Here is a 55,167-nt window from a genome sequence, read left to right on the forward strand (position 1 = left end):
TTTCCGCCGCGCCGACTACCCGGGCCTCACCGGCAACGCCCGCCGGGAGGTGACTGTCACCGGCCCGGCGCAGCCGATCGCGAACCCGCCGAACGGCAACCCGGCGGCCATCTCCTCGATCCCGTTCGCCGGCGGGCTCGCCTCGCTGCTGGACGGCGTGGCCGGCGACGTGCCCGGCCAGCACGCCCAGTTCGAGTCCACCCCGCTGACCGAGGCGGTGGACGTGGCCGGTGCGCCCACCGTCACAGTGCGGGCCGCGTCGCCGACCGGCGAGGCGGTGCTCTTCGTCAAGCTCTACGACGTCGACCCGGACGGCGCGGCCACCCTGCCGAACGGCCTGGTCGCCCCGATCCGACTCACCGGCCTTCCGCAGCAGGTGCAGGACGCCCGCCCGGTCACCGTGACGCTGCCCGGGATCGTCCGCCGGGTGGAGGCCGGGCACCGGCTGCGGCTGGTGGTGGCCAGCTCCGACCAGGCGTACACCACGCCCGCCGCGCCGACGGTCTACACGGTGGCCGCTGACGGCGCGGTCAGCCTGCCCACTGTCAGCGGTGAGCCGATCCCCACCGCCGCGACGATCTGGCGCTGGGTGCTCGCCGGCCTGCTCGCCGCCATCGTGGTCGGGCTCGTCGTGGTCGTCGCCCTGGTCCGCCGCCGGCACCGCCGCCAGGACCGGTCGGTGCACCCGGAGTACGCGGACACCCCGCTGGCAGTGCGCGCGCTACGCAAGGAGTACGCGGACGGCTTCGTCGCCGTGTCGAACGTGGACTTCGAGGTGCACCCCGGTCAGGTGGTGGGTCTGCTCGGGCCGAACGGCGCCGGCAAGACCACCACCCTGCGGGTGCTGATGGGGCTGACCCAGCCGACCGCCGGGGAGATCTACGTCTTCGGTCGTCGACTGGTGCCCGGCTCGCCGGTGCTGTCCCGGATCGGGGCGCTGGTGGAGGGGCCGGGTTTCCTGCCGCACCTGTCGGGTCTGGACAATCTGAAGGCGTACTGGCGGGCCACCGGGCGGCCGTGGGAGGACGCACAGTTCGACGCGGCGCTGGAGATCGCCGGGCTGGGTGACTCGGTGCACCGGAGGATCAAGAACTACAGCCACGGGATGCGCCAGCGGCTCGCCATCGCGCAGGCCATGCTCGGTCTCCCCGAACTGCTGGTGTTGGACGAGCCGACCGACGGGCTGGACCCGCCACAGATCGCCGAGATGCGTCGGGTGCTCCAGCGGTACGCCACTGACGGCCGGGCGGTGCTGGTCTCCAGTCACCTGCTGGCCGAGGTGGAGCAGACGTGCACGCACGCGGTGGTGGTGAACAAGGGCCGGATCGTGGCGTCCGGGCCGGTGGAGGAGATCGTGGGCGAGTCGCCGAGCGTGCTCTTCGACGTCACCGACCCGGTGGCGGCGCGAGCGGTGCTGGACCGGCTGCACGGGGTCCGCGTGTTGCCGGAGAGCGACGGCCAACTGGTGGTCGACACCAACGGCACGGCCCGCAGCGAGGTGGTGGCGGAACTGGTGCGCGCCGGCATCGGGGTGGACCGGGTGGTGCCTCGGCGGCGCCTGGAGGACGCGTTCCTCGCCCTGGTGGGCGAGAACTCTCGGGGAAGCGGTGACCGGTGATGGCTGCTGTTACTGACGCGGGTGAGGCCCACGGTTATCGGCCGTCGGCCACCATGCCGTTCGCGGCGGAGTTCCGTCGACAGGCGTCCCGACGGCGGACCCAGTTGGCGCTCGGGTTCATGGTGTTGCTGCCGCTGATCATCCTGATCGCGTTCCAGTTCGACTCGGGCGGCGACGACGACAACGGTCGCAACGAGTTCGCCAGCCTGGTCGAGCTGGCCACGTCGGGCGGGCTCAACTTCACCCTGTTCTCGATCTTCGTGTCGGCGTCGTTCCTGCTGGTGGTGGTCGTAGCGCTGTTCTGCGGCGACACGGTGGCCAGCGAGGCGAGCTGGGGCAGCCTGCGGTATCTGCTGGCGATCCCGGTGCCCCGGGCGCGGTTGTTGACTGTGAAGCTGGTGGTCGCGCTCGCGTACTCGGGATTGGCCCTGATCCTGTTGGCCGGCACCGCGCTGCTGGCCGGCACCCTGCGCTACGGCTGGTCGCCGCTGCGCAGCACCGTCGCCGCCGAGCTGGAACCCACCGAGGGGCTGCTCCGGTTGCTGGCCGTGCTGGGCTACCTGGCTGTCGTACTGCTGGTGGTGGCCGGCCTGGCATTCCTGCTGTCGGTGATCACGGACGCCGCGCTGGGCGCGGTGGGTGGTGCGGTTCTGCTCTGGATCCTGTCCAGCATCCTGGACCAGATCACCGCCCTGGGCGCGCTGCGCGACTTCCTGCCCACCCACTTCAGCACCGCCTGGCTGGGTCTGCTGTCGACTCCGGTGCAGACCGACGATGTGGTGCGCGGCTGCATCTCGGCGATCAGTTACGCGACGCTGTTCTGGGGGTTGGCGTTCTGGCGCTTCACCCGCAAGGACATCACGTCGTAGGTGGGCTGCTCGGGTCGGCCTTCTTCCAGGCGCTGACGCCGATCCGGCCGGTGTTGCCGAGGTCGATCGGACCGTCCGCGTCGACCTCTTCGGCCGGCTGCCCGGCGGCGGGCGCCACAGTCAGGAACTCGCCGTTGGTGGCCACCACAGTCGAGTCGGTGACCAGGTTGCGCCAGAGCACCACGGCGGTGGCTCGCTCCCCGGCGGCGAGGGTGACCTGCCGGGGTGGCTGGTCGAAGCCCGAGGTGATCTCCTTGGCGCCGTTGACCACCCGCAGCATGACCGGCTCGCGCGCTTCGTCGAACACGTGCAGCACCGGGTACCCGTCGAGCTGGTAGGGGCGCTCGCCGCAGTTGACCAGCTCCAGGCCGAGGGCGCGCAGGCCCATCGCGGCGTCCCCGCCGGTCGACCGGATCCGAACACCGGTGGCCGGGCACTCGGCCGGCGGCTCGGTGCTGGCGGTCGGGCCCGCTTCCGCCCTCGGCGTGGGGGGCGGCCCGCTCGGGTCCCCACCCTGGCCCCGATGGTCGCCGGGAGTGCAGCCGCCGAGCGCGAGAGCTATCGCGACCGTCGCGCCTATGCGTCGCCGTGCTGCGGTGTCGCGGGAGATCATCTGTTGATCCTCGCCCACCTGCGCAGCACACCGCTGCCCGGCCCCGGCCTCGCCGGCTCTCCCTGCGCCGCCACGTGAACCGGTGGGGAACCCCTCCTGGTGCGCCTTTCGAGCTGAATCGCTTGTGACATCACCGGGGGAGGGTGCGGACGTCCTCGTTCACACCGTTTTCACGAGGGATTATCCCACCAGCAAGGAAATTATGACTTTCGATGTTCTGATGCCTCAGGATCGACGAGACCCATCCACTATCTTCGATGGAGGTGCCATGAACGTCTCTCGGCTCGGCGGGCCGACCCTGTCCCTGTTCCGCATCGTGATCGGCCTGCTGTTCACGTTGCACGGCCTGTCCTCGGTATTCGGGTTGTTCGGCGGCAACCCGATGACTGGCAAGGCGGTACCGCTCGGCGCCTGGCCGGGCTGGTGGGCTGCCGTGATCCAGCTGGTCTGCGGCGTACTGGTGCTGGTCGGGCTCTTCGCCCGACCCGCCGCGCTGCTCGCCTCCGGCTCGATGGCGTACGCCTACTTCGTTGTGCACCAGCCGGATGCCCTACTGCCGCTGCACAACGGAGGCGAGCGGGCAGCGCTCTTCTGCTGGGCGTTCCTGCTGGTCGCGGCTCTCGGCCCGGGTGCCTGGGCGCTCGACACGCTGCTCGCTCGGCGTCGCACTGACACCCCCACGGCATCGGCTTCGGCGGCCGAACCCGACGCGGTGTCCGTCTGACCGCATCCGAACCACGCGTCGCCGAAGCCTCGACGAGGCGGCTTCGGCGACGCGCCGGGGTGAGGTGCCCCGTCGGGCCGCACCTCGTCGCTGATGTCGCAGACGATTCAGCTCCAAAGCGAGCGCCTGGGACAGGTCCGACCCGCCCCCGCCGCCGTGTGTGGCGGCGGCCGGACGGGCCAATGCGGGCCAGGTGAGCGCGGGGCGGGGCGGGGTCAGGCCGGCGGGCGCTGGGTGAGGACCGCGTCCAGTAGGCCGGGGTAGAGCTCGTCCAGCTCGTCCCGGCGGAGCCGGACGAGTCGGCTGGTGCCGGCCGCCCGGGTCCGGGTCAGCCCCGCCTCGCGCAGCACCTTGAGGTGGTGGCTGCGGGTTGCCTTGGAGACGCCGAAGTCGAAACTGCCGCAGGCGGACTCGCCGCCCTCGGCGAGCGCCCGGACGATCTGTAGCCGCACGTCGTCGGCGAGTGCGGCCAACACGCTGGTGACCGGTACGGCGGTCAGGTCGGGCTCGTGCGGCTCCATGTGACCAGTGTAACCCTTGTTCGACAACTATCGAACGACGCCCTATGGTCGGTGTCGTTGGTTCGACGATACTCGAACATTGGAGTTGCCGATGCGATCCCGCGCCACCGCGTTCCCACTGGTCGCAGTGCTCGGCTGGGGCGTGATGTTCCCGATCCTGGCCAGCGCGCTCGACCGGGTCGACCCGCTCAACCTGACCACCGCGCGCTACCTGCTGGCCGCCGTCGTCCTGGTCGCCATCCTGCTGCTCCGCGAGGGTGCCGGCGCTCTCCGGCACGGTGGCCGGGCGCTGGAGGTGGTGGTGCTCGGAGTGGTCGGCTTCGCGGGCTTCAACCTGCTCACCAACCTGGCGCTCGAACACGCCGCTCCGCAGCAGATCTCCCTCTTCGTGGCCACCACCCCGGTGATCACCCAGCTCGTCCGCTGGGCCCGCGACGGCGTACGCCCGAAGCCACTCCTGCTGGCCCTCTCCCTTGTGGCGCTCCTCGGCGTCGGTCTGGTGATCACGCGCGGCAGCCTGGCCGGGCTCGGCCAGTTCGGCCTCGGCGGGCTCATGATGATCGGCGCGGTGCTGGGCTGGGGCATCTACACCCACGGCGCCAGCCGGTTCGGCGAGTGGTCACCGCTGCGCTTCACCACACTGACCGCGCTCGCCGGCACGGCCGCCATGCTCGTCCTGAGCGTCGGCGCCGACGCCGTCGGCTGGCAGCACGCGCCGGCCGCCGCCGACCTCGTGGCGGTCGCCCCGCAACTGGCGTACGCCGTGCTGGTGGGTGCCGTGATCGCGGTCCTGGCCTGGAACACCGGCGTGCAGCGACTCGGTGCCGCCAACGCCGCGCTGTTCATGAACCTGGTTCCGGTGACCACCTTCGCGGTGCAGATCGCCCGCGGCTACCGCCCGGAGCCCGTCGAACTGGTCGGGGCCGCCATCACGATCGCCGCCCTGGTCGCCGCGAACCTCGCCGCCCGGCCCCGGACTACGTCGCTGCCGCGGCCGAGCGCGGTGACGGATCCGATCGCGGTGACCGACCCGGTGGCGGTGAGCGCCCGCTGACCCACTACCTGGGATCAGCGGTAGCAGCGACCGACAGCGTTGTCCTAGACTCGACGGCACAACTGAATACCTCATCCAGAGGGGCTGAGGGATACGGCCCGACGACGCCCCGGCAACCACCCCGCGCGCTCACCGCTGAGCGACCCGCGGGGCAGGTGCCAATTCCGTCCCCGCCGCACCGTGCGATGCGGGGAAAGATGAGAGGACTCTCGACATGACGTCGACGCTCGTCGCCTCCGGCATCGACACCTCCGCAAGCCCCGCCCGCGCCCTGGTCTGCCGTGCCTGTTCGGCCCGCTACCCGCTCGCCGCCCAGCACGCCTGTTACGAGTGTTTCGGCCCGCTGGAAGTCGACTACGACACCGCAGCGCTGGCCGCCGTCACCCGCGAGCAGATCGAGGCCGGCCCGAACAACATCTGGCGGTACGCCGCGCTGCTCCCCGCCGGTCAGGACCCGGCCAGCCGGGTCACCCTCGACCCGGGCCTGACCCCACTGGTGGCGGCCCCGCATCTCGCCGCCGAACTGGGCATCACCGCGCCGCTCTGGGTCAAGGACGACAGCGCCAACCCCACCCACTCGTTCAAGGACCGGGTCGTCTCGGTGGCGCTCACCGCCGCCAAGGCGCTCGGCTTCAGCCGGTTCGCCTGCGCGTCGACAGGCAACCTGGCCAACTCGGTGGCCGCCCACGCGGCCCGCGCCGGTGCGCCCTCGGTGGTCTTCATCCCCAGCGACCTGGAGCAGGGCAAGGTCATCACCACCGCCGTCTACGGCGGCGAACTGGTCGCCATCGACGGCTCGTACGACGATGTCAACAGGCTCTGCGGTGAGCTGGTGGAGACCGACGAATTCGAGGACACCGCGTTCGTCAACGTGAACGTCCGGCCGTACTACGCGGAGGGCTCCAAGACCCTCGGCTACGAGGTGGCCGAGCAGCTCGGTTGGCGGATCCCGGCGCAGGTGGTCATCCCGATGGCCAGCGGCGAGCTGCTCACCAAGATTGACAAGGCGTTCTCCGAACTGGTGGAGATCGGCCTTGTCGAGGCGCCCGCTGACGGCTGGAAGGTCTTCGGCGCGCAGTCCGCCGGTTGCAACCCGATCGCCGTCGCCCTGCACACCGAGACCGACACGATCGTCCCGGTCAAGCCCACCGGCATCGCCAAGTCGCTCAACATCGGCGACCCGGCGGCCGGCCTCTACGCCCTGGAGGCGGTCCGCCGCACCGGCGGCTGGATGGAGTACGCCGACGACGACGAGATCCGCGCGGGCATTCGCGATCTGGCCCGTACCACGGGGGTCTTCGCCGAGACCGCGGGTGGGGTAACAGTGGCCGTGCTGCGCAAGCTGGTCGAGTCCGGTCGTCTCGACCCGACGGCCGAGACCGTCGTGTTCAACACCGGCGAGGGTCTGAAGACCATCGACGCGGTGGCCGGCCAGGTCGGGCCGACCCACCACATCAAGCCCTCGCTGCGCGCCGCCCGCGACGCCGGCCTCCTCGGCTGACGGGCTCACTCGGAGCAAGGGGCCGAGTCGATCAGTCGGTAACTGGGTTTTCGCTGTGAGTGTGGAAAACCCGCCGCTACGGACTTGACGGCAGGAACCGGACGGCGCAAGATGCTCCGTGCGGGAGGGCATTTCGCCGAAGACTTTTGAAGTTCTTGCGACCCAACGCCGGAGGCGTTGTGCGAGTGTCCCTCCCGACCAACGTTCGATCGGGCCAGCGAGTAATTCGCTGGCCCGGTCGCTTTTGTAAGGTGCACGCTCACTGGCATGAGCATCACCATCGCGTCGTTCGACGGCGCCGACCGGACTTCCGTCGACGAGGCGTACCGGATCGGGTCGGCGGCCAACGACGCTGATCTCCCGGACTTCCCGCCCTTCTGCCGGCGCCGGTTCGACGCGATGTTCCACACGCCGATGCCCGGCACCCTGTCGCTCTGGGCGCTGGCCCGCCTGGACGGCGTGCCGGCCGGCTACCTGCAACTGGACCTGCCGCAGCTCGACAACACCGACAACGCCACCGCCGAGCTGCTGGTGCATCCGCGGCTGCGGCGCCGGGGCGTCGGCCGGGCCCTGCACGAGTACGGGCTGCGCCTGCTCCGCGAGCACTGCCGCAAGCGGGTGGTGGCGATGGCCGTCTCCGCGCTGCCCGGCGGCGCCGCCCGAAGCGTGGCCGGTGACGCGTTCGCCGCCGCGACCGGCGCCCAGCCCGCCCTCGCCGAGGTGCGTCGTCGGCTCGACGTCGGCGAGATCGACCGGGTCGCTCTGCGGGCGGCGCTCGCCGAGGCCCGACCACGAGCGGAGGGCTATCACTCCGTCTGCTGGCAGGGTTCCACCCCGCAGGAGTACGTGGCTGACATCGCCTACCTCGACGGCCGGCTGCTGATGGACGCGCCGATGGGCGACGTGCAGTGGGAGCCTGAGCAGGTGGACGCCGAGCGGATCCGCGGCAACGAGCGGGCGCTGGACGCTCGGGGCCGCCGGCGCTACCACCTCGGGATGCGGCACGAGGCGTCCGGTCGGCTGGTCGCCTGGACGCTGCTGGACGTGGGCGCCTCCGCCGACTGGCACGCGTTCCAGCAGATCACCATCGTCGACCCGGCCCACCGTGGGCACCGGCTCGGCCTCATCGCCAAGGCGGAGAACCTGCACCACCTGCTCACCCACGAGCCGGCGGTACAGGTGATCGACACCTTCAACGCGGCCAGTAACAGCTACATGGTGTCGATCAACGAACAGCTCGGTTTCCGCCCGGTGGACTGCTGGACCGACTGGCAGCTCACCCTCTGAGCCGACAGTTCACTGGGCCGTCCGTTCCAGGTGCTCGACCAGCTCGCCGACCGCGGCGTGGCCAACCGGCTGCCGACCTCGCGCAACATCTCGTCGCTGACGTACGCCGGGAAGATCCGCCGGTACCGGTTGCCGAGCGGGGCGCCGTAGGTGAGCAGGGCCACCCGCCGGCGGCAGTGGTCGGGCAGTTGAAGGATCGTCACCGCCGCGAGCACGCTGCCGTGACTCTGCCCGGACAGCAGCACAGCGTTCCCATCGGCGGTGAGCTGCCCGATCCGGCGGGTCAGCTCGGGGACCGCCCGCTCGACGTAGCACGGCGGGGCGAGCGGATGTGCGGCACGCGGCCAGAAGGTGGCCGGCTCCCAGAGCACCCCGACCAGCCGGATCGCGCCGGATCGGTAGGCGACAAGCCCCATCACCGCGAGGACCGTGGCGAACAGCCCGATCAGCAGGGCGCCCAGGTCGGTCACGAAGATCACCGGACGGGCCAGCGGCTCGCCGCCGAGTCGCAGCGCGAGCGCACCCGGGCCGGGACCGATCACCGAGAGCCCGGCCGCCGCCAGGGTGAGCAGCGCCAACACCACGTACGCGGTGGCCAGCAGCCCTCCGAGTCGATCCGTCAGCCGGGCGCGCACGATCGCGTCGCGGACGGCCCGGACCCGTTCCGGGGCCGCCCGGGAGGCTTCCGGATAGTCCCGCCGGATCAGCTCCTCGGCCTCCCGACGGCGACGAGTACGGCGAAGCCGGGGCACGAGCACAGCCGTCACGACCACCAGGAGCACTGCGAGGGTGAAGCCGAGGGTGACCCAGCGGTAGGCGATCGGCGGCGACAGCGGTGGCGCGCCGGGCGGCAGCGGCCGTGCGGGCGTCGGGCTGGACCCACGGCCGCGGCCAGCAGCAGCCAGCCGGGCACTGTTGCGTCGTGCGGCGCCAGAACCAGCAGCAGAGCCACATCGAGCGTGCCCAGCGCCACCGCGATGTGAACCGAGCGCAGGCGGCGCAGCAGCGACCGTGTGTCCCAGAAGGCGGCCGAGTCGAGCCGGTCCGCACCCACACCGGGCGCGTGGTCGCTGTCCTCGGGGAGCTGCCAGGTCCGGGCACCGAGCCGCCAGATCAGGACGATAGCGATGATCGGCGGTACGGCCAGCAGCGCGAGTCGTTGCCCGGGCGGCACGTCGCCCAGCCAGGACAACTCGCGCCGCCCCTCCAGGCACCTCGGGTAGGCCGCGCACTGCCACGCGATCAGGTCGACTGACACCCCGACGGTGGAGAGCACGTACATCGCGGTCATCGTCGCGGCCAACAGCCGGCACAGCGCCCGCGCGGCGTGGCCGTCGCGTCCGGTGACCGGAAGCATCCAGACCGCGATGTTGCTGAGCATGAACGGCAAGAGCAGGACCAGGGAAAACGTCCGGGTGGCGGTCCCGCCGGTCAGCCTGCTCCAGCGGTACGCCTCAAGCGTCACCCCGTTGTGGTCCGTGGCGGCACCGTAGCCGGGCCGTGGGCGGTAGAAACCGGCGTTGTCGTCGCCTGCGACCCGCGCGACGATCGGTCGGTACTCAGGCATGAGCCGCTGTCGGGCATTCGCGCTACTGCTCGCGGACCGGACTCAGGCATGAGCCGCTGTCGGGCATTCGCGCTACTGCTCGCGGACCGGACTCAGGCATGATGGCGGGCATGACGGAGACCCCGCATCCCCTGTACGACAGGCACGCCGACACCCTCAACCGTGCGCTGACCGCGATCACGGAGCGGGGCTACTGGTCCGCCTATCCCGAATCCCCCAGCCCCCGGGTGTACGGCGAGACCGCCGCCGCCGACGGTAAGGCCGCCTTCGAGGCGTACCTCGGCGGTGACTTCCCGCTCGACCAGCCCGGCGCGGGCGTTCGGGTCGCCACCGAGACGAGCCCGTTCGGTGTGGAGTTGGCGGTGCGTTACCCGCACGCCGGCCCCGGTGAGCTGGTCGACGCCGCCTCCGCCGCGCTGCCGGCGTGGCGCGACGCCGGCCCGCAGGCCCGGGTGGGCGTCTGCCTGGAGATCCTCGACCGGCTGCACAAGCACATCTTCGAGCTGGCCAACGCTGTGCAGTTCACCAGCGGGCAGGCGTTCGTGATGGCCTTCCAGGCCGGTGGCGCGCACGCGCTGGACCGGGCGCTGGAAGCGCTGGCGTACGCGTACGCCGAGATGACCCGGCACCCGGGCAGGGCGGGCTGGGAGAAGGCCGCCGGCAAGGGTGACCCGCTGCGGATGACCAAGACGTTCCACGTGGTGCCGCGTGGGGTGGCGCTGGTGATCGGCTGCAACACCTTCCCGACCTGGAACTCGTACCCCGGGCTGTTCGCCTCGTTGGTCACCGGCAACCCGGTGATCGTCAAGCCGCACCCGCGCGCGGTGCTGCCGCTGGCCATCACAGTGAAGTACGCCCGGGAGGTGCTCGCCGAGGCCGGGTTCGACCCGAACCTGATCATGCTGGCGGCCGAGGCCCCCGGTGAGAAGCTCGCCAGCGACCTGGCCCTGCACCGGGCCATCCGGATCGTCGACTTCACCGGCTCCACCGAGTACGGCGACTGGCTGGAGACGCACGCGCGGCAGGCATCGGTCTACACCGAGAAGGCGGGCCTCAACACCGTCGTCATCGACTCCACCGACGACTTCGCCGGCATGTGCCGCAACCTCGGGTTCACGCTGACCCTCTACAGCGGGCAGATGTGCACCACCTCACAGAACATCCTCATCCCGGCCGGGGGCATCGAGACCGACCAGGGGCACAAGAGCTTCGACGAGGTGGCCGGCGGGATCGCCGCCGCCGTCGGCAAGCTCACCGCCGACCCGGCCCGAGGTGTGGAGCTGACCGGCGCCATCGTCAACGACGGGGTGCTGGAGCGGCTGGCCGAGGTGACCAAGGTCGGCGAGCCGGTGCTGGAGTCGCGGACCGTCGCCCACCCGTCGTACGCCGACGCGGTGGTGCGTACTCCGACGATCGTGAAGCTGACCGCTGACGACGCGGAGACGTACGGCCGGGAATGGTTCGGGCCGATCTCCTTCGCCATCGCTACCGACTCCACCACGCACAGCCTGGAGCTGCTGCGCCGGACGGTCGGCGAGAAGGGCGCGCTCACCGCCGGGGTCTACTCGACCGACGAGGCAGTGCTGGACGCAACCGAGGCGGTGGCGGTCGAGGTCGGGGTGCACCTGTCCTGCAACCTCACCGGCGGTGTCTTCGTCAACCAGTCGGCGGCGTTCTCCGACTTCCACGGCAGTGGAGCCAACGCGGCGGCCAACTCGGCGCTGACCGACGGGGCGTACGTGGCTAACCGGTTCCGGATCGTTCAGTCGCGGCGTCATGTTTGATCGTTAGTTGCGGTTGGGGGTTTCCGGGGCAGCCCGACCCGCTCCGGGCGGTCAGGCTTGATCCCTGCGCGGGTCGGGCTGCCCCGGAAACCCTTTGTGGGCACGGTGGGGGCGTCGCTGCCGGCTTTCTGAGGGCAGCTCAGTGGTCTTGCCTTGGGATGGTTCTTGGTTCTAGGCGGGTCTGCGCATCTGTAGCTCGTTGAGGGCTGGGATGTTCGGGTGCGGGACTCGTACCCCGGTGTCCTTGAAGCCCAGGCGCTGGTAGGCGCGGTAGGCGCGGTCGTTGCCCACCACCACCTCCAGCAGCAGCTCCGGTCGGCCACAGGCTCGCGACCAGGCCGCCACCCCGTCGATCAGCTCGGCGAGCAGGCCGCTGCCGCGCCAGGTCGGCGTGACGTACACGGCGTAGATCACGGTCAGCCCCGGTTCGTTCGGGTGGGTCGTACCGCCGGCGTGCCCGACCAGCCGGCCGCCCGGGTCGGCGACGAACTGCGCGTTACCGGCACCGGCCGAGGTGTACGCGACCCGCGCGGCGAACTCGTTGTGCGGTCGGGCCGCCGCGTCCGCCAGGGTCTCCAGGAAGGCCAACGGCGCGTCGGCAAGCATCTCCAGTCGCAGCGCCCGCATCCGGGCGGCGTCCTCCGGCCGGACCCGGCGGATCTCCGCGAGCCGTAGGGCCGGCGAGCCCATGTCGGTGGTCATGTCCGCATGCCTACCACAGGGCGGGGATGGCGTTTCGCGAGCTGGGCCCGATCGCCGTCATCTCGGGGCCGCCCTGCGACCCTGCCCTTATCCGCAATGACGCGGGCGAATCCGATGGCTGGGAAACCCGGCCGGTCAGCGTGGTCGGGACGCTCCGAAGTGTGTCTGATTTGTGGCCGTGCGCGGCCGTCACTCCTCGTGTAGCGTGCGATTTCGGTCACCTGCTCCAATGGCGGTCATCGATCGCTGAGTCGGTGGTCCGGGGCGCCCGGCCGTGCCGTGCGCCGAGTCAGGCAACGCCGGGCAGAGTGAGGGAAGTGCACAGTGGCACAGGGCTCCGTGAAGTGGTTCAACGCCGAGAAGGGCTACGGCTTCATCGCCGTCGACGGCGGTCAGGACGTGTTCGTTCATTTCTCCGCGATCGAGATGGACGGCTACAAGGCGCTGGACGACGGTCAGCGGGTCGAGTTCGAGATCACCCAGGGCCAGAAGGGCCCACAGGCAGAGCACGTACGCGTCATCGGCTGAGCTTCCTGGCCGATCGGCCCGTGCGTCGGGGCTGCGGCAGGGGCGTGCAGCCGGGAAGATCGTGAACCGTTCCAGCCGATGCCGAGGAGCGTTCATGACCGACCAGCCACCCCCGCACACTCCGTCCTCCGGGTCCGGGGAGCCGGGCCCGTCCGATCCGTCCTCGCCCGCCGACGGCCCCGGCCACGCCGGTCCGCCCCCCGGCTGGGGGCCGGACATGCCCCCGTCCGGCCCGTCCTCCGGCCCCGCCGGTCCGCCGCCCGGCTGGGATCCCGCGCAGGGCGCCTGGGGTGCGGCCCCGCCACCGCAGGGCTGGGCGTTCCCGCCCACCGGGGGCTACCCGCCCGGGTCGGGTCCCTACGGCGGGCAGCCGTGGTATCCGGGACCGCCGATCGGCTGGTACCCGCCGGGTCACGGGTTCGACCCGAACGACGCCCTGGTCACGCCGCCCGGTGCCGGTATCGGCGGCTGGTTCAACCGGTGCGGGGGAGCGCTGCGCCGGGGCTGGCGGCAGTTGGTGCCGATCATGCTGCTCACCCAGGTGCTGCCGGCGGCGGTGCTCTCGGTGGTCTCCCTCGGGCTGGACCCGTCGGCGAAGTGGGCCGCCCAGGCCGAATCGACGTCGGCCCCCGCGCTGCCGGACAATTTCGCCGCCGAGCTGCTGAGCCTCCTTGTCCTGCTGGTCGGCGGCAGCGTGGTGGTCGGGTTGGTGCAGGCCGTCGGGTGGGCCGCCGGCACCTGGGTGATCACCCAACAGGCGGCCGGCCAGCCTGCCAGCCTGGAGGCCGCGCTGCGCTACGGCCTGCGTCGGGCACTCGGGCTGTGGGGCTGGACCCTGTTGGTCAGTCTGCTCATCGGCGTCGGTGTCTGTTTCTGCGTGCTGCCGGGCATCTACCTGGCCTTCGCGCTGAGCATGGCCGGTCCGGTCTATCTCTTCGAACGGCACAACCCGATCGGTCGATCGTTCCGGATGTTCCACGATCGGCTCGGCCTGCTGCTCGGACGGGTGGCCCTGGTGGCCGCGGCGGTGATCGTCGGCACCCTGATCCCCGGTGCCATCGAAGGAATCGGCACCTCCCCGCTCGGAACGGATCCGTTCTCCTCGCCGGGTACCGCCGCCGGGGCGGTGGTGGTGATCGGGATCACCGCCGTGCTGGCCCTTCCGGCCCACCTCGCGCAGATGATCGGTCTGCTGGTGACGTACGCCGAGCAGCGTGCCCATGAGGCACCGGTGAACAGCGCTGGACTGGCCGCGGAACTCGGCTGAGCGGCGGCATCGTGCTTGCACTCGGCAGGTGAGAGTGCTAAACAAGTCATTGGCACTCGCATACCGTGAGTGCCAATGGTCGGGACGGTGGGGCCAGGTTGCACCGGCGTGGAGACGCCGGGGCGGCACATGGCCGGTCGTCGCGGGCTATCCGGCCCGGCCGAAGGACGTCGTCGTCGCCAGGTGGCGACGTCCCAAGGTGCGTACACCAGGCGGCCCATCCGGGGCACACATCTCGGGTGGCCCGTGAGTGTCCAGGAGGACAACGCCGTATGGCCAAGATGATCGCGTTCGACGAAGAGGCGCGCCGCGGCCTCGAGCGGGGCATGAACCAGCTCGCCGACGCCGTAAAGGTGACCCTCGGCCCCAAGGGCCGCAACGTCGTGCTCGAGAAGAAGTGGGGTGCCCCCACCATCACCAACGATGGTGTGAGCATCGCCAAGGAGATCGAGCTCGAGGACCCGTACGAGAAGATCGGCGCTGAGCTGGTCAAGGAGGTCGCCAAGAAGACCGACGACGTTGCCGGTGACGGCACGACGACGGCGACCGTCCTGGCCCAGGCCCTGGTTCGCGAGGGCCTGCGCAACGTGGCCGCTGGCGCCAACCCGATGGCCCTGAAGCGGGGCATCGAGGCCGCTGTCGCGAGCGTCTCGGAGGAGCTGTCCAAGCTCGCCAAGGACGTCGAGACCAAGGAGCAGATCGCCTCCACCGCCTCCATCTCCGCTGGCGACAGCACCGTCGGCGAGATCATCGCCGAGGCGATGGACAAGGTCGGCAAGGAAGGCGTCATCACCGTCGAGGAGAGCAACACCTTCGGGCTGGAGCTGGAGCTCACCGAGGGTATGCGCTTCGACAAGGGCTACATCTCGGCCTACTTCATGACCGACCCGGAGCGTATGGAGGCCGTCTTCGACGACCCGTACATCCTGATCGCCAACAGCAAGATCTCGTCGGTGAAGGACCTGCTCCCGATCCTGGAGAAGGTCATGCAGTCGGGCAAGCCGCTGCTGATCATCGCCGAGGACCTGGAGGGCGAGGCCCTCGCCACCCTGGTGGTCAACAAGGTCCGTGGCACCTTCAAGTCGGTCGCCGTCAAGGCGCCGGGCTTCGGTGACCGCCGCAAGGCCATGCTGACCGACATCGCCATCCTCGCCGGTGGCCAGGTCATCAGCGAGGAGGTCGGCCTCAAGCTCGACGCCGCCAGCCTCGACATGCTGGGCCGCGCCCGCAAGGTCGTGGTGACCAAGGACGAGACCACCATCGTCGACGGTGCCGGTGACGCCGAGCAGATCCAGGGCCGGGTCAACCAGATCCGGGCCGAGATCGACAAGAGCGACTCCGACTACGACCGGGAGAAGCTGCAGGAGCGGCTGGCCAAGCTGGCCGGCGGCGTTGCGGTGATCAAGGTCGGCGCGGCCACCGAGGTCGAGCTCAAGGAGCGCAAGCACCGCATCGAGGACGCCGTTCGCAACGCGAAGGCCGCCGTCGAGGAGGGCATCGTCCCGGGTGGTGGCGTCGCGCTGGTTCAGGCCGGCAAGACCGCCTTCGACAAGCTCGACCTGGTCGGCGACGAGGCGACCGGTGCGAACATCGTCAAGGTCGCGCTCGACGCCCCGCTGCGGCAGATCGCCGTCAACGCCGGCCTTGAGGGCGGCGTCGTGGTGGAGAAGGTCCGTAACCTCGAAGCGGGTCACGGTCTGAACGCCGCCAACGGCGAGTACGTCGACCTGCTGGCCGCGGGCATCATCGACCCGGCCAAGGTGACGCGTTCGGCGCTGCAGAACGCCGCTTCCATCGCGGCGCTCTTCCTCACCACCGAGGCCGTTGTCGCGGACAAGCCGGAGAAGAACCCGGCTGCCCCGGCTGGCCCGGGTGGCGGGGACATGGACTTCTGAGTCCAGTTCCGACACCGAACGGGGCGGGCCGCTGACGCGGCCCGCCCCGTTCGTCGTCAGGTCGGTAGTGGGCGCTGGTTGCGCCGCTTCTGTGCCCGGCTGTACGGCGGAGGCAGTTTGATCGGCGCGTCCACCATCTCCTGCGGTTCCTCTGCCACCGACGGCTCGCCCTCGGTGGTCATCTCGGCCAGTTGCTCGGCGTCGCCGTAGTCGAGCCTGTCGAACGGCAGTTGGCCGGGGAGTTCACCCACCGGTTTCCAGGTGATCGGCGGGCCGTCCTCGGTCTGGTTGTCATCCGTGGTCATGGCTGCCTCCTCTACCGAAACGGTAGGGGGCGTCGATGGCCGATGCGGGCGAATGGATCTATGTCCTGTTTGCCCCGGTTATGCCGTCGGTAGGGTTCGCCGGTACAGGAAGAAGACCCGCTCGATCCACGCACCCGCGCTGCCCGAATAGAACGGCACCGGTCCCACCCAGCCGATCTGTGCCCGGTCCAGCCCCACCGCCCGCTGGTCGCGCAGGCAGCGCCGCAACAGCACCCCACCGATGCCCGAGCCCTCCGCGGCCGGCGCGGTGCCCATCGGTCCGAACCAACTCGGCCGCGACGACCCGTACGCGGCGAAGCCGAGCACCTCGCCGTTGCGCTCCGCCAGGTGGCAACCGGCGTCGGCACGCCCCACCGACCCGGCCAGCTCGCCGTCCCACGTTCCGCCGAAGGTGGACCGGGCGAACGCCGTCAGCGCCGGCAGGTCCGCCGGCTCCGCCCGGCGTACCGTGACGCCCTGGTCGGCCAGCCGCCGCTCCGCCGCCTCGGTGGACCGCAGTGCCGGCGACCCGTCGTACGACAGGTCCGCGGTCATGTTCCAGGCGGTCCGGTCCTGCTGGTAGCCGAGCGCGAGTGCGGCGCAGACCGCCGGCGTGTAGCGGACGTCGATTCCCGGCCACGCGTAGTACGGCGGGTTTCCGGCCAGCAGCACCTCGGTCGCCCCGCGCTCGGCGAGCACCCGCTCGGCCCGCTCGAGCAGCGCCCGGCCGACGCCCCGACGCCGCTGATCCGCAAGGACCGCGACGAGGTCCACGTGCCCGATCCCCGGCTCGGTCGACGACACCGAACAGATCAGCACCCCCACCAGGTCCGCGCCCCGGTACGCGCCCAGCCCGACCACCGGGCGGTCGGCGGCGGCCCGGGCCCAGAGAACGTCCACTACGGAAGCCGCCTCGGCGGCGTCCTCGGGCAGGTCGAGAGCCTGCTGGCAGAGCTGTACGACGCTGCTGACCAGGTCGGCGGTCAGCTCGGTGACGGTGATCTCGGCGTCCATGGTCGCCGACCCTAGATCACCGACTGTCGAGCCGCACTCCCGGCTCAGCACTTCAGGAAGGAAACCTGCCTATTGCTGGGCGGCGCGAACGGCCGCGTAGGCGTCGACCTGGCCGGCGCCAGTGACGTTCGACGGGGCACCGCAGGCGTCGGAGGGGCTGTCCGAGCGATAGGTCGGCGTCGCCACCGTGGCGGTGTCCCGAAGGATCTGCCGGGTCCGGGTCACGTCGCCGACCAGCGCCGGGTTCGCCGACCACATCAGCGCGACCACCCCGGCCACCTGCGGCGTCGCCATCGACGTGCCGTCCAGCTTCGCGTACGTGCCGCCCGGCATGGCCGACACCACGCCCACCCCCGGTGCCAGCACGTCCGGTTTACCCGAGCCGCCCGGCACCGGCCCGCGCGAAGAGAACTCGGCGACCCGCCGCTGGTCGTCCACAGCGCCCACCGTCAGCACGTCCGGGTACGGGGCGGGCGGATCGTCGATCGACGCGCACCACGGGCCGGTGTTGCCGGCCGCGGCGACCACGAAGATCCCGGCGGCGTCGAAGGCAGCGGTGGCCGGCCGCAGGACGCGCTGGTCGCAACCCTCGATGGGCGGGCAGCCCCACGAGTTGGTCAGCACCTGCGGGGCGCGCTCCGGACGGCCGTCCGTGAACGGGTCGCCGCCGGCCGGGAAGGGCGCCAACATGAACTGGAGACAGTCCAGGTAGTGCGCGGGGCTGCCGAGGTTGCGGTCCAGGTTGACGCAGCCCACCCACTGCGCGTCCGGCGCCACCCCGATGCCGTCCCGCCCGACCGCGCTGCCCACCGTGTGGGTGCCGTGCCCGCCCTGGTCGGTCGGGCTCCGGGTGCCGTCCCACGGGTCGTACCAGGAGTCGTCCCCACCACGGAACCCGCCTCGTAGCGCCGGATGGGTGCCGTCCACCCCCGAGTCGGAGCTGCCAACCACGATGCCAGTGCCGGTGGCCCGGAGTTCGGACCACACCCGGTCGGCGCCGATCTGGCGGATGTTCCACTCCGGGCCGGCGGGCTTCGGCAGGGTGCCCCGGCTCTGCCCGGCCGGGGCCGGCAGCGGTCGCAGGCGCTGGCTGACCAGCACCCGCGCCACCTCCGGCCGGCGGGCCAGCCAGGCCCGCACCGCCGGGCCGCCGTCCACCTCGACCGCGTTGACCAGGTAGTACGACACCGGGTCGAGGCGCAGCCGGTTCAACCCCCGCAGCAGGTCGCCCTGGCTCTGCTCGGCGGTCGACACCAGCCGCCGGTAGACCTCCGCCGCGCGAGCGTCCCGCCCGGCCCGACCCGGCGCGGCGGCCGGAAGATCGCTCAGGTCGGCCTGCGTACGCAGCACCACGAACAGCCGCTCGCCGTACAGACCCGGCTGACCGGGGCCGAGGTCGACCACCCCGAACGCCACCAGCAGCACCACGGCCGTCACCGCGGCGACCCGCCTGTTCGGGGTGCGTGCCGTCGGCCGGGCGAGCAGCACCGTGTACCCGATGGCGACCACTACCGCGACGGCGAGCCCGACGCCGGCGGCGGCCGCCACCCAGAACGGGATGTCCCGGGTGCCGACCAGCAGCAGGCTGATCTCTTCCGGGTCGGTGAAGGCCAGCGGGCCGAGCACGGCCAGGCCCACGAGCCAGCCGGTCGCCGTTCGGCCGGCGCGGGTGGCGGTGGCTGGGTCGGCGGTGGCTGGGTCGGTGGTGGCCGGATTGGTGGTGGCCGGGTCGGCGGTGGGCCGCCAGGTCGCGGCCCAGAGCGCGGCCAGCGCGAAACCCACCGGCGGCACTGTCAGCAGCGCGGGCAACTGCGCGCCGGACTGCCCGGTCCCGGCCGCGAGCAGCAGCAGCGCCACCCCGGCGACCAGGCCGCCGACCAGCACCAGCCGAGCCGGCCGGGGCGGTCGCCCAACTGCGAACGGGGACCAGAAGGGGGCATCCAGCAGAGTCGCGGCCAGCACCCCGAGCGCGGCGGCCGCCAGTAGCGCGAGCGCGGTCTCCAGGAGGCCGCCGAGCGCGCCCAGCCAGGCCCACGGCAGCAGCAGCGCCAAACCGGCGGCGACAGCGAGCAGCGGCACCGGGCCTGGTTGGCGCACGCGCCGTCCGACCGGCTCCGCGTTCCCGGTGGCCTGGGGCCGTGTGGTGTCGCCGTTTCCGGTCGCCTGGGGCCGTGTGGTGTCGCCGTTTCCGGTGGGTGCCGGGCCGCCGACCGAGCCGACCAGCCCGGGGTACGCCCACCGGCGCGCCGACCAGCGTACGGCGAGCGCGCCGATCAGCGCGGCGCCGGCCAGCGCGCCGAGGTACGCCTCATGGTGCACCGGCGGCACGACCCGCAGCAGTGTCAGCACGCCGAGCGCGAGTGCCCCGATCAACCAGGCCCGCCCGGTGGCCCGGACCGCGCCCGACCGGGGCAGGAGGGCCAGCAGCAGGGCGGGTGTGCCGGCCAGCACGACGGTGGCCAGGCCGAGCACCGGCCAGAGCCAGCCGAGCCGGTCGCGTCCGAAGCCCAGCAGCACCTGGTCGGTGAGCCAGCCACCGGTCTGGGTGCCCACTGTGACCGCAACCGTCCAACAGCCGACGAGCACGGCCGCGACCACCGGCCACGGGGAACTGCGGTCGCTGAAGCCGGGGTGCACAGGTTGACCTTGCATCCGAGAACCTTACGACTAGGACGGAGGGTTTCGACCCGACCGTCGGGTTCCGGGGCTTCGAACAACCGAGCGGTCGGCGTGGGCCGGGTGGCGAGACGTGTCGCGCGCTTCGGAGCAGGTAGGCGCGGTGCGGGGCGGGCGGCGAATGTCGACACGGTGGCTCGACGGTTACGGTGGACGGGTGCGCGACCCCAATGTCTCCCGATCCGTCGCCGGTCAGCTCTCACCGGTCCGCCGTGCGTCCGACCTGCGTCGACTGCGTGCCGAACGCTTCGACGTGCTCGTCATCGGGGGCGGGGTGACCGGAGCCGGTGCCGCCCTGGACGCGGCGTCCCGTGGCCTGAAGGTGGCGCTGGTCGAGGCGCGTGACCTTGCCGCCGGGACCTCCAGCCGGTCCAGCAAACTCATCCACGGTGGCCTGCGCTACCTGGAGCAGTTGGAGTTCCACCTGGTCCACGAGGCGCTCACCGAACGCGGCCTGCTGGCCACCCGGCTCGCGCCGCACCTGGTACGCCCGGTGCCGATCATGGTGCCGCTGCCGGCCGGGCGGGGCCTGCGGGACCTGCCGGCCCGGTTCTTCCGCCGCTCGTACTACGGCGCCGGGGTGGCCGCGTACGACGCCTTCGCCGGGATCTTCGGCGGTGGCCGGGGCATGCCCCTGCACCGTCACCTGACCCGGGAGGGCGCCCGGCGGATCTTCCCGAGTCTGCGGGCCGACGCGCTGGCCGGGGCGATCCGCTACTACGACGGGCAGGTCGACGACGCCCGGCTGGTGGTGACCCTGGCCCGTACCGCCGCCAGCCTCGGCGCCACTGTGGTGAGCAGTGCTCGCGCCGTCGGCCTGATCCGGCAGGCGCGCGAGGTGACCGGCGTCCGCGTCCGGGACCTGGAGGCGCCGCCGGGCTCGCCGGACGCGGAGTTCGAGGTGCATGCCCGCACCGTCATCGCCGCCACCGGCGTGTGGAGCGACGACATGTCCCGGATGCTCAACGACGTCGGCCTGCGGCCCGGCGTCCGGGTGCGCGCCTCCAAGGGGGTGCACCTGGTGGTGCCCCGCTCGGCGATCACCGGCGAGACGGGGCTCATCCTGCGTACGGCGAGTTCGGTGCTCTTCGTCATCCCGTGGGGCGGGCACTGGATCATCGGCACCACCGACACCGACTGGCGGCTGGACCGTTCCCACCCGGCCGCCTCGGCCCGCGACATCGACTACCTCCTCCAGCAGGTGAACACCGTGCTGGACCGGCCGCTGACCACCGCCGACATCGAGGGGGTGTACGCCGGGCTGCGGCCGCTGCTGGCCGGCGAGGCCGACTCGACCTCGAAGCTCTCCCGGGAGCACGCGGTCTTCGAGCCGATGCTCGGGCTGTTGCTGGTGGCCGGCGGCAAGTACACGACGTACCGGGTGATGGCGTCCGACGTGGTCGACCGGGCCGCGCGTCGGCTCGGCGGCGCCCGCGCGTCGCGTACCGCCGATCTGCCGTTGCTCGGCGCCGACGGGTACCCGTCGATGTGGCGGGACCGGGCCGACCTGGCTCGTCGGCACGGCGTGCCGGTGGGCGTGGTGGAGCACCTGCTGGAGCGGTACGGCACCCTCACCCTGGACCTGCTGGCGCTTGTCGACGCCGATCCTCTGCTGGCGTCTCCGCTGGCCGGTGCTCCGGAGTATCTGGCGGCGGAGGTCGCCTACGCGGCGCGGGCCGAGGGCGCGCTGCACCTGGAGGACGTGCTGACCCGGCGGACCCGGATCTCGTTCGAGACCAGCCACCGGGGGCTGGAGTCGGCGGAGCACACCGCCGAGTTGATGGGCGCGGTGCTCGGTTGGGACGCGGCCACCCGGGCACGCGAGGTCGAGCACTACCGCGCCCGGGTGGAGGCGGAGCGGCAGTCCCAGTTGATGCCGGACGACGCGGCGGCGGACGCGGCCCGCCTCGGTGCTCCGGACGTCCGGGGTTACGCGGCTGACCGGGGCGATGACGATCAGGCGGAGCTGCGCCCGTCCGCTCGATGACGAATTGCGACGTTACCGATGGGTAACCATCGATACCGGCCCGGATGGTGGTTTCGAACGCTACCTACGGTGGGGTAGGTTTCCGCGCGTGCTACCCCGCGCGCGCCCTCGTCTGCTCGTACCCCTGCTCGCCGTCGCGCTCGTCGGCGCCCTGACCGGGTGCTCGCTCTTCGACGGAGACAAGCCGAGCACCCCGGTGGCGCAACCGACCGCCGGCACGGCGGGTGGCGGATCGCAGTTGGAGATCCCCACCACTGTCGCCGCCGGTCAGGTCAGCCTGCTCCAGCGGCTCGGCGAAGACGGGCCGATGCGCACCCTGAGCGTCGAGCGGAACGGCGCGTGGCAGTGCGTCGACTGCGCCGGCGACGGCGTGACCTCCCGCGGCACCCTCGCACCGGAGCTGACCGAACGGCTCCAGGTGCTGCTCGCCAACCCGCTGCTGGCCGACGAGACCGATCAGGCCCGGCGGTACCGGACCACCTGCATCGACGCGCTGACGTCCAGCCTCATCACCTCGACCGGGCTGATCACCTCGCAGGACTGCCCTGGTGAGGAGCTCACGCCGGTCGCCGGGGAGATCCTGCTGCTGCTCACCCAGGCGACCCCGGCCGAGGTCAAGGGCTGACCGCAGCCGGTCAGAGCACCTTGCCCGGGTTGAGCAGGCCGGCCGGGTCGAGCGCCGACTTGATCGCCTGATGCACCCGGACACCGACCGGCCCGATCTCCCGGGCCAGCCAGTCCCGCTTGAGCAGCCCCACCCCGTGCTCGCCGGTGCACGTGCCGCCCAGGTCCAGGCCGAGCCGCATGATCTCGTCGAAGGCCCGCCGACCCCGTTCCACGCTCGCCGGGTCGGCCCGGTCGACGACGATGTTCGGGTGCATGTTGCCGTCCCCGGCGTGCCCCACCACGCCGATCGGCACCTCACACTCGACAGCGATCCGGGCGACCCCGTCCAGGAGCGCGGCGAGCGCGCCGCGCGGCACCGCCACGTCGTCGATCACCAGACCGCCGTTGCCGCCCGGGTAGGCGTCCGCCGCGAACTTCTCCATGGCCGGGTGGGCCAACCGGCGAGCCTGGAGCAGCGCCGCCGCCTCCACCGCGTCGGTGGCCGCGTAGACCTCGTCGGCGCCGACGGCCTCGCACACCTCGGCCAGCACGGCCAGATCGTCCGCCGCCCGGGAGCCGGTGTCGGCGGCGGCCAACAACAGGGCCTGCGCGTCGGTCCGCAACCCCATCGGCTGGTACGCCTCGATCGCCAGCAGGTGGGTCTGGTCCAGCAACTCCAGCAGGCTGGGAGTGAGCCCGCGAGCCGCGATCTCGGCCACCGCCGCGCCGGCCGTGGCGGTAGAGGGGAGAACCGCCACCAGGGTCAGCGAGTCGGCCGGGGCGGGCCGCAGCGCCACTGTCACCTCGGTGATCACGCCGAGGGTGCCCTCCGAACCGACGAACAGTCGGGTCAGGTCGTAGCCGGCCACCCCCTTGGCCGTACGCCGGCCGGTGCGCAGCACCTCACCGGAGGCGAGCACCACCTCCAGGCCGAGCACGTACTCGGTGGTCACTCCGTACTTCACACAGCACATGCCGCCGGCGTTGGTGGCCACGTTGCCGCCGATCGTGGACGACTGCCAGGAGCCGGGGTCCGGCGGGTACCAGAGGCCCTGTTTCGCCACCGCCCCGGCCAGCGCCGCGTTGACCACCCCGGGCTGGACCACAGCGATCCGGCTCACCGGGTCGATCTCCCGGATCTCGTTCATCGCGACGGTGCTGAGCACCACAGCGCCGTCCACAGCGTTCGCCGCGCCGGCCAGCCCGGTCCGCGCGCCCTGCGGCACCACTGGTACGCCGTGCCGCGCCGCCGCCTGGATCACGGCGACCACCTGCTCGGTGTCGCGCGGGCGGGTCACCACGAGCGGGACGCCGGCGGCGCACAGGTCGGCCTCGTCCCGCTGGTGCATGCGCAGCAGGTCCGGGTCGGTGAGCACGGCGTCGTCACCGAGCGCGGCGCGCAGGTCGTCGAGGAGCGCGGTGGGGGCCATGCAGCCGAGGCTAGGTCGCCGACCGGCGATCATCAACATGATCGACTGGGCGGGATAACTTGGGCACCATGCTCTACCTGGACCGGCCGGCCTGGCCGTGGCGCGGTCGGCTCTGGTCGCACCTGATCAGTGACGTCTCGTACGCCGAGCTGCACGCCTTCGCCGAGGCGCTCGGCGCGCCCCGGCGCGGCTTCGACCGGGACCACTACGACATCCCGGCGGACCGTTTCGCGGCGGCGGTGTGGCTCGGCGCCCAGGTGGTGCCGAGCCGGGAACTGGTCCGGTTGCTCCGCGCCGCCGACCTGCGTCGGCCGAAGCACCTGGTCAACCAGCGTTCTTCGGCGCCCCGGTGAGGGTGGACAGCTCGCGGCGCACATTGTCCCGGGCGGGCTCTTCCCACCGGCTCGCCAGCGGTGGCGACCGGAACAGCGCGGGCAGCGACAGCAGGCCGGTCAACACGGCGGCCCGCCCAGCCCGGAAGGCCGGCTCCGGCACGTGGGCGTACTCGTGGCGGATCGCCGCCGCGTAACGGTCGTAGCGGGCCGGCGGGGCGGCCAGAACGGCCAGGTCCGCGTCGCAGAGCAACGCGCCGTCCCGGTCGCCCGGTGCCACACTGTGCCCGGCGGTGAGCAGCACGAGCCGGCGCACCTCGGCCACCGTGGGCGCCGGCAACCCGAGCCCGGTGAGCACGCTCTCGGCCAGTTCGGCGCTGTCCCGTTCGTTGGCGTCGCCAGCGGCCCGGGGGTCGTAGACAGCGTCGTGGAACCAGGCCGCGAGCCGCACCGGGCCGGCATGAGCGGCCAGGTCGGCGTGCTGGTCCACCACATCGAGCACCGCCGTCAGGTGGGCCAGCGTGTGGTAGTGCCGGTGCGGCTCCCGCCACCGGACTATCAGTTGCTCCCCGGCCCTGGTCGTGGCCGGGTCTGGCCTCGCGCCGGCACCATGGGCCGCCGCCCGCCACCGATCCAACAGATCAACCACCGCCCGAGTCTCCCGCACTGGCCCGCGACGCGCGGGAAGGGAGGGTTCAGCGGGCCCACCACGGGTAGTCGCGCCCATGGCCGTGGCCCGGGACAAGCGACAGCCGATGGTGCGACGTACCGCGCTGCGCGACGGTTTGGTGGACATCGACGGCGCGCGGATCGCCGAGGCCACCGAACAACTGCGCCACCGCGGTCGGGCCACCCTGCACGACCGGTTGCACCGGGTACGGATGGCCGGCGGACTCGCCGTACAGGCCGGGCTGGCCGCCGGGCTGGCGTACCTGATCTCGCACAAGGTGCTCGGCAACCCGCAACCGGTCTTCGCGCCGATCTCCGCGGTCGGCACCCTGGCCGCGTCGGTCGGTCAGCGGTTCCGTCGGACCATCGAGCTGATCGTCGGGGTGGGGGTCGGGGTAGCCGTCGGCGATCTCCTGATCTACCTGCTCGGCACCGGGGCGTGGCAGCTCGGCCTGGTGGTCACAGTGGCGATCCTGCTCACCATCTTCGCCGGAGCGAGCGTGGCCATCGTCATCCAGGCGGCGGCCACGGCGGTGCTGATCGTGACGCTGAGCCCGTCGACCCAGAACCTGGAGATCCCCCGCTTCGTCGACGCGTTCCTCGGCGGTGGGATCGCGCTGCTGGTCACGGCGGTGCTGCTGCCACTGAACCCGCTCCGAGTTATCAACCGGGCGGCCCGCCCCGCCCTGGACCTGCTCGCCGCCCAGCTCGACGCCACCGCCGACGGGCTGCGCAACCGGAATCGCGCCACCATTCAGGGCGCACTGGAGAGGCTGCGCAACAACAAGGAGGAGCTGGCCACGTTGGGCGAGGCGATCGAGGGGGCGAAGGAGACCGCGACCCTCTCCCCGGCCCGCTGGCACCGCCGTGACGAACTGACCCACTACGCCGAGGCGGCCGACCCGATCGACAGGGCGATGCGCAACAGCGGCACGCTGATCCGCCGGTCCGTCACGCTGGTCGAGGACGAGGAACCGGTGCCCGACCCGATGCCGGACGCGATCGGCCACCTCGCCGAGTCGGTCCGGCTGCTCAAGCACGAGTTCGCCGCCGGTGAGGAGCCGGAGAAGGCCCGGGAGCGGTCGTTGCGGGCGGTCAGCGAGGCCGGCCGGGCGTACGGCGCCGGGGTGGGCTTCTCCGGCAGCGTGGTGATCGCCCAGATCCGGACGACCGCGAGCGACCTGCTGGTCGCCTCCGGGATCGAGCAGGAGGAGGCGAACCGGTGGATCCGCACCGCCTTCGGAGAGCAGGAGCGCCCGGTCGGTGAGCCTGCCGAGCACGACGAGGCGCCGAAGCCACCCACCGCCCCGCCGGTCGGCTGAACGCCGGCCTCAGCCCAGCTCGGCCAGCGCCGCGAGCAGCCGGTCCACCTCAGCGGCCGTGCTGCCCAGCCCGATGCTGGCACGCAGTGCGGTGGGCGGCAGGTCCCGCCGGCCGGTACGCCCCGCCGCCTCGCCGAGCAGACGCCGGGCCAGCGGGTGGGCACAGAACAACCCGTCCCGTACGCCGATGTGGTGCTCGGCCGCCAGCCGGGTGGCCACAGCGGTGGAGTCCCAGCCGGCGACCACGAACGAGACGATGCCGACCCGGGGCGCGTCCGGGCCGAAGGTGCGCAGCTCGACGACGTGCGGCAGGGCGGCGAGGCCGGTCCGTAGCCGGGCCAGCAGGGCCTGCTCGTGGGCGGCCAGCGCGCCCTGGTCCGCCTCGTCGAGCGCCTTGCACACGGCCGCCAGCGCTACCGCTCCGAGCAGGTTCGGGGTGCCGCCCTCGTGTCGGGCCGGGCCGGTCGCCCAGGTCACGTCGTGGGTGGCCGGCCCGACGTGGCTGGTGGCGCCACCGCCAGCCAGGTAGGGCGGGGCGGCGTCCAGCCAGTCGGCCCGACCGATCAGCACGCCCGCGCCGAACGGCGCGTACAGCTTGTGGCCGGACACCGCCAGGTAGTCGACGTCGAGCGCGAGCAGGTCGACCGGGGCGTGCGGGGCTAGCTGCGCGGCGTCGAGCACGATCCGGGCGCCGTGCCGGTGGGCCACCCGCGCCAGTTCGGCGACCGGCCACCGCTCACCTGTCACGTTGCTCGCACCGGTCACCGCGACCAGCACCGGCAATGCCGGGCTGCTGCCCCGGCGCAGCTCGGTGAGGGCGGCGGCGAGATCGCGTACCGCCCCGTCGGGGTCGCTGGGCACCGGAAGACGCACCGACCCGCGCGGCCAGGGCAGCAGGTTGGCATGGTGTTCGCCGGCGAAAGTGACAACGGTGGTGCCGGCCGGCACGGCCCGCGCCAGCAGGTTGAGCGCGTCGGTGGTGTTGCGGGTGAAGATCACATGATCGTCGGCGCGAGCGCCGAAGAAGTCGCCGATCGTCTGCCGGGCCTGCTCGTACGCGAGGGTGCAGCGCCGCGACAGCGCTCCCGCTCCGCGATGCACGCTGGCGTACCAGGGCAGCAGCTCGGCCACCGCGTCGGCGGCGGCCCGCGCGCACGGCGCACTGGCCGCGTAGTCCAGGTTGACCTCGCCGGGCACGCCGAGGACGTCGAGGGGCGCGGACGGCACCGACGGCACCGTGGGCAGGCTGGGCAGCGAGGGGACGAGAGTGACGGACACGCCGGAACCTCCGGGGTCAGGGACCCCGGGTGCGACATCGGGACGGGGTCCGCGCTTGCCCAGCACACCGATCGGGCTGGGCCCGGTCATCACCCGGGGCACCCCACCGCGAACTCGACGAGGGTTGCCGGCCAGCAAGCCGGGGCTGAACGCTGGCACTCGTGACCTGCCGGCAGCATAGCGGCTACCGATGCGACCAAACCAGCCGGCGGCGGATGGCTACGCTGACCGCATGGCCGACACCCCGCCCGGTTCACCGCTGCCGCAGTCGCCCGCCGCCGCGCCTGCGCCCGCCGTCCCGCCCACGGGTGAGACGCCCCGGATGCCGCTGCGCCGACTGGGCTGGCGGCGGTTCCTGGTGCTGGCCGGGGTGGTGCTGTTGATCGCGGCGTGCGCGGTCTTCATGGTCTTCACGCTCGGCCAGTCGCTCGGTGTGCAGGCCCTGCTGATCGGGGTGGTCGCCGCCATCCTGCCGGTGCCGGTGCTGGTCGGCTGTTTCCTCTGGCTGGACCGGTACGAACCGGAGCCGCTGAAGTATCTGATCTTCTGCTTTGCCTGGGGTGCGTTCGTCTCCACCGCCGCCTCGCTCACCGTCAACGACTTCGCGGCCAACCGCTTCGCCGACTGGGGCCTGCCGTCCGCGCTCACCGGGGTGCTGGTGGCGCCGTTCATCGAGGAGCTGACCAAGGCGCTGGGCCCGATCCTGCTGCTGGTGTTCCGCCGCCGCGAGTGGTCGGGGATCACCGACGGCCTGGTCTACTGTGGGCTCGCCGCGGTCGGGTTCGCGATGGTGGAGAACATCCTCTACCTGGGCGGTTTGGGGTACGCGTCCGGCGCCGACCGGTACGGCCCGGCCACCGGCATCCAGCAGGTCATCGCGATCTTCATCCTGCGGATCCTGCTGTTCGGGTTCGCCCATCCCCTTTTCACGGCGATGACCGGTGTGGGGTTGGGTATCGCCTCCCGGACGGCCGACCGGCGCATCCGGGTGCTCGCCCCGATCGCCGGCCTTCTGCTGGCGATGATGCTGCACGGCACGTGGAACCTGCTGCCCACGCTGACCCAGGCCACCGGCGAGGCCATGATCATGCTGTACGGCTTCCTGGGCCTCATGGTGCCTGTCTTCTTCGGCACAGTGGGGCTGGCGCTGTGGCTGCGTGCCTGGGAGGGGCGGCTCACCGAGCGGGTCCTACCCGACTACGTCCGCGCCGGCTGGCTCAGCCCGCCCGAGGTGGCCGCCCTGAGCAGTCTCGGCCGGCGGCACGCCGCCCGCAGTTGGGCGCGGCGGGTGGCCGGCGACGCCGGGGTGCGGGCGATGCGGGGTTACCAGTCCGCGGCGACCCGGCTGGCACTGCTGCGCGACGGGACGCTGCGCGGCCTGGACCGCAAACCCGCCGACCAGGAGCGGACCGCTCGCGAGGAGCGGGAGATGCTGGACGCGATCATCGAGTACCGGTCGTTCTTCGTGGGTAGGGACCCGCAGGCCCCGGCGGGAGTCTGGGACGGCAGCCGCTACCACCTGCGCTTCCCGGACGGCACGCAGCGCGCGGTGGACGCGCCGGACGAGCCGGTGGTGCCGATCCCTGTGGTGCTGGCTCCCGCCCCGGCTCCGGTGGGGTACGCCCCGCCCGGTTGGCCCGGCCTGCGCCCGGCGTCTCCGTGGCCGCCGACGCACCAGTGACAGCTGCGGCCCGCGACCTGGCTGCTGACCGCACTGCTGACGGCAGGTCAGCAGTGCGGGCTCAGGTCATCAGCGAGGTGAGGAAGTCACCGAGGCCCTGGAACATCGCTATCAGCGCGGCCCCGATCGCCCGGAACATCTGCGCGGCGCCGTCCGGCCGAAAGGCCATGAAGTAGATCAGGAACGCGACACTGCCCCAGGTCAACAGCTTCTTCACGAATACCGGCATCGTCCCTCCCCAGGGCCACGGTCGCCGGATGGCTTCCCGTCGTGCGGCTGGGCAAACGGTGCGCGACGGGGCCTGAGGGCCGGGGGAGGTGCGTCAGAGGTAGAGGCCGGTCGAGTCGTTCTCGATCCGCTCGGCGGCCACGGCGTGCACGTCCCGCTCCCGCAGCAGCACGTAACCGCGGCCGTGCAGCTCGACCTCGGAGCGCTCGTCCGGGTCGAAGAGAACCCGGTCGCCGGAGACGATGGCGCGCACGTTCGGCCCCACCCCGACCGCTGTGGCCCAGGCGAGGCGCTTGCCGACCGCGGCGGTCGCCGGGATGACGATGCCAGCGGTGGAGCGGCGTTCGCCCTCGCTGCCCTCCATCCGCACCAGCACACGGTCGTGCAGCAGGCGGATCGGCAGGCCGGCGTCGAGATCGTTGTCGGCGGTCACGTCGCAGACGCTACCGTGTGGCCGACGGTGGCCGGCCGGTGGTTACGCCGGAGGTGGTCGGGGCATTGTGTGGCGGAACCGCCCTACGGTGTCGGGAACGGACGTATGCTGTCCGACCTGTCGCCGTCGGCGGGCCGGGTTTTCTGCCAGGAGGTGCGCTTGAGCCGCTTCGAGCGGGTACGCGGGCGGCTTCGCCGCGCCTACCAGTCACGACAGGAGTCGGCGCGCGCCGACGAGGGCGTCTCCAGTGACGCGTTGAACGACGCGTCGGAGGCGGCCCGGGTGGCGTCGCCGGCAGTGCCGGGGCCGACCGCGCCTCCGAGCGCCACGGTCTACGGCGCGGAACCTCCGGTGGACCTGCACAGCTCCACCTCCAGCCGGGACGACGCCGACGTGCCGCACGGGCTGCGGATCGCCGCCGCGTGGTGTTGGCGACTGATCGTGATCGGCGTGGTGGCCTGGGCGCTGCTGAGGATCGTCGGCACGGTCAAGATCGTGATCATTCCGCTGGCCATCGCGCTGCTGCTCTCCGCGCTGCTCGCCCCGGCGGTGGGCTGGCTGCTGCGGGCCCGGTTCCCCCGGTCGCTGGCGACGGCGGTGGTGCTGGTCGGCGGCCTGGCCGCGGTGATCGGCACGCTGACGCTGGTGGTCAACGAGTTCATTCGTGGTGTACCGGAACTGAGCGAGAAGTCCTCCGAGGGCGTCCGGCAGATCCAGAACTGGCTGAAGACAGGCCCGCTGCACCTCTCCGACGGGCAACTCGACCGCTACATCGACGAGGCGCAGAGCTGGATCAACAACAACACCTCGAGGTTCACCAGCGGCGCGTTGAGCACCGCCGCGACGTTGGCCGAGGTGCTGACCGGCACGCTGCTGGTGCTCTTCGCGACGTTCTTCTTCCTGCGTGACGGCAACCGGATCTGGCGTTTCCTGGTCCGGTTGCTGCCGGTGGCCGCACGGTGGAAGGTCGACGACGCGGGCCGCGCCTCCTGGCAGACGCTTGTCGCCTACGTTCGCGCGACAGTGCTGGTCGCCTTCATCGACGCGGTCGGCATCGGCATCTTCCTCGTCGTCTTCGACATCCCGTTCGCCTTCCCGCTGGCCGCGCTGGTCTTCCTGGGCGCGTTCATCCCGATCGTCGGTGCGGCGCTCTCCGGTGGCGTGGCGGTGCTGGTGGCACTCGTCGACAGCGGCCCGGTCACCGCGTTGATCATTCTCGGCGCGGTGATCGGCGTCCAGCAGATCGAGGGGCACGTGCTCCAGCCGCTGATCATGGGCCGGGCGGTTGCCCTGCACCCACTCGCGGTGATCATCGGCATCGCCGCCGGTGTCGTACTCGCCGGCATCACCGGCGCGCTGGTCTCCGTGCCGCTCATCGCGGTGCTGAACACAGCGGTCCGCCGGCTTGCCGCCCGCAGGGTGCCGGACACCCCGCCCGACGCCGTGGTCGTCGCCTCCCAGGCCCCCTAGACCCGGCGCGGGTCAGGACTTGGCCAGGCGTTCCAGGGCGCCGCGGGCCACCTCGGGACGGGTCGTGTACCAGAACGGGGGCAGCGAGCGGCGCAGGAACGGTCCGTAGCCACGGGCCGTCTCCAGCCGGGAGTCGAGCACCGCGACCACGCCCCGGTCACCGGTCGCCCTGATCAGCCGGCCCACACCCTGAGCCAGCCGCACCGCGGCGATCGGCACGCTGACCGCCGCGAAGCCGGAGCCGCCGCCCGCGTCCACCGCCGCCGCGCGGGCCGCCGCCAACGGTTCGTCCGGGCGGGGAAACGGCAGCCGGTCGATGACGACGAGCTGGCAGGCGTCGCCCGGCACATCCACTCCCTGCCAGAGCGACATCACGCCGAACAGGCAACTGGCGCGCTCCTCGCGGAAGCGACGCACCAGCAGCGGCAGCGCCTCCTCGCCCTGGAGCAGCACCGGCAGGTCGGTCCGCGCGCGCACCAGCTCCGCCGCCTGCTGCGCGGCCCGCCGGGAGGAGAAGAGCCCGAGAGTACGACCACCGAGCGCCTCGACCAGCCCGAGCAGTTCCTCTCCGGCAGCCTCGGGCAGCCCGGAGACGCTGGGGCGGGGGAGGTGCGCGGCGACGTACAGGATGCCCTGCCGGGCGTAGTCGAACGGCGAACCGACGTCGAGTGACCGCCACCCGGGGCCCTCGGTGGCCGGGACGACGGCGTTCGGTGTGACGTCGCCGGCGAGGCGACGGCCCGGCGCCTCGGCAGCCGGCCGGCCGGGGCCGGTGCGGGCGGCCAGTGCGGCCGCGGCGGGGGTCGGCGGGGCGGGCGGTGGCGCGTCCAGCCCGAGGGCGCGGGCGACAGTGTCGAACCGGCCGCCCAGCGCCAGTGTCGCCGAGGTGGCCACTACCGTGCGTTCGTCGTACAGGTGGGTGGCGAGGGTGCCGGCCACCGACAGCGGCGCGACCACCAGTGCCCGGCGGTTGCCGCTGTCGTTCTTCTCCACCCAGGCCACGTCGTGGTCGCCCTCCTCCAGTAGCCGCTGCGCTGTGGTGGAGAGCTCGTCCAGGGCGGCCTTGGCCTGCTGCTTGCGGACCGGGTCGGGGTCGTCGGACTTGATGTCGCCGATCGCGTCGAGGGCGGAGCGGGTCGCCGCGTCGAGCAGCGTGCACGCCTCCCGCAGTGGCGTCGGCAGCCCGGCGGTGATCCGCCCGGCCGGCGCCTCGGCCAGCCCGACCGCCAGGGCGTCGCCGGCGGCGGTGAGCGCCTCGGCGGTCTCCGGGCGCAGCAGCGTACGGGCCCGCCGGGTGGTCCGGTCGATCAACTCCGGCACCAGCTCCGCCTGGGCGGCGGAGGAGACCCGGTCGGCCAGCTCGTGCGCCTCGTCGACGATGAGCAGCTTGTGCGGCGGCACGATGTGCCGGTCGGCGAGCATGTCGACAGCGAGCAGGCTGTGGTTGGTCACCACGATGTCGGCCTCCCGGGCGCGGGCTCGCGACGCCTCGGCGAAGCACTCCTGCCCGAACGGGCAACGGGCCGCGCCGACGCACTCGCGGGCCGGCATCGACACCAGCCGCCAGGCCTGGTCCTCGACGCCCGGGTCCAGCTCGTCCCGGTCGCCGGTGGCGGTCTTCTCGGCCCAGTCGCGCAGCCGCTCGACCTGTTTGCCCAGCCGGCCCGCCTCACCGAGCCACTTCGTCCCGCCGCCGGGGCGCGCCGCGGGGGCGTCGAAGAGGGTGTCCTCCGGCTCCTCCTCGGTGGAGTTGTCCAGTCGGGCGAGGCAGAGGTAGTGGTGGCGGCCCTTGAGCACGGCGAAGGTGGGCCGACGGCCGAGCACCGGCTCGACCGCGTCGGCGAGCCGAGGCAGGTCGTGGTCGACCAGCTGGGACTGCAACGCCAGGGTGGCAGTGGAGACCACCACCGGGCCGTCCACAGTGAGCGCCGGCGCGAGGTACGCCAGCGACTTGCCGGTGCCGGTGCCCGCCTGCACGAGCAGATGCTCGCCGCCGGCCACGCACTCCTCGATCGCAGTGGTCATCTGCAACTGGCCGGGGCGCTCCGCGCCGCCGGGCACCGCGCCGACCGCCGCCGCCAGCAGCTCGGTGCCACTGGGTCGGGCACCCCGCCGCCGGCCCTTGGCACGGGCCGACGGGGTGGCGGAACCGGTGGCGGTGCGGGGCGGAGTCACCGTGCGACGGTACCCGGCGCCGCCGACACCGACCGCGCCCATCCGCCGCGTGGCGCGATGCCGACCGGACCGGGCGTTGCGGCCGACCCCGTCCGGTTACGGCCGCGCTACGACGCGTTGGGCTGTATCGGTTAGGGTGCGAATCATGCCGAGCGACATGGTCCGCGTGATCTACCGCAAGTACGACGGCAGCGCCCACCGCGACTACCCGGCCCGCCGGCTCACCGAGGACGATCTCGGCATCTGGCTCGGCGTGCCCGAGGGCACCGAGTCGGTCTACCACGGCCGGCCCTCGGTGGAGAAGATCCCGTTCGTGCTGTTGGTGCCACACCGCGCCTGGTGGACGGCCATGTTCAACCCCCCGCCCCGCACCAGCGAGGTCTACTGCGACATCACGACCCCGGCCCGGTGGGAGTCCGACGACACCGTCCACCTGATCGACCTGGACCTGGACGTCGTCCGGCGTCGGGCCACCGGCCTGGTGGAGTTGCTCGACGAGGACGAGTTCGCCGAGCACCGGGCCCGGTTCGGCTACCCGGACGACGTGGTGGCCGAGGCCGAGGCCGCAGCACAGCGGCTCTTGGGGGCCCTGGGCGACGGCACCGAGCCGTTCGCCACCGCGTACCGCAAGTGGTTGGCTCTGGTGGTCTGAGGCCGCACGCCCGTTCGGGCCGGCTCACCAGCGTGGAGGCCAGCCGTCGTCGGCGTTCAGCGGCGGCAGGTCGGTCAGCTTCTCCGGGTTGAGTTGGTTGTAGATGGCGGTGATCCGGCCCTGGTCGACAGCGAACGCGGTGACCAGGCGGATCGGTCGCCCGTCGCTGTGCGTCGTCTCCAGCTGTAGGCCGAGGATGCCGTCGACGAGCACGGGCCGAGCCAGCACCCGGTCGGTGTACCGGCCGGTCCGGCCGAACAGGCCGAGCGTGAGGCGAGCCACGGAGTCCGCGCCGAGCACCGGCCAGCGGGCGGTCGGGAAGTGCCCGCCGGAGTCGCCGACGAAGACGACGTCCGGCGCGAGCACCTGGAGCAGTTGGTCCAACTCGCCGGACTCGGTGGCGGCGACGAACGCCTTGAGCACCCGACGTTGCTCGGCCGGGTCGGCGGTGTGCCGGGGTACGTCCGCCGAGGTGACCGCCCGTCGGGCCCGTGAGGCGAGCTGCCGGGCCGCCACCTCGGTGGTGCCGAGCACCCCAGCGACCCTTGCGAACGGCAGCGCGAACACGTCGTGCAGCACGAGGGCGACCCGTTGCTCCGGCGCGAGCCGCTCCAGCACCACCAGCAGCGCCGTGCCGACCTCGTCGGTGCGCACCGCCCGCTCCGCCGGGTCGGGCGCGTAGCCGTCGGCCGGCGACCGGCCGCCCAACGGGCTCACCACCGGCTCCGGCAGCCACTGCCCCGGGTACGCCTCCCGGCGGACCCGGGCCGAGCGGAGCACGTCCAGGCAGATCCGAGCGCAGGCGGTGGTCAGCCACGCGGACAGCTCCCGGATCTCGGCGCGGGCCGCCGGGTCGGCCAGCGCCCCGGCGTAGCGCAGCCAGGTCTCCTGCACGGCGTCCTCCGCCTCGCTGCGGCTGCCCAGCATCCGGTGGGCCACCGCGAGCAGCCGGCCCCGCTCGGCCTCGAACTCCGTCGCCAGCTCCCGCACGACCCCCCACCCCTTCCGGTCGGCGTCCCGGCCTACATCCTCCCGCCGAGTGGGCCCGCCGGCAGCCCCGAAACGGCCCGGTGGACGGTGCCTGCCGTGGGCGCAGGTCGGTTGGTGCCGATCAGCGGGCCCGGGTTCGGAGGTGGGCCTCGGCGGGCGGAACGGCTGTGGGTGGGCGATGATCCGTGCATGAGCGCACCCCAGCAAGGGCAGATCGTGGCACCGGACGGCGGTTCCGTGCGGGACCTGCTGCGGGTCACCGCGCCGGTGGATCTCGGCGCGATCGATCAGCGGTCCATGCCCGGCCTGCCGGAGCCCGCGGGCCGCGGCGAGCACCGGAAGACCTGGGCGCGGGAGCAGGTGGAACTGGTCGGCGAGGAGTTGGGTCGGCAACAGGAGATGCTCTTCGCGATGGCCAAGACCGGGTCGGAGCGGCCGGCGCACCGGGTGCTGCTGGTGCTCCAGGCCATGGACTGCGGCGGCAAGGACGGCACGATCAAGCGGGTGGCCGGCGCGATGAACCCGCTGGGCCTGCACATCCGCTCGTTCGGGCCGCCGACCCGTCAGGAGCTGCGGCACGACTTCCTCTGGCGGATTCGCCGGGAGCTGCCACCGCCGGGGTACGTGGGGATGTTCAACCGTTCGCACTACGAGGACGTGTTGATCGCCCGGGTCGGCTCGCTGGTGCCGGAGACGACCTGGCGAGCCCGCTACGACGAGATCAACTCGTTCGAGCAGGAGCTGACCGAGGGCGGCGTCACCCTGATCAAGGTGATGCTGCACATCTCGTACGTCGAGCAGGGCAAGCGCCTGATGGACCGGCTCACCGACCCGCGTAAGCACTGGAAGTACAACCCCTCCGACATCGACTCGCGAGGGCACTGGGACGACTATCAGGCCGCGTACGCCGAGGCCCTGAGCCGGTGCGGCACGGACGCCGCGCCCTGGTTCGTGGTGCCGGCGGACCGCAAGTGGTACCGGGACTGGGCGGTGGCCCACCTGCTGCGTGAGACGTTCGACACGCTCCGTCTCGGGTATCCGGCTGCCGATTTCGACGTTGCACGGGAGCGGAAGCGCCTGCTGGCTGGGGGAGTGGGTGCGGGTGGGGCGGCCGAGATGAACGGCAGGTGAACGAGCGGTGAATGGTGCCTGGCCAGGGGTGGGCCGGCGAATTCGCGGTTCTGGCGTTTCCTAGCATTCACCGAGCGGGCGCTCTCGGGTGCCGCCACCCTTCCACCGACGCGACGAGGTCTGTGCTGTGAAGTTTTCCTTCCGCCCCACCGAGGGCGCCTTCTACGAGCTCTTCACCAGGGCCGCGCAGAACCTGGTCCGGGGCACCGCGCTGCTCAACGAGCTGGCCCTGCCCGGCGTGGACGTGCAGTCCGTCAGTGAGCGGCTCACCGAGGTCGAGCACGACAGCGACCAGATCACCCACGACCTGTACAAGAAGATCAACTCGACCTTCATCACCCCGTTCGACCGGGAGGACATCTACCGGCTCGGCTCGCTGCTGGACGACGTGATGGACCACCTGGAAGCGGTCGGCGACCTGCTCTACCTGTACGGGCTGACCGAGCTTCCGGCGCTGCCCCGCGAGCTGCACGAGATGGTCAACGTGCTCGACCAGCAGGCCAAGCTGACCGCCGACGCGATGCCCCGGCTCAAGTCGATGAAGGATCTCGAGGACTACTGGATCGAGTGCAACCGGTTGGAGAACGAGGGCGACCGGATCAACCGGCAGCTGCTCGTCCGCCTGTTCTCCGGTGAGTACGACGCGTTGACGGTGCTGAAGATGAAGGAGGTCGCCGACGAGCTGGAGGCCGCCTGCGACGCCTTCGAGCACGTGGCCAACACCGTCGAGACCATCGCCGTCAAGGAGTCCTGAGCCGGTGTCCCCTGAACTCATCGCCGTACTGGCGGTGATCGCGGTGGCCCTGGCGTTCGACTACACCAACGGCTTCCACGACGCCGCCAACGCGATCGCGACAAGCGTCTCCACCCGGGCGCTGACCCCTCGGATCGCCCTCGGGCTCGCCGCAGTCGGCAACTTCGTCGGCGCCCACTTCGGCGCCGGCGTGGCCAAGACCGTCGGCGACGGCCTGGTCACCCTCCCCACCGGGGTGAGCAGCCTCGGTGTGGTCTTCGCCGGGGTGCTCGGGGCGATCGCCTGGAACCTGATCACCTGGTACTTCGGTCTGCCCTCGTCGTCCTCGCACGCACTCTTCGGCGGCCTGGTCGGCGCGACCCTGCTGTCTGCCGGCGGCATCGTGCAGTGGGTCAACATCGGCGAGAAGGTGCTGCTGCCGATGGTGCTGTCGCCGATCGTCGGCCTCACCCTCGGTTACCTGCTGATGCTGGCCATCCTGTGGCTGTTCCGGAAGGGGCAGCCGGGCAAGCTCAACCGGGGCTTCCGCTGGGCGCAGACCGCCTCGGCGGCCGCCATGTCGGTCGGCCACGGCATGCAGGACGCCGCCAAGACCATGGGCATCGTGGTGCTGGCGCTCTACACCGGTGGTTTCCAGGAGAGCAAGACGCACATCCCGGGCTGGGTGTTCTGGACCTCGGCGACGATGCTCGCCCTCGGCACGTACGCCGGCGGCTGGCGAATCATCCGTACCCTCGGTCGCAAGATCATCGATCTGGGACCGCCGGAGGGCTTCGCCGCCGAGACCGTCGCCAGCGCGGTGCTCTACTTCAACGCGCTGGTGCTGAAGGCGCCCATCTCCACCACCCACACCATCACCTCGGCGATCATGGGTGTGGGCGCTACCAAGCGACTCTCCGCGGTTCGCTGGAACGTGGCCGGCAACATCGTGCTCGCCTGGATCATCACGTTCCCGGCCTCCGCGCTGATCGCGTGCGTCACGTACCTGCTGGTCCGACCGCTCTTCGGCTGAGTTACCGCGAGGGCCCCCGGTCACGGTCCAGCCGTGACCGGGGGCCCTTGCGCTGTTCAGACGTAGCGCACGCCGATCTGCTCGCGGACCGTGTCCAGCAGGGTCATCACCTCAAGGGTCGTGGCATGCGGCACCACAGGGCTCTCGGTCAGGCCGGCGGCCAGGCAGCGCTGCACCTCGATCGCCTCGTACTGGTAGCCGTTGCCGGCCCCGTCGGCGACGATCGTCTCCGGCTCCGCGCCGGCCCGGTGCACTGTCACCGAACCCGGCCGGAAGAACGGGCCCGGCAGATCGATCCGCCCCGTGGTGCCGGTGATCGAGGCGGTCTGCCCGCTCAACCCGACCATGCCGCAGCTCAGCGTCGCCAGGGCGCCGGAGTCGTAGCCGAACAGCATGCCGGTGTTCTCGTCCGTCCCCTCCGGGCCGAGCTGCGCCCACGACCGGATGTGCTGCGGCACCCCGAGCAGCAGGTGGGCCAGGCTGATCGGGTAGATCCCCAGGTCGAGCAGGGCGCCCCCGCCCAGCGCCGCGTTACGCATCCGGTGCTCCGGCGGGAACGGCCCGGCCACCCCGAAGTCGGCCCGGACGCCGGTCACCGTGCCGATCGCCCCGTCCGCGATCAGCTCGACCACCCGCAGGATCACCGGATTCAGCCGCATCCACATGGCCTCCATCAGGAAGACCCCGGCGGCGCGGGCAGTCTCCACCAGCTCGGTGCTGGTGGCCAGGTCGAGGGTGAACGGCTTCTCCAACAGCACCGCCCGCCCGGCGGTGAGGCAGGTCATCGCCGCCTCGTAGTGCGCGGAATGCGGGGTCGCCACGTAGATCGCGTCCACCTCCGGGTCGGCGGCCAACTCCACCCAGGAGCCGTAGGCGCGCTTCGCGCCGTACGTGTCGGCGAAGCGCCGGGCGCTCTCCACGGCGCGGGAACCGACCGCTACCAACTCGGCGTCCGGCACCAGCCGGAGGTCTTCGGCGAAACGGCTGGCGATGTGGCCGGTGGCCAGGATGCCCCAACGAGTCATGCCGGAACGCTAGCCGAGCCGGGTGAACCGCCCGCTGCCCGGCCGCCGACCAGTTCATCCGACGGGAACTAGGCTCGCGGCATGACGATCGACAGTGACGGCTTCGCCGCCCCGGCCGCCCTGGTCGAGCACGCCCGCCGGTTCCGGGCCGAGGGCGGCACCCCGGCGACGCCGCGGGTCGCGGCCACCGTGTTGCTGCTGCGTCCGACCGACGCCGACTTCGAGGTGTACGTCATCCGCCGGGTCGCCGCGATGACCTTCGGCGGGATGTACGCCTTCCCCGGAGGCGGGGTGGACCGTTCCGACTCGGAGGCACACCTGGACTGGGCCGGCCCGACGCCGGGCGAGTGGGCGGACCGGCTCGGAGTGCCCTCACAGGCCGCGCAGGCGGTGGTCTGCGCCGCCGCTCGGGAGGTCTTCGAGGAGGCCGGCGTACTGCTCGCCGGCCCGAACCGGGAGACAGTGGTGGGCGACGTCAGCGGCGACGACTGGGAGGCGGCCCGGCAGGACCTGGAGGGACGGCGGCTGGGCTTCGCTGCGCTGCTCGCCGACCGTCAGCTCACCCTCCGGTCGGACCTGCTGCTGCCCTGGAGCCGGTGGATCACTCCCGAGTTCGAGCCGCGCCGCTTCGACACGTACTTCTTCATCGCTCTGTTGCCGGCGGGCCAGCGGACCCGCGACGTCTCCGGCGAGGCCGACCACACACTGTGGATCCGCCCGGCGGACGCGCTGGCCCGCGCGCAGGCCGGCGAGCTGACGATGCTGCCACCGACAGTGGTCACGCTGGCCCAGGTGGCGGCGGCCGGCGACCTGGCCGGGGTGGCGCGGGCGGCGGCCGATCGGGACGCCGCCAGCCCGGTCACCCCGCGCCTGGACCTGCCCCCGGACGGCGAACCCCGCTTCGTCCTGGGCTGACGGCTGCCCACGCTGCGGCGCCCTCGCCGCAGGGCGCTCGCGTCGACGTGCGCCGTCAAGATCCGCACAACTTCAGGGATGCTGCTGCCTCGGGCTCGCGGGAGACAGCAGCATCCCTGAAGTTGCGTAGATCTTGGGCTCGGTCTGGACCCCGGGCGGGCTCCTGTCGAACCTCGCGCTCGAACATGGTTGTGGTGGCCTCCGTTGCGGTGAGGCCACTACATCCTTGATCAAGCATGATCTTGGCCGCGCCGCGCCGCGCCGCCGCCAGGCCGGAACCGCGTCGGGGTACGCGGAAGGGGCGCCGGTCAGGTCGACCGACGCCCCTCGCGGACCGGGTGCCAGCGGCTCAGCCGAAGCGGCCGGTGATGTAGTCCTCGGTCTTCTTCACGCTCGGGTTGCTGAAGATCTTCTGGGTGTTGTCGTACTCGATCAGCCGGCCCGGGTCGCCGGTCTTCTCGATCGAGAAGAAGGCGGTCCGGTCCGAGACACGCGCTGCCTGCTGCATGTTGTGCGTCACGATGATGATCGTGAACTTGTCCTTGAGCTGGAACATCAGGTCCTCGATCGCCAGCGTGGAGATCGGGTCCAGGGCGGAGCACGGCTCGTCCATCAGGACGACCTGCGGCTCGACCGCGATGGTCCGGGCGATGCAGAGCCGCTGCTGCTGACCGCCGGAGAGGCCCGCGCCGGGCTTGCCCAGCCGGTCCTTGACCTCGCCCCACAGGTTCGCGGCGCGCAGGGCCTTCTCGGCCGCGTCCTCCAGGATCGACTTCTTGCGTACCCCGTTGAGCTTCAGCCCGGCCACCACGTTCTCGAAGATGCTCATGGTGGGGAACGGGTTCGGCCGCTGGAAGACCATGCCGATGGTGCGCCGGACCGCTGTGACGTCCACGTCCCGGTCGTAGATGTCCTGGTCGTCGATGGTCAGGCTGCCCTCGACCCGGGCCCCCGGCAGCACCTCGTGCATCCGGTTGATCGACCGCAGGAACGTCGACTTGCCGCAACCGGACGGCCCGATGAGGGCGGTGACCGTCTTCGGCTCGACAGTCAGGTTGATGTTCTCGATTGCCTTGAAGCCGCCGTAGTACGCGGTGACGTTCGAGGCGGAGACGCGCTTGGCCATGGTGGTACCTCCGGGGTTCATCGGCTGAGCCTGTTGCGACGGGCCAGCAGCTTCGCCGCGATCGTCAGGATGAGCACGAGGGCGACCAGGGTCAGTGCCGCGGTCCACGCCCGTGCCGGGGCGTACTTCGACGCGTCGCCGGCCTGCTGGTAGACGAAGAGGGACAGCGACGACTGGTTGTTCTCGAAGGGGTTCGTGTTGATCGCGGCGCCACCGCCGGCGACCAGCAGCACCGGCGCGGTCTCACCGGCCGCGCGGGCGATGGCGAGCATGACGCCGGTGACGATGCCGGGCAGCGCCGTCGGCAGCACCACCCGCAGGATGGTCTTCCACTTGGGTACGCCGAGCGCGTACGCGCCCTCGCGCAGTGGCGCCGGTACGAGGCGGAGCATCTCCTCGGTGGACCGGACGATGGTGGGCAGCATGAGCACGCTCAGCGCGAGCGCGGCGGCGAAGCCGGAGAAGCTGGGCCGACCGTCGTTGAACCACGGCGACACGATGAGCACCCAGAACGCCAGCACGAAGAGGCCGGAGACGATCGACGGGATGCCGGTCATCACGTCCACGAAGAACCGGATCGCGAAGGCGAACTTGCCCCGCCCGTACTCGACGATGTAGATCGCGCAGAGAACGCCGAGCGGGACGGTGATCAGGGTGGCGATGCCGACCTGCTCCAGCGTGCCGACGATCGCGTGGTACGCGCCGCCGTTGGCGTCCCGGGCTCCGATGTTGTTCATCGAGGTCTGGAAGAAGTTGACGTCCAGTCGGTCGGCGCCCTTGCTGACCAGCGTCCAGACCACCGACACGAGCGGCAGCACCGCCAGCACGAAGGCGGAGTGGATCAGTGCGCTCCAGGTGCGGTTACGGGCCGATCGGCGCCCCTCGACCGCGTTGGCGGCGGCGAAGAGCCCGACCAGGTAGAGGATCGCGCCGAGGACGACCACGAGGACCGGGCCGCCGATGCTGGTGCCGTAGACGATCACGGCGGCGAGCGCCAGGGCCGCAACGGCGATGACCGGGGCGGCGTACCAGGGCAGCCGTTTGGTCCGCAGCGAGTTGGGCTGGGCCGGCGGCCGGGTGCGGTGGGAGGTGGCGGTTGTGGTCATGCGGCCGACTCCGTGAACTCCCGGCGGCGGTAGATGATCGCCCGCGCCGTGATGTTGACGATCAGCGTGATGGTGAACAGCACCAGACCGGAGGCGATGAGTGCGCCCCGGCCGGTCTCGTTCGCCTCGCCGAACGCATTGGCGATGTTGGCGGCGATGGTGTTGCCGCCGTTCTGGATCAGGTTGAACGAGATGCCGAAGGTGATGCCGAGGGTCAGCGCCAGGGCGATGGTCTCGCCGAGCGCCCGGCCGAGGCCGAGCATCATCGCGGCGATGATGCCGGGACGGCCGTAGGGCAGCACCGCGGTGCGGAGCATCTCCCAGCGGGTGGCGCCCAGGGCGAGGGCGGCCTCCTCGTTCGCGGTGGGGGTCTGGAGGAACACCTCGCGGGAGAGCGAGGTGATGATCGGCAGCACCATGATCGCGAGCACCAGGGCACCGAGCATGACGGACGCCCCGAAGGGGCCGTCGCCGCCGAAGAGCGGGATCCAGCCGAAGTGCTGGTTCAGCCAGACCGAGAAGTCCCGGACCGGGCTGCTGAAGACGTCCCGCCCCCAGAGGCCGAAGACCACGCTCGGTACGGCGGCCAGCAGGTCGACCAGGAAGCCGAGCGCGGTGCCCAACCGGCGCGGCGCGTAGTGCGAGAGGTAGAGCGCGATGCCGAGCGCCACCGGCACAGCGATGAGCAGTGCGAGCGCCGAGCTGAGGACGGTGCCGAAGGCGAGCGCACCGATGCCGAACTTCGGCTCTGTCTCGTTGGGGGACCAGCCCTCGTAGGACCAGAAGTTCTCGGTGTTGGCGCGTAGGGCCGGCACCGCCTTGGCGACCAGGAAGATCGCGATGGCGGCGATGATGACCAGAACGGCGGTGCCGGCGGCCAGGGTGAGGCCGCGGAAGGCCCGCTCGGCGCCGAACTTACGGCTGCGCGGCAGCGCGCCGCCGCCGCCCAGCCCGGTGCCGCCCGGGGATCGGGTGCTGACTGGTGCCTCGGCCACACGCGCCGAGGCACCGGCGGGCCACTCGTGACTCTGGGTCACGCGCGTCCCGCCGGTGCCGGCGTCGGCCGAGCGGTGAGGGGTTTCACCCATCTGCTCGCTCGATTCCGTTGCTGAGGTGGTGGGGTCGGGTCAGGAGAGGTTCTTGACCGCGGTCTCGACCTTGGTGCGGACCGTCTCCGGCAGCGGGGCGTAGCCCAGCTCGGTGAGAGAGGCCTGGCCCTCGGCGCTGGCGGCGTGGCCCAGCAGGCCCTTGACCAGCTTCAGCTTGTCGGCCGCGAGGCCCTTGCTGCAGACGATCTCGTACGTCGCCAGGACGATCGGGTACGCCCCGGCCTCCTTGGTGTTGTAGTCGATCTTCAGCTTGAGGTCGTCGCCCTGACCCTCGATGGCAGCGCCGGCGATGGTCTTGCCGGCAGCCTCGGCGGTCAGCGCGGCGAACTCGCCGTTGCCGTTGCCGATCTTCGACATCTTCAGACCGGCGTTCTCGGCGAACGACCACTCCATGTAGCCGATGGAGCCGTCCGCGCCCTTGACCCGGCTGGCCACGCCGTCCGAGCCCTTGGCGCCGGTGCCGCCCGGGGCCTTCCACGCCTTGGCGTTGCCAAGGGTCCAGTCGCTCTCAGCGGTCTTCGAGAGGTACTTGGTGAAGTTGTCGGTGGTGCCCGACTCGTCCGAACGGTGGACGGTCTGGATCGTGGTCGCCGGGAGCTTGGCCTCCGGGTTGTCGGCCTTGATCGTGGCGTCGTCCCACTTGGTGACCTTGCCGGCGAAGATCTTCGCCAGGGTGGCCGGCTTGAGCTGGAGGTTGTCCACGCCGCTGACGTTGTAGGCGACGGCTACCGGGCCGATCACCATCGGCAGGTGGATGGCCTTGCCACCGACGCACTTGGCGTCCGCCTGCGGCTGCTCCTCCGGCTTGAGCGCGGAGTCGGAACCGGCGAAGTCGGCGGTCCCGGCGATGAACGCCTGGATGCCGGCGCCCGAGCCGGAAGCCTCGTAGTTGATCGTGGTGCCCTGGCACTTCTGCTGGTACGCCTTGATCCACTCGGCCATGGCGTTCTTCTGGGCCGACGAGCCCTGGGCGTTCAGCGTGCCGGTAGCGCAGTCGACCGCGGCGGCCGGGCCCGAAGCACTCGCGCCGGAGGCGGGCTCGTTGTTGTCCGAGCCGCATGCACTGAGGCCGAGCGTCGCGGCAAGAGCGAGGCAGGCAATAGTGCCGTACCGCTGGAGCTTCACCTGAGGGGTTTCCCTTCGCGTCTGACTTGGCGCCCCGATCCCGGGGCCCGAGGACCGGCACTGACCGGCTGACACGAAAGTTAGAAGTGCCAGGTAGCCGGTTCGCCGGTCGCAAGTGAACGCAAGGTGAACACGTACGGCCCCTGAGGTGACCGCTTGCCGAGGGTGAGTTGTCCGTTAAATGAACCCGGGTACACCTGTCGGAAGTATGGGTATATTTCCGGTTCGGCGTTATCCCGCCGACGCTCGGCCGTTACCCACCGGTGACTCGGTCGGGGCGAACGCCGACGGTCAGCCCAGGTGGTAGTTGATGTGCGCGGACCACCGGGCGAAGCCCAGCCGCTCGTAGAGCGCGACCGCCCCGGTGTTCGAGTCGTCCACGAAGAGCATCACCCGGTCGAGGCCGCGCTTGTCCCGCAGGTGTGCCAACCCGGCGGTGGTCAGGGCCCGGCCGAGCCCGCCGCCGTGCGCTGTCGGTTCCACCCCCAGGACGTACACCTCGCCGATCCGCGCCGACCCCGGTCGCTCGTGCACCTTGGTCCAGTGGAAGCCGAGCAGTCGGCCGGTCGCGGTCTCCTCGGCGAGCAGGAAGCCTGCCGGATCGAACCACGGCTCGGCGAGGCGGACCCGCAGGTCGTCCGACGTCCACCGGCCCTGTTCGGGGTGCTCGGCGAAGGCTCGTGCGTTGAGGGTCAACCAGGCCGCGTCGTCCGCCCCGGGCCGGAACGCGCGTAGCGCCACCCCGTCGGGCAGGCGCGGCTCACCCAGCGGAGCCGCCAACGGCCGGCGCAACTGCCAGAGCACCCGGGCGCGGGCGAAGCCGAGGTCGACGGCGAGCGCGGCGGCCGAGGGGTGGTCGCCGTGCGCCCACGCCCGCAGCGGCCCAGTGGCCGAGGCGAGTACGCCCCGGGCGAGCGCCCGCCCGGTGCCCCGCCGCCGGTACGCGGGGTGCACCACCAGCTCGACCCCGATCCCGCCCACCGGGTCGGTGGTGTCCAGGTGCGCGTACCCGGTGAGGGTGCCGTCGTCGGCGCGGGCGATCAGATGAACGGCCGGGGCGTCGGCGTCGCGCAGCCGCAGCAGGACGTGTTCGTCGAGCGGGTCCGCTCCGTCCGTGTCGCCTGCGGCGCTGGCGAGGGCGAGTACGTCGGCGATCTCCGCCGGCGCCAGTTGGTCGCTCCGGGTCACCTGGTCGCTGGTCGGCTCCGCGCTGCTCATCCCGCCACCGTATCCGTTGCGTGTCGTGACGCCCGGAGCGTCGCCGTAAAGCCGCGGCTCACGTCGGATCGGTGGGGAGTGCCTCCAGCTCGAACCGGGCGGTCAGGTCGGGCAGGATCCGGCGCAGCGCCTCCATCGTGCCCTGCCGGTCCCCACCGGCGTCGTGCAGCAGCACCACCGAGCCCGGTTCGACCTGGCTCAGCACCGTCGCGGTGATCTTGCTGGCGCCGGGTAGCTCCCAGTCCGACGGATCCACCGACCAGTGCAGCGGGGTCATGCCGAGCTGGCGCGCCACCGACACCACCGGGTACGTCCAGGCTCCGCCCGGCTGGCGGTACCAGACGATCGGGGCGTTCGGCACCGCCGCCCGGATCGCCGCGTTGGTGCGTAGGAGGTCGGAGCGGATCGCGTCGGCCGACCGGGCGCCCAGGCCGACGTCGTGGTGCCAGGAGTGGTTGCACAGGGTGTGCCCGGCGTCCACGATCGACTGGACCAGGTCGGGGTGGTTCTGCGCGTTCTCGCCGACCACGCAGAACGTGGCGCGCACGTCGTATTCGCGCAGGAGGGCGAGGACCTGCGGCGTGTAGCGCGGGTCCGGCCCGTCGTCGAAGGTCAGCGCGAGTCGCGGGGTGCCGGTGGTGGCCTGCGCGCCGAACAGGTTGTCGCCTCCGGCATCCCGTCCGGATCCGTCCTGGCCGGTCTCGGCTGGACCGGTCTCAGCCGCGCTCGCGCTGGCGCTCGGGGCTCCGCCCGGCTCGCCAACGCTGGGTTGGTCGGCGTAGTGCGGTCCGTCGGCGCTCGTGGTGACACCGGTGGACTGCCGAGGCGTCTGGTCGGGGACGAGGCTGCGGCCCAGCACGTACGCGGAGCCGAGCAGCCCCGCCACCACCAGCGTCACGATCCCCGCGGCCCGCGCGGTGGAGCTGCCCCGCGTCACGACTTCCGCCTGGCTTGCCGGTCACGCCGGCCCGTCGCCCCCGTGTTCAGTGCGCGCACCGTTGCCCCTTTCTCCGACAAACCCGGCAGTCAGAATAGAGCCGCCAAGCTGCGCAAAAAGGGCATATGGGAAATCGCCCGGAGGGGCCTCCGGATCAGACCGGCAGGGGCGCGTGCTCCGCCTCGGGAAGCGACCGCGACGGTGGAACGACGAACTTGTAGCCGACCTGGCGGACGGTGCCGATCATCGACTCGTACTCCGAACCGAGTTTGGCGCGCAGTCGCCGGACGTGCACGTCCACGGTGCGGGTGCCGCCGAAGTAGTCGTAGCCCCAGACCTCGCGCAGGAGCTGGTCCCGGGTGAACACCCGGCCCGGGTGCTGGGCCAGGAACTTCAGCAGCTCGAACTCCTTGTAGGTGAGGTCGAGCGGACGGCCCTTGAGCTTGGCCGCGTAGGTGTCCGGGTCGATGGTCAACTCGCCGGCCCGGATCGAGCCGCCCGCGCCGGCGGTCGCGTTGCTGAGCCGGCCCACCGCCAGCCGCAGCCGTGCCTCGACCTCGGCGGGGCCGGCGGAGGCGAGGATGACGTCGTCAACGCCCCAGTCGGCGTTGAGTGCGATCAGGCCGGCCTCGGTCACCACCGCGACCAGCGGCACGCCGAGCCCGGTGGCGTGCAACATCCGGCAGGTCGCGCGAGCCTCGCTCAACTCCGATCGAGCATCCACCATCACAGCGTCCGGACTGGGGCCCGCGACCAGGGTGCGAACATCACGCGGCGCGGTGCGGACCGAGTGCGGCAGCAGGTCGAGCGCCGGCAGCACAGCCGACGGTTCTCCTGCACGCGCGGTCACCAGCAGCAGGATCTCCACGATCACCTCCGTCCCGGCGGCGCGAGGCCGCACGCGACCAGTCGCACTCATCAAGGAGTGCGCTGAGAAATTGCGTGGTCCCGGCGTCGCTGACGGGCGGGTAACGCGTTGAGCCTAACCGATCGCCTCGGCCGCACCGTCAGGCCATTTCCTGTTTGTCTACCTTGCCCCTGATCGTGGCCCGGATTTTAACGTCGCTGAAACCCGTGACCACCGCGTCGGGCCGTCGGTCTGGCACGATCGGGTCGTGTTTCCCTCCACCTCGCCCGAGGCCGGCCGCGAATCGTGGCCCGCTGGGCCCCAACCGGGTCCGGCCGCCGCAGCGACGCGCGGCCAACCGCCCGCGCCGCGTACCGGTCCGGCCACCACCGATGGCGATCGCCGCGAACGGGGTGGGCCGCGCCGTGCCCGCCGCGCCGGCGAGCCGGCCCGCCGATCCGAAGACGAGATCGACGAGCCGGAAGAGGAGGTCATTCCCCCGGTCGCTGTGCACCGTCAACTGGCGCTGACCATCGCCGGCTTCGCCGCGCTGCTCGGTGTCGGCCTGGTGCTCGGCGCGCAGACGTCGGGCCCCGGTCACCGGCTGCCGTTCGCCTTCATCATCTTTGGCGTCCAGCTGCTGTTCGTGCTCGCCTGGACGATGGCCATGCGTCCGCCCGCGCTGTTGGTGGTCGCCGGGATCAGCGCGGTGGTCGCGGCGTTCGTCGACATCGCGGCGGTGCAGACCGACGTCGCCGGCCTGGCGCCGCTGGGCTACCTGGCCGCCGGTGGGTTCCTCGCCGCGGTGCTCGGCCAGCTGGTTCGTCGGGTCGACCGGGTCCGGGTCACCGACTCCCTCGGCTCCACGTTGCTCATCGTGGTCGGGGTGGTGGCCTTCGGCACCCTGATCGTGCTCAGCCGGATCCCGGCCGGCACCCAGGCGATCACCGTCTGCCTGACCGCGAGCGGTGTCGCGCTCACCGTCGCCCGACTCACCGACGCCGTACTGCCCTGGCCCCGGCTCGCACCGCAGGTGCCCCGGGGCGCCGCCGGCGTGGTGGCCGGCGCGATGGTCGGCACGCTGACCAGCGCCCTCCTCGGCAGCTACCTGGTGGCCCCCTTCACGCCGACCCGGGCCGCCGTGATCGGCCTGGTCGCGGCGGTCACCGCCGTCCTCTCCGACCTCGCCGTGGGGTACGCGGAGGCGGGCCGGTTGATGGCCGGCGAACCGCCCACCATGTGGGTGGCGCGGCACATGCAGGGCCCGCTCGGCGGCTTCGCCCTGGCGGCGCCCGCCGCGTACGCCATGTGCATGCTCTTCCTCTGAGTCACGGTTGAGCGCTGAGCCGGTCGGGTACCTACGGGTGCGCCGCCCTGCGGCGTCGGTACGAACGACTCGTCGCGGCGCGACGGGCGGAGACAGGAGGCGGCGTGGCGCAGGACTATCCGGTGGACCAGGCGCGACCCCGACGGCGTGGCCGCAAGCTGCTCATCGGGCTGTTCGTGCTGCTCCTGCTGCTGGCGGGGTTGCTGGTGATCGCTGACCGGGTCGCGGTCGGGGTCGCCGAGCGGATGATCGGCGACCGCGTACGCCAGGAGATCACCAAGCAGGGCGCGCAGTCCGCCGCACCCGAGGTGGAAGTGGCCGGAACTCCGTTCCTCACCCAGGTGCTCGATGGTCGATACGAGCGGATCTCGATCAAACTGCGGGACGTGCAGGCCTCGGTCGAGGGTGACGCCGTCCGGCTCCCGGTGCTCGATGTGGACGCCCGCAACGTGCGGGCCTCGCTCGACACCCTGCGCACCGGCCAGGGTGACGTCGTGGCGGACACCGTCAACGGCACCGGCACGATCAGCTACGAGAGTCTGGCCGCGCTGCTGAACCGCCCGGGTCTCACCCTCGGCGAGCAGAACGGCAAGCTCACCGTGAAGGCCCCGGCCGACATCCTCGGTCAGAAGCTCACCATCAGCGGCACCGCCGACGTCACGGTCGCCGACAACGGCGCTGTCGCCCTGCGGTTCAACGACCTGGACGCCGCGGGTCTGCCGAACCTGCCGCTGGCTCGGGCCTTCCTGAGCAACTACGCCAAGAGCATCTCCATCGATGTGCCCCTGCCCGAGTTGCCGTTCCAGCTCGCTGTCCGGGAGGTTCGTCCACTGCCGGAAGGGCTGGCGGTCACCGCCGACGCCAAGAACGTGCCGATCAACTCCGCTGGCTGACGCCGGAGGCGCTGCGGGCCGCCGAACTTCTCGGCGGCCCGAACGATCCCGGATGGTGGTCGGCCCAGTGGCAGCATGGTCACTGGCTGGTACGCTCCCTGACCATGGGGACCCACCTCACCAAACGGCGCGCGGTCGACCTGTGCCGCGTGGCCACCTGCCTGTGTCGCCCCGTCATCTGACGGCGGGGCTGTCTCCGGCCGCCTGACGGCGGCCACCGGCACAGGGTTCTCGCACCCTCCGGTTATCCCACCGAACGCCCGGCAGCGGCGCCGTCGCACGAACCCGTGATCCGTCCTTCCGCTGGGTCCCGCGCGTGGTGCGACAGTTACACCCATCGATTCGCGCGCGTTGGCTCACCATCCATCCTCACCAGGGAGTGATTCGATGAGTCGCGACACCGCACTCGTTTCGGCCGAGTGGGCCGAGAAGAACCTCGACGCCCCGGGCGTCGTCTTCGTCGAGGTCGACGAGGACACCTCGGCCTACGAGACCGGCCACATCGCCGGCGCCATCAAGATTGACTGGAGGACCGACCTCCAGGACCAGGTCCGCCGGGACTTCGTCAACAAGACGCAGTTCGAGGCGCTGCTCTCCGAGCGGGGCATCAGCAACGACGACACCGTCATCCTGTACGGCGGCAACAACAACTGGTTCGCCGCGTACGCCTACTGGTACTTCAAGCTCTACGGCCACCGTGACGTGAAGCTGCTCGACGGCGGCCGCAAGAAGTGGGAGCTGGACGCCCGCCCGCTCGTCACCGACGCGGTGTCCCGCCCGGCGACGCAGTACGTCGCGCAGGAGCCGGACACCTCCATCCGGGCCTTCCGCGACGAGGTCGTCGCGGCGATCGGCACGAAGAACCTGGTCGACGTGCGCAGCCCCGACGAGTTCGCCGGTCGCCTGCTCGCCCCCGCCCACCTGCCGCAGGAGCAGGCGCAGCGGGCCGGCCACATCCCCACCGCGATCAGCGTGCCGTGGTCCAAGGCCGCCAACGAGGACGGCACCTTCCGGTCCGACGACGACCTGCGCAAGATCTACGGCGACGCGGGGCTCGACGACGGCAAGGAGACCATCGCGTACTGCCGGATCGGTGAGCGCTCCTCGCACACCTGGTTCGTGCTCCAGGAGCTGCTGGGTCACCGCAACGTCAAGAACTACGACGGTTCCTGGACCGAGTACGGCTCGCTGGTCGGTGTGCCGGTCGCGCTCGGCGACGAACCCGGGGAGGCCTGATCATGACTCTTCCCACCGCCGCGGGTTGCGCCGCACCGGACCAGGCCGCGCCGCTGCCGGCCAGCCTGGACCTGGAGAAGGAAACCGTCATCACCGGCATCGTCCGCTCCACCGAGGCCGAGCCGGTGCCCGGCGCGTACGTTCGGCTGCTCGACTCGACAGGTGAGTTCACCGCCGAGGTGGTCACCTCGGCCGCCGGGCAGTTCCGGTTCTTCGCCGCGCCGGGTTCCTGGACGCTGCGGGCGTTGTCCCGGCACGGCAACGGCGACACCGCTGTCACTGCCGGCCGAGGCGTCAACGAGGTTGCCGTCACCGTCGCCTGACCCACCGCTCTGATCGACCGGGGCCGGTCGCCCTCCCGGGGGTGGCTGGCCCCGGTCGTCTCTTCGCAGCGCGCCGGCACGCCGGGACGGGTGCCGAAACCCATCGGCATGCGTCACTATCTACTGGTGCATTTCAGGGATGAAAGCGGCGGGTCCGACGAAGCGGTCCCCATCGTTCTCTGCGTGGGCACGGACACATCGCTGCGGGAGCGGGTGCTGAGCCAACTCGACGGGCGCGCCCCGGTGCTCAGCTGTTCGGATCTGACCGAGCTACGCGAGCTGTTGTCGTCGCCGACCGGTCCGACGCCGGTCAGTCCCACAGTCCTTCCACTCGCCGAGGCGCGCGGCCTGGTCACGTGGGGTGAACTGGTCGTCGACCGGGTCGGACAGCGGGTCACCTGGCGTGGCGAGGTGCTCCCGCTGACCCCCACCGAACGGGAGTTGCTCACAGTGCTCGTCGGCCCACCGCCTGCGGTGTGGAGCTACGAACGGCTCTGCGTCTCCGCGCTGGGTGGCGCGGACACCGCGGCGCTGCAATCCACCATCAGACGGCTTCGTCGCAGGCTGCGGGGCCTGCCGGGCGGGCCGCAGGTGCACACCGTGCGGGGGATCGGCTACCGACTCGACCCGCCGCCCCGGCGAAACCACCACTGACCCGCTGTCGCTCCACCAGGGCGACCGCCTCCGCTGCCGCCCCGGCGGCGAGCGCGTGACACCATGGCCGGGTGAGCGGTGTTGTCCAGACGGGTTGGGCCTCTTCGGCCGGCCCTGCCGCGCCGACACCGACCCGGTCGCGGCGACGTTGGCTGCTGGCCGTGACAGTGGTCTGGGCCGTGCTGCTGGCCGGGCTCACCTGGATATCGGTGCGGAACGACCCGCCGACCGTGCGCGAACAGCGTTCCCTTGATCAGGCCGGCCCGGTGGTCGACCGGGCGGTCGGCGAGTTGGCCCGCGCGGCCGGTGCGGCCGTGCTGCTGGAACTGGGCCCGGCGCGGATCGCGTCCGGCTGCCGGGTCACCCCGTTCGCCGACGGGGCCAGGTTGCGGCGCGAGGTAGGGGTGCTCGCTGCCACCGGTGACGAGCGGGCCGTGCTGGCCGGCATCGCCCAGCGGCTGCCGGCGAGCTGGCGGGCCGGGGTCGGGCCCGGGGTGGACGGCCCCGAGCTGCGCGCCGATGCCGGAGAATTCGTGGCCGTCGAGGGCCGGCCGACAGTCGACGGCCGGGTGCGACTGGTCGTCGACACCGGTTGCCGACCGGTCGGCGCCGGCTACACGCCGTCCCCGGCAACCGCTGTCGGCCCGGAGGCCGCCGCGCTGACCGCCGCACTGACGGCCCTCGACCGCCCGGGTGACGCCGCGTCGGAGCAGGTCACCGCGCCCTGCCCGGGCGGCGGGCTCGCCCGTACCGTGTGGTCCGCGAACGGTCCCGGCCCGGCGGCATCGACGGCCGCGCTCGCCCCGCTGGCCGGCAACGCCCCACTGCTGGACCAACCCCCGGTGTACGCGTACCGCAGCGGTGCCGTCACGGTGCTGGCCGAGATCGGCCCGGACGCCACCCGACTGGCCGCCACAGTCGGCTGCACGAGCTGAGCCGGGCAGCCCGCTCGGGTCAGCCGTCGTTCGGCTGGTCCTCCGGGTCACGGCTGCGGCCCAACGCGTCGACCATGCCCCACCGGCCGGGGATGTCCAGCAGCTCGACCCGGCCCATCCCCGGTGGCACGGCCGGGTCGATGATCAGGTGCTCGCCCTGTGGCTCCAACCCCAGCATCACCCGCAGCAGCAGAAGCGGGGTGCCTGTCGACCAGGCCTGCGGGCTGCACGCGGTCGGGTACTCCACCGGGTAGTCGGTGAGGTCACGGGCGTAGCCGGCGAACGCCTCCGGCAGCCGACCCTCGAAGTACCGGGACGCGGCCAGCATCGTGTCGCAGAGCAACCCCGCCTCCTCCCGGAAGCCGTACCGCCACAACCCCCAGGCGATGATCGAGTTGTCGAACGGCCAGACGGTGCCCACGTGGTAGCCGATCGGGTTGTACCGTCCCTCGTCAGCGGCGAGCGTCCGGACCCCCCAGCCGGAGAACAGTCGTGGCCCGAGCAGGTGCTCGACCACCTTGCCGGCGCGCGACTCGTCCACGATGCCGCTCCACAGCAGGTGCCCGATGTTCGAGGTCAACGCGTCCACCTGCCGGCCGTCGGCGTCCAACGCGAGCGCGTAGTACTCGCGGTCGGCGATCCAGAAGTCCCTGTCGAACCGCCGTTTGAGGTCGGCGGCCTGCCGCTCCAGCTCGTCGGCGAAATCCGGATCGTTCCAGAAGGTCCGGGCCAGCCGGGCGGCCCGGACCTTTGCGTCGTACGCGTAGCCCTGCAACTCGCAGGTGGCCCGGGGGAAGCCGGGCAACTGACCGTCGGCGTACGAGATGGCGTCCCAGGAGTCCTTCCAGCACTGGTTCTGCAGGCCGGTCTCCGGGTTGCGGGTCTGGTACCAGAGGTAGCCGGTGCCGAGCAGGTCACCGTAGGTGTCGATCCACTCCAACCCTCTGCGGACCTGCGATTCCAGCTTGCGGACGAGTGTGGCGTCGCCGGTCCACCGCTCGTACTCGTCGAGCAGGATGATGAACAGGGGCGTCGAGTCGGCCGACCCGTAGTACGGCGAGTGTGGCTGCTCCTCGAAGCCGGCTGTCTCCCCGTACCGCAGCTCGTGCAGGATCTTGCCGGGTTCCTCGTCGCGGAAGTCGTCCACCCGCTGCCCCTGGAGTCCGGCCAGCATCAGGATGGTCGGCGGGACCAGCTCCGGCAGGAACGGCAGCACCTGCAACGAGGTGATGATGCTGTCCCGGCCGAACAGGGTCATGAACCAGGGCAGTCCCGCGGCGATCAGCCGTACGCCCAGGGCGATCGACTCGTAGCGCAGCGCGGCCAGGTCGTTGAGGCTGCGCCGGTACGCCCCGGCCAACGGCTCGCAGTCGCAGCCGAGCTTCGGCGCCCGGTCGATCAGCTCCTGCTGCTCGGCCCGGATGGCTGTCGCGCTGCGGCTGCCGCCGTACGGGAGGGTGGCCCGGATGTCCTCGCCCCGGGCCCCGTAGACGACGCTGGACACGTGCAGTCGGGTGGTCCACCTGCCGTTGCGGGCCACCCGGATCCGGAAGGTCATCCCGGTGTCGTCGACCTGCGCCGGCGCGGTGGTGCTGACCACCATCTCCCTGTGGAACGCCTCCCGCCGGTAGGTCAGCCGCAGCTCGTTCTCGGCGACAGTGACCGTGGTGCGGCCCCGCTTCTGCCGAGAGTTCTTGATTTCGAACAGGTCGGCGAAGTCGGCCCCGATCTCGATCCGGAGGTTGTACTCGACCTCCGCGCCGAGGTGGTTCAGCACTGTCAGCTCCTCCTCGAAGCTGCCCACTATCGCCCGGCTGCGGATCACCGACGCCTTGGCGTCCAGGTAGTGCGTGGGTTCGCCGGGGGCGAGGAAGAACCTGGTGCGGTACGACTCGGCATCGTCGACGGAGAGAGCGTGCAGCCGTTCGCCGTCCAGGGTGAGCACCCACGTGGACAGGAAACGGGTGTCGAAGGAGAACAGCCCGGTGGGGAAGTCGTAGGACGGTTCGATGTCCCCGCGCCGGTCGCTGACCAGGAAGGTGTTGCCGTCCAGAATGCTGACGAGGTCCTTCACCCGAGTCGCCCGGCTGCTCGGCGGGCCGTTTCGCGGGGATCGCGGGTGCCGGGCGGGTTCGGAAAGAACCGGCGGAAGGCGAGGAAGAGCACCACGTTCCCGCTGAACGTGCTCTCGTTGCGCAGCACCGCGGCGACCCCCTGGGCCTCGCCGCTGATCAGCCTGTCGAAGAGGGCGGCGCTGCTGTACCAGATCGCGTCGGCCGGGCCACGCCCCCGGCTGACCTGCACCGCCCCGGGCCG

At 71.7% G+C, this 55,167-nt stretch carries 53 protein-coding genes and 2 riboswitches (2 of these 55 running past the window's edge); of the genes, 28 read left to right on the forward strand and 25 right to left on the reverse strand.

The window, feature by feature from the left end; all coding sequences use genetic code 11:
• Together AB0C19_RS12870 and AB0C19_RS12875 are read left to right on the forward strand one after the other, a co-directional pair.
• Positions 1-1,618: the 3' portion of an alpha/beta fold hydrolase gene (locus tag AB0C19_RS12870; RefSeq protein WP_357183683.1), read on the forward strand. It extends 1,247 nt beyond the left edge of the window; the window shows 1,618 of its 2,865 coding nt (coding positions 1,248-2,865); its start codon lies beyond the left edge, outside the window; the stop codon is at positions 1,616-1,618.
• Positions 1,618-2,487 carry an ABC transporter permease subunit gene (locus AB0C19_RS12875; RefSeq protein WP_357183686.1) on the forward strand — a complete coding sequence of 290 codons (870 nt, stop codon included), beginning with the start codon at positions 1,618-1,620 and terminating at the stop codon, positions 2,485-2,487. The genes AB0C19_RS12870 and AB0C19_RS12875 overlap by 1 nt, the downstream gene beginning before the upstream one ends.
• Here AB0C19_RS12875 and AB0C19_RS12880 read toward each other — a convergent pair.
• The gene (locus AB0C19_RS12880; RefSeq protein WP_357183689.1) at positions 2,477-3,100 is read right to left on the reverse strand and encodes a DUF4232 domain-containing protein; all 624 of its coding nucleotides are present in this window, start codon (positions 3,098-3,100) and stop codon (positions 2,477-2,479) included. The two genes, AB0C19_RS12875 and AB0C19_RS12880, sit on opposite strands and share 11 nt — an antisense overlap.
• A gap of 268 nt (positions 3,101-3,368) precedes the next feature.
• On the opposite strand from AB0C19_RS12880, the gene AB0C19_RS12885 reads away from it, so the two are divergent.
• The gene (locus AB0C19_RS12885) at positions 3,369-3,824 is read left to right on the forward strand and encodes a DoxX family protein (protein WP_357183692.1); all 456 of its coding nucleotides are present in this window, start codon (positions 3,369-3,371) and stop codon (positions 3,822-3,824) included.
• Positions 3,825-4,039: 215 nt separating this feature from the next.
• Here AB0C19_RS12885 and AB0C19_RS12890 read toward each other — a convergent pair whose 3' ends face one another.
• Positions 4,040-4,345 (reverse strand): metalloregulator ArsR/SmtB family transcription factor, encoded by a 306-nt coding sequence (locus AB0C19_RS12890; protein ID WP_196920009.1) that lies wholly within the window; start codon positions 4,343-4,345, stop codon positions 4,040-4,042.
• Between the two features lie 91 nt (positions 4,346-4,436).
• Between AB0C19_RS12890 and AB0C19_RS12895 the strand changes: the two genes are divergently transcribed.
• The 3 genes from AB0C19_RS12895 to AB0C19_RS12905 all read left to right on the forward strand — a co-directional run bounded on the left by AB0C19_RS12895 (position 4,437) and on the right by AB0C19_RS12905 (position 8,187).
• Positions 4,437-5,399, forward strand: coding sequence for a DMT family transporter (locus tag AB0C19_RS12895; RefSeq protein WP_357183696.1), 963 nt, complete (start codon positions 4,437-4,439; stop codon positions 5,397-5,399).
• 68 nt (positions 5,400-5,467) lie between these two features.
• A riboswitch (SAM riboswitch) is annotated at positions 5,468-5,603 on the forward strand.
• 10 nt (positions 5,604-5,613) lie between these two features.
• Entirely contained in the window at positions 5,614-6,900 is a 1,287-nt protein-coding gene (thrC, locus tag AB0C19_RS12900; protein WP_357183699.1) for a threonine synthase, read from the forward strand.
• Between the two features lie 267 nt (positions 6,901-7,167).
• The gene (locus AB0C19_RS12905; RefSeq protein WP_357183702.1) at positions 7,168-8,187 is read left to right on the forward strand and encodes a GNAT family N-acetyltransferase; all 1,020 of its coding nucleotides are present in this window, start codon (positions 7,168-7,170) and stop codon (positions 8,185-8,187) included.
• Here AB0C19_RS12905 and AB0C19_RS12910 read toward each other — a convergent pair.
• A complete protein-coding gene (locus AB0C19_RS12910) occupies positions 8,112-8,954 on the reverse strand; it encodes a hypothetical protein (RefSeq protein WP_357183704.1) in 843 nt (280 codons plus the stop codon). The two genes, AB0C19_RS12905 and AB0C19_RS12910, sit on opposite strands and share 76 nt — an antisense overlap.
• Positions 8,951-9,754, reverse strand: coding sequence for a hypothetical protein (locus AB0C19_RS12915; protein ID WP_357183707.1), 804 nt, complete (start codon positions 9,752-9,754; stop codon positions 8,951-8,953). Before AB0C19_RS12915 ends, AB0C19_RS12910 begins: the two co-directional genes overlap by 4 nt.
• Before the next feature lie 110 nt (positions 9,755-9,864).
• On the opposite strand from AB0C19_RS12915, the gene paaN reads away from it, so the two are divergent.
• Positions 9,865-11,538, forward strand: a complete 1,674-nt coding sequence (paaN, locus tag AB0C19_RS12920) for a phenylacetic acid degradation protein PaaN (RefSeq protein WP_357183710.1) — start codon at positions 9,865-9,867, stop codon at positions 11,536-11,538.
• A gap of 171 nt (positions 11,539-11,709) precedes the next feature.
• Here paaN and AB0C19_RS12925 read toward each other — a convergent pair whose 3' ends face one another.
• Positions 11,710-12,240, reverse strand: a complete 531-nt coding sequence (locus AB0C19_RS12925; RefSeq protein ID WP_357183714.1) for a GNAT family N-acetyltransferase — start codon at positions 12,238-12,240, stop codon at positions 11,710-11,712.
• Between the two features lie 324 nt (positions 12,241-12,564).
• Here AB0C19_RS12925 and AB0C19_RS12930 point away from each other — a divergent pair, with 324 nt between their 5' ends.
• From AB0C19_RS12930 to groL, 3 genes are all read left to right on the forward strand, one after another.
• Positions 12,565-12,768 (forward strand): cold-shock protein, encoded by a 204-nt coding sequence (locus AB0C19_RS12930; RefSeq protein ID WP_091402914.1) that lies wholly within the window; start codon positions 12,565-12,567, stop codon positions 12,766-12,768.
• A gap of 94 nt (positions 12,769-12,862) precedes the next feature.
• Entirely contained in the window at positions 12,863-14,035 is a 1,173-nt protein-coding gene (locus AB0C19_RS12935) for a hypothetical protein (protein ID WP_357183718.1), read from the forward strand.
• Between the two features lie 272 nt (positions 14,036-14,307).
• Positions 14,308-15,930, forward strand: a complete 1,623-nt coding sequence (gene groL / locus AB0C19_RS12940) for a chaperonin GroEL (protein ID WP_088950420.1) — start codon at positions 14,308-14,310, stop codon at positions 15,928-15,930.
• Positions 15,931-15,986: 56 nt separating this feature from the next.
• Here the strand turns inward: groL and AB0C19_RS12945 are convergent, their stop codons facing one another.
• The 3 genes from AB0C19_RS12945 to AB0C19_RS12955 form a co-directional block, all read right to left on the reverse strand.
• Complete coding sequence (locus tag AB0C19_RS12945) at positions 15,987-16,235, reverse strand: hypothetical protein (RefSeq protein WP_330439114.1); 249 nt, start codon at positions 16,233-16,235, stop codon at positions 15,987-15,989.
• A gap of 78 nt (positions 16,236-16,313) precedes the next feature.
• Positions 16,314-17,249, reverse strand: a complete 936-nt coding sequence (locus AB0C19_RS12950) for a GNAT family N-acetyltransferase (RefSeq protein ID WP_357183721.1) — start codon at positions 17,247-17,249, stop codon at positions 16,314-16,316.
• A 69-nt stretch (positions 17,250-17,318) separates the two neighbouring features.
• Complete coding sequence (locus tag AB0C19_RS12955) at positions 17,319-19,901, reverse strand: S8 family serine peptidase (protein WP_357183724.1); 2,583 nt, start codon at positions 19,899-19,901, stop codon at positions 17,319-17,321.
• 145 nt (positions 19,902-20,046) lie between these two features.
• Between AB0C19_RS12955 and AB0C19_RS12960 the strand changes: the two genes are divergently transcribed.
• Entirely contained in the window at positions 20,047-21,912 is a 1,866-nt protein-coding gene (locus tag AB0C19_RS12960; RefSeq protein ID WP_357183727.1) for a glycerol-3-phosphate dehydrogenase/oxidase, read from the forward strand.
• 88 nt (positions 21,913-22,000) lie between these two features.
• Positions 22,001-22,537: a hypothetical protein gene (locus AB0C19_RS12965; RefSeq protein WP_357183729.1), complete on the forward strand. Its 537-nt coding sequence runs from the start codon at positions 22,001-22,003 to the stop codon at positions 22,535-22,537.
• A gap of 10 nt (positions 22,538-22,547) precedes the next feature.
• On the opposite strand, the gene AB0C19_RS12970 is transcribed toward AB0C19_RS12965, so the two are convergent.
• Complete coding sequence (locus AB0C19_RS12970) at positions 22,548-23,948, reverse strand: FAD-linked oxidase C-terminal domain-containing protein (protein ID WP_357183732.1); 1,401 nt, start codon at positions 23,946-23,948, stop codon at positions 22,548-22,550.
• Between the two features lie 68 nt (positions 23,949-24,016).
• On the opposite strand from AB0C19_RS12970, the gene AB0C19_RS12975 reads away from it, so the two are divergent.
• Positions 24,017-24,301 carry a DUF4031 domain-containing protein gene (locus AB0C19_RS12975; RefSeq protein WP_357183734.1) on the forward strand — a complete coding sequence of 95 codons (285 nt, stop codon included), beginning with the start codon at positions 24,017-24,019 and terminating at the stop codon, positions 24,299-24,301.
• Here the strand turns inward: AB0C19_RS12975 and AB0C19_RS12980 are convergent.
• Positions 24,273-24,929, reverse strand: coding sequence for a metal-dependent phosphohydrolase (locus tag AB0C19_RS12980; RefSeq protein WP_357183737.1), 657 nt, complete (start codon positions 24,927-24,929; stop codon positions 24,273-24,275). The genes AB0C19_RS12975 and AB0C19_RS12980 overlap by 29 nt on opposite strands.
• Before the next feature lie 106 nt (positions 24,930-25,035).
• On the opposite strand from AB0C19_RS12980, the gene AB0C19_RS12985 reads away from it, so the two are divergent.
• A complete protein-coding gene (locus AB0C19_RS12985; protein WP_357183741.1) occupies positions 25,036-26,271 on the forward strand; it encodes an FUSC family protein in 1,236 nt (411 codons plus the stop codon).
• 9 nt (positions 26,272-26,280) lie between these two features.
• On the opposite strand, the gene AB0C19_RS12990 is transcribed toward AB0C19_RS12985, so the two are convergent.
• Complete coding sequence (locus AB0C19_RS12990) at positions 26,281-27,525, reverse strand: aminotransferase class V-fold PLP-dependent enzyme (protein WP_357183926.1); 1,245 nt, start codon at positions 27,523-27,525, stop codon at positions 26,281-26,283.
• Between the two features lie 70 nt (positions 27,526-27,595).
• A riboswitch (SAM riboswitch) is annotated at positions 27,596-27,716 on the reverse strand.
• 23 nt (positions 27,717-27,739) lie between these two features.
• On the opposite strand from AB0C19_RS12990, the gene AB0C19_RS12995 reads away from it, so the two are divergent.
• Positions 27,740-29,230, forward strand: a complete 1,491-nt coding sequence (locus AB0C19_RS12995) for a PrsW family intramembrane metalloprotease (RefSeq protein ID WP_357183744.1) — start codon at positions 27,740-27,742, stop codon at positions 29,228-29,230.
• Positions 29,231-29,291: 61 nt separating this feature from the next.
• On the opposite strand, the gene AB0C19_RS13000 is transcribed toward AB0C19_RS12995, so the two are convergent.
• Together AB0C19_RS13000 and AB0C19_RS13005 are read right to left on the reverse strand one after the other, a co-directional pair.
• Entirely contained in the window at positions 29,292-29,459 is a 168-nt protein-coding gene (locus AB0C19_RS13000) for a hypothetical protein (protein WP_167337262.1), read from the reverse strand.
• A 93-nt stretch (positions 29,460-29,552) separates the two neighbouring features.
• Complete coding sequence (locus AB0C19_RS13005; RefSeq protein ID WP_091402887.1) at positions 29,553-29,891, reverse strand: co-chaperone GroES; 339 nt, start codon at positions 29,889-29,891, stop codon at positions 29,553-29,555.
• Positions 29,892-29,996: 105 nt separating this feature from the next.
• Here AB0C19_RS13005 and AB0C19_RS13010 point away from each other — a divergent pair, with 105 nt between their 5' ends.
• The gene (locus AB0C19_RS13010) at positions 29,997-31,361 is read left to right on the forward strand and encodes an AI-2E family transporter (protein WP_357183749.1); all 1,365 of its coding nucleotides are present in this window, start codon (positions 29,997-29,999) and stop codon (positions 31,359-31,361) included.
• 12 nt (positions 31,362-31,373) lie between these two features.
• On the opposite strand, the gene AB0C19_RS13015 is transcribed toward AB0C19_RS13010, so the two are convergent.
• Complete coding sequence (locus AB0C19_RS13015; protein ID WP_357183752.1) at positions 31,374-33,578, reverse strand: ATP-dependent DNA helicase; 2,205 nt, start codon at positions 33,576-33,578, stop codon at positions 31,374-31,376.
• A 103-nt stretch (positions 33,579-33,681) separates the two neighbouring features.
• On the opposite strand from AB0C19_RS13015, the gene AB0C19_RS13020 reads away from it, so the two are divergent.
• Positions 33,682-34,188 carry a DUF402 domain-containing protein gene (locus AB0C19_RS13020; protein ID WP_328651966.1) on the forward strand — a complete coding sequence of 169 codons (507 nt, stop codon included), beginning with the start codon at positions 33,682-33,684 and terminating at the stop codon, positions 34,186-34,188.
• Between the two features lie 24 nt (positions 34,189-34,212).
• On the opposite strand, the gene sigJ is transcribed toward AB0C19_RS13020, so the two are convergent.
• Positions 34,213-35,178, reverse strand: coding sequence for an RNA polymerase sigma factor SigJ (sigJ, locus tag AB0C19_RS13025; RefSeq protein WP_357183757.1), 966 nt, complete (start codon positions 35,176-35,178; stop codon positions 34,213-34,215).
• A gap of 189 nt (positions 35,179-35,367) precedes the next feature.
• Between sigJ and AB0C19_RS13030 the strand changes: the two genes are divergently transcribed.
• The 3 genes from AB0C19_RS13030 to AB0C19_RS13040 all read left to right on the forward strand — a co-directional run bounded on the left by AB0C19_RS13030 (position 35,368) and on the right by AB0C19_RS13040 (position 38,075).
• Entirely contained in the window at positions 35,368-36,309 is a 942-nt protein-coding gene (locus AB0C19_RS13030; RefSeq protein WP_357183760.1) for a PPK2 family polyphosphate kinase, read from the forward strand.
• A 127-nt stretch (positions 36,310-36,436) separates the two neighbouring features.
• On the forward strand, positions 36,437-37,063 hold the full coding sequence (locus AB0C19_RS13035; protein WP_053655020.1) for a DUF47 family protein: 627 nt from the start codon (positions 36,437-36,439) through the stop codon (positions 37,061-37,063).
• A gap of 4 nt (positions 37,064-37,067) precedes the next feature.
• Positions 37,068-38,075, forward strand: a complete 1,008-nt coding sequence (locus AB0C19_RS13040; RefSeq protein WP_357183763.1) for an inorganic phosphate transporter — start codon at positions 37,068-37,070, stop codon at positions 38,073-38,075.
• Between the two features lie 56 nt (positions 38,076-38,131).
• On the opposite strand, the gene AB0C19_RS13045 is transcribed toward AB0C19_RS13040, so the two are convergent.
• Positions 38,132-39,100 carry a Gfo/Idh/MocA family oxidoreductase gene (locus AB0C19_RS13045; protein ID WP_357183766.1) on the reverse strand — a complete coding sequence of 323 codons (969 nt, stop codon included), beginning with the start codon at positions 39,098-39,100 and terminating at the stop codon, positions 38,132-38,134.
• An 81-nt stretch (positions 39,101-39,181) separates the two neighbouring features.
• Between AB0C19_RS13045 and AB0C19_RS13050 the strand changes: the two genes are divergently transcribed.
• A complete protein-coding gene (locus AB0C19_RS13050; RefSeq protein ID WP_357183769.1) occupies positions 39,182-40,015 on the forward strand; it encodes an NUDIX hydrolase in 834 nt (277 codons plus the stop codon).
• Positions 40,016-40,364: 349 nt separating this feature from the next.
• Here the strand turns inward: AB0C19_RS13050 and pstB are convergent, their stop codons facing one another.
• From pstB to AB0C19_RS13085, 7 genes are all read right to left on the reverse strand, one after another.
• Positions 40,365-41,141, reverse strand: a complete 777-nt coding sequence (pstB, locus tag AB0C19_RS13055) for a phosphate ABC transporter ATP-binding protein PstB (protein ID WP_112584183.1) — start codon at positions 41,139-41,141, stop codon at positions 40,365-40,367.
• A gap of 17 nt (positions 41,142-41,158) precedes the next feature.
• Positions 41,159-42,247, reverse strand: coding sequence for a phosphate ABC transporter permease PstA (gene pstA, locus AB0C19_RS13060; RefSeq protein WP_357183772.1), 1,089 nt, complete (start codon positions 42,245-42,247; stop codon positions 41,159-41,161).
• Positions 42,244-43,335 carry a phosphate ABC transporter permease subunit PstC gene (gene pstC, locus AB0C19_RS13065; protein WP_112606114.1) on the reverse strand — a complete coding sequence of 364 codons (1,092 nt, stop codon included), beginning with the start codon at positions 43,333-43,335 and terminating at the stop codon, positions 42,244-42,246. The genes pstA and pstC overlap by 4 nt, the downstream gene beginning before the upstream one ends.
• Positions 43,336-43,374: 39 nt before the next feature.
• Positions 43,375-44,481 (reverse strand): phosphate ABC transporter substrate-binding protein PstS, encoded by a 1,107-nt coding sequence (pstS, locus tag AB0C19_RS13070; protein ID WP_357183776.1) that lies wholly within the window; start codon positions 44,479-44,481, stop codon positions 43,375-43,377.
• Between the two features lie 291 nt (positions 44,482-44,772).
• Positions 44,773-45,699 (reverse strand): mycothiol synthase, encoded by a 927-nt coding sequence (mshD, locus tag AB0C19_RS13075; RefSeq protein ID WP_357183779.1) that lies wholly within the window; start codon positions 45,697-45,699, stop codon positions 44,773-44,775.
• A 58-nt stretch (positions 45,700-45,757) separates the two neighbouring features.
• Complete coding sequence (locus tag AB0C19_RS13080) at positions 45,758-46,636, reverse strand: polysaccharide deacetylase family protein (RefSeq protein WP_357183782.1); 879 nt, start codon at positions 46,634-46,636, stop codon at positions 45,758-45,760.
• A 154-nt stretch (positions 46,637-46,790) separates the two neighbouring features.
• A complete protein-coding gene (locus AB0C19_RS13085; protein WP_181518701.1) occupies positions 46,791-47,510 on the reverse strand; it encodes a response regulator transcription factor in 720 nt (239 codons plus the stop codon).
• Positions 47,511-47,751: 241 nt separating this feature from the next.
• On the opposite strand from AB0C19_RS13085, the gene AB0C19_RS13090 reads away from it, so the two are divergent.
• The 7 genes from AB0C19_RS13090 to AB0C19_RS13120 all read left to right on the forward strand — a co-directional run bounded on the left by AB0C19_RS13090 (position 47,752) and on the right by AB0C19_RS13120 (position 52,851).
• A complete protein-coding gene (locus AB0C19_RS13090) occupies positions 47,752-48,810 on the forward strand; it encodes a hypothetical protein (RefSeq protein ID WP_357183785.1) in 1,059 nt (352 codons plus the stop codon).
• Positions 48,811-48,914: 104 nt separating this feature from the next.
• Positions 48,915-49,703 carry a DUF2993 domain-containing protein gene (locus tag AB0C19_RS13095; protein WP_357183788.1) on the forward strand — a complete coding sequence of 263 codons (789 nt, stop codon included), beginning with the start codon at positions 48,915-48,917 and terminating at the stop codon, positions 49,701-49,703.
• A 104-nt stretch (positions 49,704-49,807) separates the two neighbouring features.
• Complete coding sequence (locus tag AB0C19_RS13100; RefSeq protein ID WP_310503780.1) at positions 49,808-49,885, forward strand: Ms5788A family Cys-rich leader peptide; 78 nt, start codon at positions 49,808-49,810, stop codon at positions 49,883-49,885.
• A gap of 205 nt (positions 49,886-50,090) precedes the next feature.
• Positions 50,091-50,939, forward strand: a complete 849-nt coding sequence (locus AB0C19_RS13105; protein WP_238676657.1) for a sulfurtransferase — start codon at positions 50,091-50,093, stop codon at positions 50,937-50,939.
• Positions 50,940-50,941: 2 nt separating this feature from the next.
• Entirely contained in the window at positions 50,942-51,262 is a 321-nt protein-coding gene (locus AB0C19_RS13110) for a DUF1416 domain-containing protein (protein ID WP_357183793.1), read from the forward strand.
• A 108-nt stretch (positions 51,263-51,370) separates the two neighbouring features.
• On the forward strand, positions 51,371-51,916 hold the full coding sequence (locus AB0C19_RS13115; RefSeq protein WP_357183796.1) for a winged helix-turn-helix domain-containing protein: 546 nt from the start codon (positions 51,371-51,373) through the stop codon (positions 51,914-51,916).
• 71 nt (positions 51,917-51,987) lie between these two features.
• Positions 51,988-52,851: a hypothetical protein gene (locus AB0C19_RS13120; RefSeq protein ID WP_357183799.1), complete on the forward strand. Its 864-nt coding sequence runs from the start codon at positions 51,988-51,990 to the stop codon at positions 52,849-52,851.
• A 19-nt stretch (positions 52,852-52,870) separates the two neighbouring features.
• Here the strand turns inward: AB0C19_RS13120 and AB0C19_RS13125 are convergent, their stop codons facing one another.
• Positions 52,871-54,925 carry a glycogen debranching N-terminal domain-containing protein gene (locus AB0C19_RS13125; protein ID WP_357183802.1) on the reverse strand — a complete coding sequence of 685 codons (2,055 nt, stop codon included), beginning with the start codon at positions 54,923-54,925 and terminating at the stop codon, positions 52,871-52,873.
• Positions 54,922-55,167, reverse strand: partial view of an SCP2 sterol-binding domain-containing protein gene (locus AB0C19_RS13130; RefSeq protein WP_357183806.1) — the 3' portion only. It continues 135 nt past the right edge of the window; only the last 246 of its 381 coding nucleotides appear in the window; the start codon falls outside the window, past its right edge; its stop codon occupies positions 54,922-54,924. The genes AB0C19_RS13125 and AB0C19_RS13130 overlap by 4 nt, the downstream gene beginning before the upstream one ends.

Origin of the sequence: Micromonospora sp. NPDC048842, assembly GCF_040649935.1 — a bacterium.
Lineage (GTDB): Bacteria > Actinomycetota > Actinomycetes > Mycobacteriales > Micromonosporaceae > Micromonospora > Micromonospora hortensis.

What these genes read in the sequence shown, in the direction of transcription:
- AB0C19_RS12875 (WP_357183686.1), top strand. Translation starts at nt 1,618, where the DNA reads ATGGCTGCTGTTACTGACGCGGGTGAGGCCCACGGTTATCGGCCGTCG.
- AB0C19_RS12880 (WP_357183689.1), bottom strand. Translation starts at nt 3,100, where the DNA reads ATGATCTCCCGCGACACCGCAGCACGGCGACGCATAGGCGCGACGGTC.
- AB0C19_RS12885 (WP_357183692.1), top strand. Translation starts at nt 3,369, where the DNA reads ATGAACGTCTCTCGGCTCGGCGGGCCGACCCTGTCCCTGTTCCGCATC.
- AB0C19_RS12890 (WP_196920009.1), bottom strand. Translation starts at nt 4,345, where the DNA reads ATGGAGCCGCACGAGCCCGACCTGACCGCCGTACCGGTCACCAGCGTG.
- AB0C19_RS12895 (WP_357183696.1), top strand. Translation starts at nt 4,437, where the DNA reads ATGCGATCCCGCGCCACCGCGTTCCCACTGGTCGCAGTGCTCGGCTGG.
- thrC (WP_357183699.1), top strand. Translation starts at nt 5,614, where the DNA reads ATGACGTCGACGCTCGTCGCCTCCGGCATCGACACCTCCGCAAGCCCC.
- AB0C19_RS12905 (WP_357183702.1), top strand. Translation starts at nt 7,168, where the DNA reads ATGAGCATCACCATCGCGTCGTTCGACGGCGCCGACCGGACTTCCGTC.
- AB0C19_RS12915 (WP_357183707.1), bottom strand. Translation starts at nt 9,754, where the DNA reads ATGCCTGAGTACCGACCGATCGTCGCGCGGGTCGCAGGCGACGACAAC.
- paaN (WP_357183710.1), top strand. Translation starts at nt 9,865, where the DNA reads ATGACGGAGACCCCGCATCCCCTGTACGACAGGCACGCCGACACCCTC.
- AB0C19_RS12925 (WP_357183714.1), bottom strand. Translation starts at nt 12,240, where the DNA reads ATGACCACCGACATGGGCTCGCCGGCCCTACGGCTCGCGGAGATCCGC.
- AB0C19_RS12935 (WP_357183718.1), top strand. Translation starts at nt 12,863, where the DNA reads ATGACCGACCAGCCACCCCCGCACACTCCGTCCTCCGGGTCCGGGGAG.
- groL (WP_088950420.1), top strand. Translation starts at nt 14,308, where the DNA reads ATGGCCAAGATGATCGCGTTCGACGAAGAGGCGCGCCGCGGCCTCGAG.
- AB0C19_RS12945 (WP_330439114.1), bottom strand. Translation starts at nt 16,235, where the DNA reads ATGACCACGGATGACAACCAGACCGAGGACGGCCCGCCGATCACCTGG.
- AB0C19_RS12950 (WP_357183721.1), bottom strand. Translation starts at nt 17,249, where the DNA reads ATGGACGCCGAGATCACCGTCACCGAGCTGACCGCCGACCTGGTCAGC.
- AB0C19_RS12955 (WP_357183724.1), bottom strand. Translation starts at nt 19,901, where the DNA reads ATGCAAGGTCAACCTGTGCACCCCGGCTTCAGCGACCGCAGTTCCCCG.
- AB0C19_RS12960 (WP_357183727.1), top strand. Translation starts at nt 20,047, where the DNA reads ATGTCGACACGGTGGCTCGACGGTTACGGTGGACGGGTGCGCGACCCC.
- AB0C19_RS12970 (WP_357183732.1), bottom strand. Translation starts at nt 23,948, where the DNA reads ATGGCCCCCACCGCGCTCCTCGACGACCTGCGCGCCGCGCTCGGTGAC.
- AB0C19_RS12975 (WP_357183734.1), top strand. Translation starts at nt 24,017, where the DNA reads ATGCTCTACCTGGACCGGCCGGCCTGGCCGTGGCGCGGTCGGCTCTGG.
- AB0C19_RS12985 (WP_357183741.1), top strand. Translation starts at nt 25,036, where the DNA reads ATGGTGCGACGTACCGCGCTGCGCGACGGTTTGGTGGACATCGACGGC.
- AB0C19_RS12995 (WP_357183744.1), top strand. Translation starts at nt 27,740, where the DNA reads ATGCGACCAAACCAGCCGGCGGCGGATGGCTACGCTGACCGCATGGCC.
- AB0C19_RS13000 (WP_167337262.1), bottom strand. Translation starts at nt 29,459, where the DNA reads ATGCCGGTATTCGTGAAGAAGCTGTTGACCTGGGGCAGTGTCGCGTTC.
- AB0C19_RS13010 (WP_357183749.1), top strand. Translation starts at nt 29,997, where the DNA reads ATGCTGTCCGACCTGTCGCCGTCGGCGGGCCGGGTTTTCTGCCAGGAG.
- AB0C19_RS13015 (WP_357183752.1), bottom strand. Translation starts at nt 33,578, where the DNA reads ATGGGCGCGGTCGGTGTCGGCGGCGCCGGGTACCGTCGCACGGTGACT.
- AB0C19_RS13020 (WP_328651966.1), top strand. Translation starts at nt 33,682, where the DNA reads ATGCCGAGCGACATGGTCCGCGTGATCTACCGCAAGTACGACGGCAGC.
- AB0C19_RS13030 (WP_357183760.1), top strand. Translation starts at nt 35,368, where the DNA reads ATGAGCGCACCCCAGCAAGGGCAGATCGTGGCACCGGACGGCGGTTCC.
- AB0C19_RS13045 (WP_357183766.1), bottom strand. Translation starts at nt 39,100, where the DNA reads ATGACTCGTTGGGGCATCCTGGCCACCGGCCACATCGCCAGCCGTTTC.
- AB0C19_RS13050 (WP_357183769.1), top strand. Translation starts at nt 39,182, where the DNA reads ATGACGATCGACAGTGACGGCTTCGCCGCCCCGGCCGCCCTGGTCGAG.
- pstB (WP_112584183.1), bottom strand. Translation starts at nt 41,141, where the DNA reads ATGGCCAAGCGCGTCTCCGCCTCGAACGTCACCGCGTACTACGGCGGC.
- pstA (WP_357183772.1), bottom strand. Translation starts at nt 42,247, where the DNA reads ATGACCACAACCGCCACCTCCCACCGCACCCGGCCGCCGGCCCAGCCC.
- pstC (WP_112606114.1), bottom strand. Translation starts at nt 43,335, where the DNA reads ATGGGTGAAACCCCTCACCGCTCGGCCGACGCCGGCACCGGCGGGACG.
- mshD (WP_357183779.1), bottom strand. Translation starts at nt 45,699, where the DNA reads ATGAGCAGCGCGGAGCCGACCAGCGACCAGGTGACCCGGAGCGACCAA.
- AB0C19_RS13100 (WP_310503780.1), top strand. Translation starts at nt 49,808, where the DNA reads ATGGGGACCCACCTCACCAAACGGCGCGCGGTCGACCTGTGCCGCGTG.
- AB0C19_RS13105 (WP_238676657.1), top strand. Translation starts at nt 50,091, where the DNA reads ATGAGTCGCGACACCGCACTCGTTTCGGCCGAGTGGGCCGAGAAGAAC.
- AB0C19_RS13110 (WP_357183793.1), top strand. Translation starts at nt 50,942, where the DNA reads ATGACTCTTCCCACCGCCGCGGGTTGCGCCGCACCGGACCAGGCCGCG.
- AB0C19_RS13115 (WP_357183796.1), top strand. Translation starts at nt 51,371, where the DNA reads ATGCGTCACTATCTACTGGTGCATTTCAGGGATGAAAGCGGCGGGTCC.